General features: G+C 46.4%; 57 protein-coding genes and 1 pseudogene (1 of these 58 running past the window's edge). 28 read left to right on the top strand and 30 right to left on the bottom strand.

The window, feature by feature from the left end; translation table 11 throughout:
• Both SD450_RS09375 and SD450_RS09370 read left to right on the top strand, forming a co-directional pair.
• Positions 1-102, top strand: the 3' portion of a protein-coding gene (locus SD450_RS09375) for a hypothetical protein (RefSeq protein ID WP_119648659.1). 1,272 nt of this gene lie to the left of the window's left edge; only the last 102 of its 1,374 coding nucleotides appear in the window; its start codon lies beyond the left edge, outside the window; its stop codon occupies positions 100-102.
• Positions 103-122: 20 nt separating this feature from the next.
• Positions 123-1,436: a hypothetical protein gene (locus SD450_RS09370; protein WP_119648660.1), complete on the top strand. Its 1,314-nt coding sequence runs from the start codon at positions 123-125 to the stop codon at positions 1,434-1,436.
• Between the two features lie 7 nt (positions 1,437-1,443).
• Here SD450_RS09370 and SD450_RS09365 read toward each other — a convergent pair whose 3' ends face one another.
• Both SD450_RS09365 and SD450_RS09360 read right to left on the bottom strand, forming a co-directional pair.
• Entirely contained in the window at positions 1,444-1,557 is a 114-nt protein-coding gene (locus SD450_RS09365) for a phosphoenolpyruvate carboxykinase (ATP) (RefSeq protein ID WP_220123533.1), read from the bottom strand.
• A 204-nt stretch (positions 1,558-1,761) separates the two neighbouring features.
• Positions 1,762-2,547 carry a universal stress protein gene (locus SD450_RS09360; RefSeq protein ID WP_318344298.1) on the bottom strand — a complete coding sequence of 262 codons (786 nt, stop codon included), beginning with the start codon at positions 2,545-2,547 and terminating at the stop codon, positions 1,762-1,764.
• Positions 2,548-2,685: 138 nt separating this feature from the next.
• Between SD450_RS09360 and SD450_RS09355 the strand changes: the two genes are divergently transcribed.
• The 10 genes from SD450_RS09355 to SD450_RS09310 all read left to right on the top strand — a co-directional run bounded on the left by SD450_RS09355 (position 2,686) and on the right by SD450_RS09310 (position 13,170).
• A complete protein-coding gene (locus SD450_RS09355) occupies positions 2,686-3,642 on the top strand; it encodes an ROK family protein (protein ID WP_119648662.1) in 957 nt (318 codons plus the stop codon).
• A 439-nt stretch (positions 3,643-4,081) separates the two neighbouring features.
• Complete coding sequence (locus SD450_RS09350) at positions 4,082-5,968, top strand: sensor histidine kinase (protein ID WP_119648664.1); 1,887 nt, start codon at positions 4,082-4,084, stop codon at positions 5,966-5,968.
• Between the two features lie 79 nt (positions 5,969-6,047).
• Complete coding sequence (locus tag SD450_RS09345) at positions 6,048-7,106, top strand: response regulator (protein WP_119648665.1); 1,059 nt, start codon at positions 6,048-6,050, stop codon at positions 7,104-7,106.
• A gap of 87 nt (positions 7,107-7,193) precedes the next feature.
• Positions 7,194-8,036 carry a universal stress protein gene (locus SD450_RS09340; protein ID WP_119648666.1) on the top strand — a complete coding sequence of 281 codons (843 nt, stop codon included), beginning with the start codon at positions 7,194-7,196 and terminating at the stop codon, positions 8,034-8,036.
• Positions 8,037-8,218: 182 nt separating this feature from the next.
• Positions 8,219-9,064 carry a universal stress protein gene (locus tag SD450_RS09335; RefSeq protein ID WP_119648667.1) on the top strand — a complete coding sequence of 282 codons (846 nt, stop codon included), beginning with the start codon at positions 8,219-8,221 and terminating at the stop codon, positions 9,062-9,064.
• A 666-nt stretch (positions 9,065-9,730) separates the two neighbouring features.
• Positions 9,731-10,177 carry a YHS domain-containing (seleno)protein gene (locus SD450_RS09330; RefSeq protein WP_318344297.1) on the top strand — a complete coding sequence of 149 codons (447 nt, stop codon included), beginning with the start codon at positions 9,731-9,733 and terminating at the stop codon, positions 10,175-10,177.
• 97 nt (positions 10,178-10,274) lie between these two features.
• A complete protein-coding gene (locus SD450_RS09325; RefSeq protein WP_318344296.1) occupies positions 10,275-10,928 on the top strand; it encodes a LysE family transporter in 654 nt (217 codons plus the stop codon).
• A gap of 2 nt (positions 10,929-10,930) precedes the next feature.
• The gene (locus tag SD450_RS09320) at positions 10,931-11,416 is read left to right on the top strand and encodes a DinB family protein (protein ID WP_318344295.1); all 486 of its coding nucleotides are present in this window, start codon (positions 10,931-10,933) and stop codon (positions 11,414-11,416) included.
• The gene (locus SD450_RS09315) at positions 11,404-12,123 is read left to right on the top strand and encodes an NRDE family protein (protein WP_318344294.1); all 720 of its coding nucleotides are present in this window, start codon (positions 11,404-11,406) and stop codon (positions 12,121-12,123) included. Before SD450_RS09320 ends, SD450_RS09315 begins: the two co-directional genes overlap by 13 nt.
• A 3-nt stretch (positions 12,124-12,126) precedes the next feature.
• A complete protein-coding gene (locus tag SD450_RS09310; RefSeq protein WP_318344293.1) occupies positions 12,127-13,170 on the top strand; it encodes an ATP-grasp domain-containing protein in 1,044 nt (347 codons plus the stop codon).
• A 13-nt stretch (positions 13,171-13,183) separates the two neighbouring features.
• Here SD450_RS09310 and SD450_RS09305 read toward each other — a convergent pair whose 3' ends face one another.
• The 9 genes from SD450_RS09305 to tamL form a co-directional block, all read right to left on the bottom strand.
• Positions 13,184-13,552 carry a DMT family protein gene (locus tag SD450_RS09305; protein WP_318344292.1) on the bottom strand — a complete coding sequence of 123 codons (369 nt, stop codon included), beginning with the start codon at positions 13,550-13,552 and terminating at the stop codon, positions 13,184-13,186.
• 106 nt (positions 13,553-13,658) lie between these two features.
• A complete protein-coding gene (locus SD450_RS09300) occupies positions 13,659-14,639 on the bottom strand; it encodes a YpdA family putative bacillithiol disulfide reductase (RefSeq protein WP_318344291.1) in 981 nt (326 codons plus the stop codon).
• On the bottom strand, positions 14,639-15,298 hold the full coding sequence (gene rpe, locus SD450_RS09295) for a ribulose-phosphate 3-epimerase (protein ID WP_318344290.1): 660 nt from the start codon (positions 15,296-15,298) through the stop codon (positions 14,639-14,641). The genes SD450_RS09300 and rpe overlap by 1 nt, the downstream gene beginning before the upstream one ends.
• 187 nt (positions 15,299-15,485) lie before the next feature.
• Positions 15,486-16,349 (bottom strand): sigma-70 family RNA polymerase sigma factor, encoded by an 864-nt coding sequence (locus SD450_RS09290; protein ID WP_072878578.1) that lies wholly within the window; start codon positions 16,347-16,349, stop codon positions 15,486-15,488.
• A gap of 166 nt (positions 16,350-16,515) precedes the next feature.
• Positions 16,516-18,768 carry a polyribonucleotide nucleotidyltransferase gene (locus SD450_RS09285; RefSeq protein WP_318344289.1) on the bottom strand — a complete coding sequence of 751 codons (2,253 nt, stop codon included), beginning with the start codon at positions 18,766-18,768 and terminating at the stop codon, positions 16,516-16,518.
• 221 nt (positions 18,769-18,989) lie between these two features.
• Complete coding sequence (rpsO, locus tag SD450_RS09280; protein WP_108424261.1) at positions 18,990-19,259, bottom strand: 30S ribosomal protein S15; 270 nt, start codon at positions 19,257-19,259, stop codon at positions 18,990-18,992.
• A gap of 108 nt (positions 19,260-19,367) precedes the next feature.
• The gene (accD, locus tag SD450_RS09275; protein ID WP_318344288.1) at positions 19,368-20,228 is read right to left on the bottom strand and encodes an acetyl-CoA carboxylase, carboxyltransferase subunit beta; all 861 of its coding nucleotides are present in this window, start codon (positions 20,226-20,228) and stop codon (positions 19,368-19,370) included.
• 33 nt (positions 20,229-20,261) lie between these two features.
• Positions 20,262-21,329 (bottom strand): class II fructose-bisphosphate aldolase, encoded by a 1,068-nt coding sequence (fbaA, locus tag SD450_RS09270; RefSeq protein ID WP_318344287.1) that lies wholly within the window; start codon positions 21,327-21,329, stop codon positions 20,262-20,264.
• Between the two features lie 54 nt (positions 21,330-21,383).
• The gene (gene tamL / locus SD450_RS09265; RefSeq protein WP_318344286.1) at positions 21,384-23,975 is read right to left on the bottom strand and encodes a translocation and assembly module lipoprotein TamL; all 2,592 of its coding nucleotides are present in this window, start codon (positions 23,973-23,975) and stop codon (positions 21,384-21,386) included.
• A gap of 24 nt (positions 23,976-23,999) precedes the next feature.
• Here tamL and SD450_RS09260 point away from each other — a divergent pair, with 24 nt between their 5' ends.
• The gene (locus SD450_RS09260) at positions 24,000-24,716 is read left to right on the top strand and encodes a TrmH family RNA methyltransferase (RefSeq protein ID WP_318344285.1); all 717 of its coding nucleotides are present in this window, start codon (positions 24,000-24,002) and stop codon (positions 24,714-24,716) included.
• A gap of 61 nt (positions 24,717-24,777) precedes the next feature.
• Here the strand turns inward: SD450_RS09260 and porT are convergent, their stop codons facing one another.
• Together porT and ubiE are read right to left on the bottom strand one after the other, a co-directional pair.
• Positions 24,778-25,476: a type IX secretion/gliding motility protein PorT/SprT gene (gene porT, locus SD450_RS09255; protein ID WP_318344284.1), complete on the bottom strand. Its 699-nt coding sequence runs from the start codon at positions 25,474-25,476 to the stop codon at positions 24,778-24,780.
• Positions 25,477-25,480: 4 nt separating this feature from the next.
• Positions 25,481-26,209 (bottom strand): bifunctional demethylmenaquinone methyltransferase/2-methoxy-6-polyprenyl-1,4-benzoquinol methylase UbiE, encoded by a 729-nt coding sequence (gene ubiE / locus SD450_RS09250; protein WP_318344283.1) that lies wholly within the window; start codon positions 26,207-26,209, stop codon positions 25,481-25,483.
• Positions 26,210-26,394: 185 nt separating this feature from the next.
• Between ubiE and trkA the strand changes: the two genes are divergently transcribed.
• Both trkA and SD450_RS09240 read left to right on the top strand, forming a co-directional pair.
• A complete protein-coding gene (gene trkA, locus SD450_RS09245) occupies positions 26,395-27,744 on the top strand; it encodes a Trk system potassium transporter TrkA (RefSeq protein ID WP_318344282.1) in 1,350 nt (449 codons plus the stop codon).
• Entirely contained in the window at positions 27,744-29,234 is a 1,491-nt protein-coding gene (locus tag SD450_RS09240; RefSeq protein WP_318344281.1) for a TrkH family potassium uptake protein, read from the top strand. The genes trkA and SD450_RS09240 overlap by 1 nt, the downstream gene beginning before the upstream one ends.
• 140 nt (positions 29,235-29,374) lie before the next feature.
• Here SD450_RS09240 and SD450_RS09235 read toward each other — a convergent pair whose 3' ends face one another.
• Positions 29,375-30,562 (bottom strand): pyridoxal phosphate-dependent aminotransferase, encoded by a 1,188-nt coding sequence (locus tag SD450_RS09235; RefSeq protein WP_318344280.1) that lies wholly within the window; start codon positions 30,560-30,562, stop codon positions 29,375-29,377.
• Between the two features lie 14 nt (positions 30,563-30,576).
• Positions 30,577-31,680, bottom strand: a complete 1,104-nt coding sequence (locus SD450_RS09230; RefSeq protein WP_318344279.1) for a fatty acid desaturase family protein — start codon at positions 31,678-31,680, stop codon at positions 30,577-30,579.
• A gap of 117 nt (positions 31,681-31,797) precedes the next feature.
• On the opposite strand from SD450_RS09230, the gene rsmG reads away from it, so the two are divergent.
• On the top strand, positions 31,798-32,433 hold the full coding sequence (rsmG, locus tag SD450_RS09225; protein ID WP_318344278.1) for a 16S rRNA (guanine(527)-N(7))-methyltransferase RsmG: 636 nt from the start codon (positions 31,798-31,800) through the stop codon (positions 32,431-32,433).
• A gap of 2 nt (positions 32,434-32,435) precedes the next feature.
• On the opposite strand, the gene SD450_RS09220 is transcribed toward rsmG, so the two are convergent.
• From SD450_RS09220 to SD450_RS09200, 5 genes are all read right to left on the bottom strand, one after another.
• Positions 32,436-32,558: a hypothetical protein gene (locus tag SD450_RS09220; RefSeq protein ID WP_318344277.1), complete on the bottom strand. Its 123-nt coding sequence runs from the start codon at positions 32,556-32,558 to the stop codon at positions 32,436-32,438.
• Positions 32,559-32,674: 116 nt separating this feature from the next.
• On the bottom strand, positions 32,675-33,439 hold the full coding sequence (locus tag SD450_RS09215) for a creatininase family protein (RefSeq protein WP_318344276.1): 765 nt from the start codon (positions 33,437-33,439) through the stop codon (positions 32,675-32,677).
• A 257-nt stretch (positions 33,440-33,696) separates the two neighbouring features.
• Complete coding sequence (gene pruA / locus SD450_RS09210) at positions 33,697-35,325, bottom strand: L-glutamate gamma-semialdehyde dehydrogenase (RefSeq protein ID WP_318344275.1); 1,629 nt, start codon at positions 35,323-35,325, stop codon at positions 33,697-33,699.
• Positions 35,326-35,412: 87 nt separating this feature from the next.
• Positions 35,413-35,799 (bottom strand): Co2+/Mg2+ efflux protein ApaG, encoded by a 387-nt coding sequence (gene apaG / locus SD450_RS09205; protein ID WP_318344274.1) that lies wholly within the window; start codon positions 35,797-35,799, stop codon positions 35,413-35,415.
• Between the two features lie 3 nt (positions 35,800-35,802).
• Positions 35,803-36,993 (bottom strand): DUF3667 domain-containing protein, encoded by a 1,191-nt coding sequence (locus SD450_RS09200; RefSeq protein ID WP_318344273.1) that lies wholly within the window; start codon positions 36,991-36,993, stop codon positions 35,803-35,805.
• 166 nt (positions 36,994-37,159) lie between these two features.
• On the opposite strand from SD450_RS09200, the gene SD450_RS09195 reads away from it, so the two are divergent.
• Both SD450_RS09195 and SD450_RS09190 read left to right on the top strand, forming a co-directional pair.
• Positions 37,160-37,300, top strand: a complete 141-nt coding sequence (locus SD450_RS09195) for a hypothetical protein (RefSeq protein WP_318344272.1) — start codon at positions 37,160-37,162, stop codon at positions 37,298-37,300.
• A 10-nt stretch (positions 37,301-37,310) separates the two neighbouring features.
• On the top strand, positions 37,311-37,463 hold the full coding sequence (locus SD450_RS09190; protein ID WP_318344271.1) for a hypothetical protein: 153 nt from the start codon (positions 37,311-37,313) through the stop codon (positions 37,461-37,463).
• 54 nt (positions 37,464-37,517) lie between these two features.
• Here SD450_RS09190 and SD450_RS09185 read toward each other — a convergent pair whose 3' ends face one another.
• Entirely contained in the window at positions 37,518-38,762 is a 1,245-nt protein-coding gene (locus SD450_RS09185) for a type IX secretion system plug protein (RefSeq protein WP_318344270.1), read from the bottom strand.
• A 151-nt stretch (positions 38,763-38,913) separates the two neighbouring features.
• Between SD450_RS09185 and SD450_RS09180 the strand changes: the two genes are divergently transcribed.
• The 8 genes from SD450_RS09180 to SD450_RS09145 all read left to right on the top strand — a co-directional run bounded on the left by SD450_RS09180 (position 38,914) and on the right by SD450_RS09145 (position 46,763).
• Positions 38,914-40,266: a Na(+)-translocating NADH-quinone reductase subunit A gene (locus SD450_RS09180; RefSeq protein WP_318344269.1), complete on the top strand. Its 1,353-nt coding sequence runs from the start codon at positions 38,914-38,916 to the stop codon at positions 40,264-40,266.
• 1 nt (position 40,267) lies between these two features.
• A complete protein-coding gene (locus SD450_RS09175; protein WP_318344268.1) occupies positions 40,268-41,524 on the top strand; it encodes an NADH:ubiquinone reductase (Na(+)-transporting) subunit B in 1,257 nt (418 codons plus the stop codon).
• A 5-nt stretch (positions 41,525-41,529) separates the two neighbouring features.
• Positions 41,530-42,279, top strand: coding sequence for a Na(+)-translocating NADH-quinone reductase subunit C (locus SD450_RS09170; protein ID WP_318344267.1), 750 nt, complete (start codon positions 41,530-41,532; stop codon positions 42,277-42,279).
• 1 nt (position 42,280) lies between these two features.
• Positions 42,281-42,928 (top strand): NADH:ubiquinone reductase (Na(+)-transporting) subunit D, encoded by a 648-nt coding sequence (locus tag SD450_RS09165; RefSeq protein WP_318344266.1) that lies wholly within the window; start codon positions 42,281-42,283, stop codon positions 42,926-42,928.
• Positions 42,929-42,939: 11 nt separating this feature from the next.
• Positions 42,940-43,680 (top strand): NADH:ubiquinone reductase (Na(+)-transporting) subunit E, encoded by a 741-nt coding sequence (nqrE, locus tag SD450_RS09160; RefSeq protein WP_318344265.1) that lies wholly within the window; start codon positions 42,940-42,942, stop codon positions 43,678-43,680.
• 2 nt (positions 43,681-43,682) lie between these two features.
• Positions 43,683-44,993, top strand: coding sequence for an NADH:ubiquinone reductase (Na(+)-transporting) subunit F (gene nqrF / locus SD450_RS09155; RefSeq protein ID WP_318344264.1), 1,311 nt, complete (start codon positions 43,683-43,685; stop codon positions 44,991-44,993).
• 111 nt (positions 44,994-45,104) lie between these two features.
• Positions 45,105-45,464 (top strand): Na(+)-translocating NADH-quinone reductase subunit F, encoded by a 360-nt coding sequence (locus tag SD450_RS09150; protein WP_318344263.1) that lies wholly within the window; start codon positions 45,105-45,107, stop codon positions 45,462-45,464.
• 297 nt (positions 45,465-45,761) lie between these two features.
• Entirely contained in the window at positions 45,762-46,763 is a 1,002-nt protein-coding gene (locus SD450_RS09145) for an FAD:protein FMN transferase (RefSeq protein WP_318344262.1), read from the top strand.
• Between the two features lie 6 nt (positions 46,764-46,769).
• On the opposite strand, the gene SD450_RS09140 is transcribed toward SD450_RS09145, so the two are convergent.
• Complete coding sequence (locus SD450_RS09140) at positions 46,770-48,095, bottom strand: hypothetical protein (protein WP_318344261.1); 1,326 nt, start codon at positions 48,093-48,095, stop codon at positions 46,770-46,772.
• Positions 48,096-48,147: 52 nt separating this feature from the next.
• Between SD450_RS09140 and SD450_RS09135 the strand changes: the two genes are divergently transcribed.
• Entirely contained in the window at positions 48,148-49,488 is a 1,341-nt protein-coding gene (locus SD450_RS09135; protein ID WP_318344260.1) for a hypothetical protein, read from the top strand.
• On the opposite strand, the gene SD450_RS09130 is transcribed toward SD450_RS09135, so the two are convergent.
• From SD450_RS09130 to gpmI, 3 genes are read right to left on the bottom strand one after another with little or no spacing between them, the layout of a single operon-like run.
• Positions 49,485-50,252: a class I SAM-dependent methyltransferase gene (locus tag SD450_RS09130; protein ID WP_318344259.1), complete on the bottom strand. Its 768-nt coding sequence runs from the start codon at positions 50,250-50,252 to the stop codon at positions 49,485-49,487. The two genes, SD450_RS09135 and SD450_RS09130, sit on opposite strands and share 4 nt — an antisense overlap.
• A 21-nt stretch (positions 50,253-50,273) precedes the next feature.
• Positions 50,274-51,092: a type I methionyl aminopeptidase gene (gene map, locus SD450_RS09125; protein WP_318344258.1), complete on the bottom strand. Its 819-nt coding sequence runs from the start codon at positions 51,090-51,092 to the stop codon at positions 50,274-50,276.
• 45 nt (positions 51,093-51,137) lie between these two features.
• Positions 51,138-52,655 carry a 2,3-bisphosphoglycerate-independent phosphoglycerate mutase gene (gpmI, locus tag SD450_RS09120; RefSeq protein WP_318344257.1) on the bottom strand — a complete coding sequence of 506 codons (1,518 nt, stop codon included), beginning with the start codon at positions 52,653-52,655 and terminating at the stop codon, positions 51,138-51,140.
• Positions 52,656-52,866: 211 nt separating this feature from the next.
• Between gpmI and SD450_RS09115 the strand changes: the two genes are divergently transcribed.
• Positions 52,867-53,247 carry an ankyrin repeat domain-containing protein gene (locus SD450_RS09115; RefSeq protein ID WP_318344256.1) on the top strand — a complete coding sequence of 127 codons (381 nt, stop codon included), beginning with the start codon at positions 52,867-52,869 and terminating at the stop codon, positions 53,245-53,247.
• 116 nt (positions 53,248-53,363) lie between these two features.
• Here SD450_RS09115 and SD450_RS09110 read toward each other — a convergent pair whose 3' ends face one another.
• The 5 genes and pseudogenes from SD450_RS09110 to SD450_RS09090 form a co-directional block, all read right to left on the bottom strand.
• Positions 53,364-53,531, bottom strand: a complete 168-nt coding sequence (locus SD450_RS09110) for a DUF6747 family protein (protein ID WP_313777786.1) — start codon at positions 53,529-53,531, stop codon at positions 53,364-53,366.
• A gap of 123 nt (positions 53,532-53,654) precedes the next feature.
• Positions 53,655-54,419, bottom strand: coding sequence for a M48 family metalloprotease (locus SD450_RS09105; protein WP_318344255.1), 765 nt, complete (start codon positions 54,417-54,419; stop codon positions 53,655-53,657).
• 42 nt (positions 54,420-54,461) lie between these two features.
• Positions 54,462-55,196, bottom strand: coding sequence for a M15 family metallopeptidase (locus SD450_RS09100; RefSeq protein WP_318344254.1), 735 nt, complete (start codon positions 55,194-55,196; stop codon positions 54,462-54,464).
• A 438-nt stretch (positions 55,197-55,634) separates the two neighbouring features.
• Positions 55,635-56,810, bottom strand: a complete 1,176-nt coding sequence (locus SD450_RS09095; RefSeq protein ID WP_318344253.1) for a gliding motility-associated C-terminal domain-containing protein — start codon at positions 56,808-56,810, stop codon at positions 55,635-55,637.
• A gap of 3 nt (positions 56,811-56,813) precedes the next feature.
• Positions 56,814-57,500: pseudogene (locus tag SD450_RS09090) on the bottom strand (hypothetical protein); the annotation flags it as partial.

Below are 57,500 nucleotides of genomic sequence, written 5' to 3'. Positions count from 1 at the left end.
AATCTTCAGAACCGTCCCATTTTTCAATCGACCGCACAAGGTCTCGAATCGAATGATCGAAACTGGTCGGCGGTACTGCAATATATCATACGATTGGAATGAGACCGAACCGAATCTTTTATATGATACTTTTTCTTTTCCTGAACAGTGCCGGAACAGTTTCCGTTATGTCCCAAAAGAAATCGGGCAATGAACCGCTACGTTTATACTTGAATGCCAATGGAACCCAGTGGCTACAGTTCAGTTCGTACTTGCAACTTTGGGGGCGGGTCAACGAGAACAATCCTGGTAGCACCGTAAACGATGAATTGGAAAACGTAACCACCGATATCTCGATACGCCGATTTCGATTGGGGGTTTCCTCCTCGCCTTGGGCGAAAACCTATGTTTCGTTTCAATTAGGGGTCAATAACCTGAACTATCTTTCCCCCCGCGGCACGTCGGTCGATCTATTGGATGCCTACGTACAATACGATTTTTCCGAATATTTGGGAATAGGCGCCGGCAAATCGGCTTGGAACGGGCTATCGCGCTATACCTCACCCAGTTCTTCCAAACTTATGGGGTACGACCTCACTTTCGTTGCCCTTCCGACCCTTGACAGTACCGATGACTTGATCCGAAAATTAAGCCTCTTTGCCAAGGGAAAGATAGGTGCCTTTGACTATCGCCTTGTGCTGGCAAAGCCATTATCGGTGCGGAACAGCAGTTCATTCAACCCAGAACCTGCGGAGAAATTGGCACGTTTTACCGATAACCGGCCGAAGCTACAGTATTCAGGCTACTTAAAATATGAGTTTTTGGAACGGGAGAGCAATACGAGTCCTTTTCACACCGGCACTTATCTCGGTGGTAAAAAAGTGTTGAACCTCGGAGCGGGCTTTACGTTTCAGGCCGATGCGCTTTGGTCATTGGAAGATGGCGACGAACGCTATCACGATCTAAAGCTTTTCGCCTCGGATATTTTCTTAGATCTTCCCCTAGGTTCCAACAAACAAAAGGCTATTACCTGTTATTTGGGATATTTCAACTTTAATTTCGGGCCGAATTACATACGGCTTTTAGGAGCCAACAACCCCACAAATGGCGTTCGGCCCGAAATGGCCTCCTTTAACGGGAGGGGTAATGCATTCCCTGTATCAGGAACGGGCGAGGCGGTCTTTGGGCAATTCGGTTATCTTTTTCCCAAAATGGGTGCCGGCGGTAGCATGGGGCGGTTACAACCTTATCTTTCAGGGCAATATTCGGAGTTTGAGGGTTTCGCAAATTCCATCGTTCAATATGACCTTGGCGTAAACTGGTATTTTAACGGACACCTGTCCAAACTTTCGTTCAACGCCCAGAACCGGCCTATTTTGTTCGATTCGGGAAATGGTTTAGCGGCGCAAGATCGCAAATGGATGCTCGTACTGCAATATCAGTACAGGATGGAGTAAGGGTTGTTTAAGGGACGACCATCAAAACCAAAAATCGGTCCTTGGGCGACCTCCCGGTAAACTTTACGGGGTCGATACAGAGCGTTCCGTTTTCGGTTTCGGTGCCCATACCTTTATCCACCGTCAATTTTTAAAAGGTATCCCCGTCCAAATTTCAATGTGCAGTGATGTCTTACAACCCGGATTTTTAAGGTCTTTGTTTTGAGCTGTTTTTATATGGTGTTTCTTCCATAATAATTAGGTTTCAGTGTCGTTATCCTGTCGTCATTACAGCTGAGCCCATTGAGCGAATGGGGACATAGTTTATTGATTAAATCGTTTTAATTTAATCAATGGCCAGTACGGGCACTTGGGAGTGTACTGCCAAAAATCGTGTCAACTGTCCTTCGGAAGGTTCGCCGTGCATTGCATGGTTTCTGGGCAGGATGGCGATGAGATCGATATCGTTTTTCGACACATAGGTCAATATCCCCTTGGCCACGTCCTTGTTATTGATAAAAACACGTTCCGCATAAAAATTTTCAAGATAGTACTCCACCGTATTCTCATTTTTTTCCTCTTCCTCGGAATAGCCGTAGCTGCCGGGGCGGTTCTTTACCGTTACCACATGGACCTTGGCGTTGAACCTTCGGGCAAACTTTAACAATATTCCCAAGGCTTCGGTATCGTCTATTTCTTCTTTTCCCAGCACTAGGGCAATGCACCGCATCCGGAAGTCAATGTTGCCTTTGGGCACTACCAAAACGGGGCAGTCAGCTGCCAAGACAAGCTTTGAGGTGTTTGTCTCATCCGAATTACCATCCATTCGGGAGCCTAAAGTACCCATGATGACTAGGTCGATTTGCCTGGTTTTTTGAATATCCAACAGCGACTGCGTCAACGATCCACCTTGTATTTTCCATTCCAATTTGTTTTTGAGCATCGGCCTGTATTTCTCCTCAAGCTTTGCGAAATTTTCGGGAAGCAATTCGAAATTGCTATGTCCGGAGATATAGGCCAAAATAATCTTTGTGTCGCCATTTCGTCCTATGAAGGCTACAGCGTATTCCAGTGCCCTTTTTGCACTTTCCGAAAAATCGAAGGGAATGAGAATAGTCGAAATTTTATCCATGATGCAAGGGTTTTTATTAATTGTTATAGACAAAATTACATGTCGATTGAGGCTCTAAAAATGACCATGGTCATACACTGTTGAAAAAATTTACGCTATAATTGATTCTTGAAAACAGGGAAGGTAAATTAGCGAAATATGGATTTAGTAGCAGGAGTAGATATCGGCGGTACCAAGACCAAGATCGGTCTGGTGGGCCAAAACGGCGAGTGCCACGAACAGCTATTTTTCAGAACACAGGAGTTTGAGAGTTTCGATGATTTTTTGGTTAGGATAAAGGATGGCATCGATGAACTTAAGGCAAAGATAAAGTCGCCAGTCAACCTGATCGGCTGCGGTATCGGAGCGCCCAATGCATCGAGCCGGAACGGCACCATCGAAAATGCCGCCAACCTCAAATGGAAAGGTTCGGTGCCGCTACTCGAAAAATTGAAGCAACGCATCGACCTGCCCATGAGGATCATGAACGATGCGAGTGCAGCGGCCTTGGGAGAAATGCTTTTCGGAAACGCCAAGGGCATGAATGACTTTATCGTCATCACTTTGGGCACCGGTTTCGGCGCGGGCATCGTCGCCAACGGAAAACTCATCGAGGGCTACGACGGTTTTGCCGGAGAGCTAGGCCATATCGATATGACCTTGGGAGATGGTCGATTGACTGGTCTCGGTATAAGGGGCGGACTGGAAGCCTATGTTTCCGCCACAGGCCTAAAACGCACCATAACACATATGCAAAGTAAGTATATGGACGAGAGCAGGTTCCGCAACATCGCCTATAACGACCTGCACGGCGAGGACATTACCAAGGCCGCCGAGGAAGGCGATCCCATCGCCTTAAAAGCCTTTGATTTTACCGCCAAAACCATGGCCTTGGCATTGGCCAACTTCACGGCCTTTACCCAGCCCGAGGCCTTCTTTTTGATGGGCGGCCTGGTCAATACCGGCAAATGGTTGATGGAACCCCTTCAGACCTATTTTGAGGAATATCTGTTGGAAGTGTACAAGGGGAAGGTAAAAATCCTGACTTCCGGTATGGAGGGAAAGACCGCTGCCATTTGTGGGGCAGCCGCATTGATTTGGGAGGAACGCCGGTAACGGAGCAGAAATCGAAATACCTCCCATTGGAATACCTTTAAAAAAAGGATAACCATCTACTGCAACACAATCCGCTCCTCCATTTCTATAATCCTATTGGTTTTTCATGATAATCGCGGTCTTGGGTCGCGATAAAAAGTGGGCAACATTGCAATGCCCAAACCGGGTTCTTAATCTGTTTACGTGATCGGCCAAGGTTGTACTCACCGATAAAATGGAACATCTCCAAGGCAAAAAGGCCAATGCCGTGGCCAAAACGATGTCGATCCGCCCCGTACCGGACATACGATAAATAAGATTGTAAAGATCAAGGTACTTATTCCCAAGGCCGGCATCCGGCTCGTCCTTTATTCCAATCAGTTCGATACCTAGTTGTTAAACGAGCCTCAATTTTTGGCCCTGCTTCGTTAAATAAAATATAAAGAAGTAATTTTAAGCTATGCGCGTTTTCGAAAAAAATAGCAACATTTTTAAGTTATTGTCCGAAGCGGTTTCAGAGGGCATTATCGTCATCAACGAGGAACAACTGATCGTGGCCGCCAATACGCGGGCCAGTGCTATGTTCGGCTATGAAAACGAAGCGCTCGTTGGCGAACCCTTGGAGGTCTTGATTCCGCAAACCTATAGCAAAGCCCACCAAACCCATGTCTCCGGATTTTATCGGAAACACGAACAGAGGCGAATGGCAGAAGGTCGTACCCTCTTCGGGTTACGAAAGAACAAAGACCAGTTTCCGTTGGAGGTCGGTCTCAATCCGTTTGTGCTCTATGGAAACACCTATGTGCTGGCCCTGGTCATCGATGTCACCGAACGGAAAAAAATCGAGGAAAGCCAAAAAATGAAGACCGCTGCCCTAGAAGCGGCCCTTAACGGTATTACCATTACAGATGCGTTACAAGAGGACAATCCCATCATCTATGCAAACACCGCCTTTGAAAAAATTACGGGATACGCAAAAGAGGAAATACTCGGTAGAAATTGTCGGTTCCTACAAGCTGGGGACCACGATCAAGAAGCCGTAAAAAAAATGTATGGTGCCATAAAAGAGGGCAAGGGCTGCCATGTACAGCTACGCAACTACAAAAAAGACGGTACGTTGTTCTGGAACGAGGTCTCTATCAACCCCATCGCCGACGAATCGGAACGGATAACCCATTATGTGGGCATTCAGAACGATATTACCGAGCGCAAGATGGCCGAACAGGAAATCGGGCATTTGGCCCGCATCTTTGATGAATCGCTAAACGAAATCTATGTCTTCGATGCACATACGCTGCAATTTATAAACGCCAATTACGGCGCACAGAAAAATACGGGTTATGTAATGGCGGAGTGTAAAAAAATGACCCCACTTGACCTAAAACCGGAATTCTCTGAGGATAAGTTCAGAAAACTGATATCCCCTCTACTCGACGGTTCCATGGAAAAAATGGATTTTGAGACCGTCCATCGGCGAAAGGACGGTACCACCTATCCAGTAGAGGTTCACCTGCAAATATCGTCGTTGGGCGACAAGCAGGTAATCGTGGCCATTATTCTGGATATTTCAGATCGTAAAGACTACACCCAAAAACTCGAAAAGACCGTTGAGCGACGAACGGAACAGCTAAAAAAAGCTCTGGAAACCGAAAAGGAACTGAACGATCTCAAGACCAAATTCCTCTCCTTGGTATCGCATGAATTCAAAACGCCCCTGAGCGGTATTTTGACTTCCACCATTTTAGTGGGAAAATATACCGAGAAAGACCAGCAAGAAAAAAGGGAAAAGCACTTGAAGACCATCACTGGAATGGTACACCACCTGACCCAAATATTGGACGATTTCCTGTCCATGGAGCAATTGGAAAAAGGTAAGGAGGTCTACCACCATTCCGAATTTTCGTTGAGCAAGCTGGTCAACGAAGTCATCTACAATGCGAATATGCTGCTCAAAAACGGGCAACGGATCAACTATCCGCAGAATATCGATGATGTAAGTATCTGCCAGGACGAAAAAATAATGGCCCTTGTGCTGACCAACCTTTTGACCAACGCCGTAAAATATTCCCAAGAAGATACAGAAATAGATTTAAAGGTAGATTTAATGGCGGATAAGATTATTATTCATGTTAAGGATCAAGGCATCGGCATCCCTGAAAAAGACCAAAAACATATTTTCGACCGCTATTTTAGGGCTGAAAACGTATTGACGACCCAAGGTACGGGCATCGGGCTCAATATGATAAAGGCGCATGTGGAGAATTTAGGAGGAAGTATTTTCTTTATTAGCAAACAAAACAAAGGGAGTACTTTTACAGTGGAACTACCTTTGGGAAAAGCCCCCTAGCCCACAAAGGGGAAATAATGACGGTTTTTAAAAAGTGGGCAGTTGCAGTTGGCTGTGAAAAAGTTAGGAGTTCAGAATTATGCGTTTAAAGAAGATATTACTTATCGAAGACGATACCGTGCTACGGGAAAATACGGCCGAACTGTTGGAACTTTCCAATTATGAAGTACGAACGGCGGCCAATGGAAAAAAGGGCGTACAACTGGCCATGGAATACCTTCCCGATGTAATCGTCTGTGATATCATGATGCCCGAACTGGACGGTTATGGGGTTTTGGAGGCGCTATCACAAGATGCCAAGACAAAGTACATCCCTTTTATTTTCCTTTCGGCAAAGACGGAGCGAAAAGATGTTCGAAAGGGCATGCAACTGGGCGCCGACGACTACTTGACCAAGCCCTTTGAGGAGGCCGAACTGATAGGTGCCATCGAGAGTAGGCTGGCGAAAATGGCGATATTAAAAGACGGAAGTACAGGAAAACCCCGTTCAGAAAAGTCTTTGGGCACATGGCCCAAGACCATTCACCACCTCAAAAACTACATAGACGACCATGGGCAGGAATACAGTTTCGGTGTGGGAGAAAACATCTACCGAGAGGGCATGTATTCCACTACGTTCTATTTGGTACTAAAGGGAATCGTAAAGACCCATAAACTGGACAGCAATGGCAAGGAACTGATTACGGGCATCTACAGGCCCGATGATTTTTTCGGTTTTATTTGCTTTACGGGGCCCACCACCCATACCGAATATGCCACCGCTATGGAAACGACCAAGTTGGTCGGTATAACAACGAAAGAAGTTAAACATCTTCTGGAAAGAAACCACGGCCTGACGATGGAACTGATGCAATTTCTTTCCGGGAATCTTTCCAAAACCAAAGAACAATTGCTAGAAATGGCCTACGGGTCCGTCCGCAGGAAAACGGCCAGTACCCTCCTCAAATTTGCCGAAAAATTGCAAAAAGACCCGAAGGGCAACCTACACGTACTACGTAGCGATCTTGCCGGCGTGGCAGGTGTGGCCACCGAGACCTTGATCCGTACCCTTTCCAGTTTTAAAAAGGAAGGCCTCATCCAGATCGAGGGCCGCAATCTCAGGATCGTTGATGTGGATAGGTTGAGGCGAGTGGATTAAATTTTTCTCCTTCCGAACATGACCATAATCATATTATGTGGGTTTTGAAGGCTTTAATTTTACGGCAATACCAAAATTTAGGCTGGAATGAAGCAGATCTTGATCCCCACCGATTTCTCCGACAACGCATGGAACGCCATAAAATACGGCCTTGAAATGTTCAAAAAAACGCGATGTACTTTTTACCTCATGCACGTCAACACTATTCCACACTATTCTGGTGCGGGGATGGCGGTAGGTGCAGCGGGTGAAAACATTAATACTATCATTCTAAAGGATAGCAAAGAAAAACTTCGGCGATTGTTGGATCGCATAAAAAAGGAGATCCCCCTGAATACCGGACATACTTTTGTTCCCCTCGCCCTCTTCGATATTTTTGTGGATGCCATAAAACGGCAATCTGAAAACAAAAGGATCGACCTGATCATTATGGGTACCAAAGGCGCAACGGGGTTAAAAAAAGCTACCATCGGAAGCAATACCGGCGATGTGATCACTAGGGTAAAATGTCCGTTATTGGCAATTCCCGAAAATGCGGAATATGCCGCTCTCAAGGAAATCGCATTTCCTACCGATTACCAGATCGGTTACGATATGAATGTATTGGATACTCTGATCGAAATGCTTGCGATGAACAAGACCAAACTCAGCATTTTGCATATCTCTAAAACTGTAAAGGAGTTGAGCGAGGAGCAACATAACAACAAGAATTTTCTTCACGACTATCTCGTAGATGTCGATCATAGTTTTCATTCGGTAACAGGCCAAAGTCTTGAAACTGCTATCCAACACTTTGTCGAAAGCAGGGATATTGATATGATTGCTATGGTTGCCAAGAACCTAAATTTCTTCCAACGGATTTTATTTCGACCGGAAGTGGAGAAGATCAGCTATCATACCGAGGTGCCTTTTTTGGTGCTACATGAATGAAAAATATTTCAGGTTTCCCTGGTTTCAAGCTTAAGATCAAGAAAAATAGTTGGTCAATAGTAAGGGGGGCTTTATTAAAGGGGGGTACCCTGAATACGACCGCCCCATTTTTTAAACTGACGAATATCACGGTTTTTGACTGGTGCCCCAATTATTTTGGCCCAATCTAGAATTTTAAAACGATGAAAAAAATAATCCTACCAACCGATTTTTCCGAAAATGCGTATAATGCCATCCGTTATGCAGTACAGTTGTTTAATGATGTGCAGACTACTTTTTATTTGCTCCACACCTATACCCCGGCCATCTACCAGACGGAATATGTATTGCAAAGTCCCGGTCAGATCGGGCTGGGCGATTCATACCAAGAAAGTTCCCAAAGCCGACTGGAAGAACTGAAAACCAAGCTCGAAGAAGAATTCGATGATCCAGCACATATTTTTATACCCCATAGCGCCTTGAATTTTTTGGTAGACGAAGTAATTCAGACCGTAAAAAACGAAAAGGCCGACCTTGTTATCATGGGTACCCAAGGGGCAACGGGGGCGAAAGAATTATTGTTGGGCACGCAAACAGTACATGTCATCAAAAAAGCGACCTGCCCGGTTATCGCGGTACCTTCAGGCCATGAGTATGAAAATCCAACGAAAATCCTCTTTCCGACCGATTATGAGATCGATTATCAAAAAGAACAGTTGCAACAACTTTTGAACATTGCTATAAGCCATAGTGGCGATATAGAGATAATACACGTTTCCTCGGGCTTTGACTTGACACAAAATCAACTGAAGAACAAACAAAAACTAAAGGATGTTCTTAACGGGATTGCCCACCTGTTCCACGATTTGCCGAGCCAGGAAATAATTACTGCCATTAACGGTTTTCAGGTAAAGAAACGAACGAACCTCTTGGTCATGGTACAGAACAGGCATACTTTTTTGGAGCGGTTGTTCATTGAGCCTACCATTAAAAAGATAGGGTTTCATATTACCTTTCCCTTTATGGTCATTCCACATTTAGATAAATAGTATTTATTTGCAATCGTAGATCGCTAAGAGATATTAAAAATTTAATCAAAAATGCCACCACATTCATTATTTATAGCATAGAACTCATTGAAAAATTAAAATCAAGCACTTCTAATATGAAATGATTCTTTGATAATGATTTCAATATCTTCCTTCAAAAAGTTTGAACTGTGTCCTCTTGAGGTCACATTAAAAGCCTGCAAGTTTTTGCAGGCTTTTTAAATATCAGATTTACCTACAGGCAAATAGGTTTCGGCTCTGAGGGTTGGGCATTCAAACCCCTGTCTGCCGACAGACAGGCTCCTGTAGTCACAGATAAAGAAAAAGCAGACATTTTGCCTGCTTTTTTTACTTATTGCTGTAATTCAAACAAACTGAGGGCATCATCGTATTACTGGCCAAATCATCGACTTGTATTGTTAGTGGGAGCTGTCACATATTTTATTTTATCGAATAGTTATTGTTGTTCTTCCATTTGAGGAGTATGGATGGATATCCACTTGCGAATAGGCCGTTTGAAGAAATGGAAGTGGTTTTGAAGGCAAGAAAAATGATTAATTTGAATTTTATGGTACATCCATGAAAGGAATAAAAAAACCTTCGGACTAATCCCAACAAGACCGTCGGATTTTCCAAGTTGGTTTTATGGAACATCACTATACAGATATGAAAAAAACAATTTTCGCTCTCTTTTTGATGCTTGGGGCTTTGGTCCAGGCACAGACCATTGATTACAACATCCAAAAGGGCTACGCCGCCAATGGATATGACGTGGTGTCCTATTTTTCAGGCAAGGCCCAAGAAGGACTCAAGGAATACACCACTACTTATGATGGCGTAAAATATAAGTTCATAAGCCAGTCCAATATGGAAAAGTTTACTGCGGACCCCCAAAAATACCTACCTGAATATGGCGGTTACTGCGCCTATGCCGTGGCTGTTTCTGGGAAAAAAGTAAAGGTGGACCCGGAAACTTTTGAGATCAGGCAGGGGAAATTGTACCTGTTCTACAATGTCGGTAAAACCAATACGCTGGACTTGTGGCTCAATGAATCTCCAAATGAACTGAAGGCCAAGGCAGATGGGAACTGGAAAAAGATAAAGAATCCGTAACATTCCGAGCAAATCCAAGTCTAACGGTTAGGGTTCCTCTGTTGTTGAGATACAAAGTATCCTTGTTTCGGGGCCCTGTTAACCATTAATTCCCAATATGTCCGACTACGCAAAAGTCTGTTTGTATGGTTTATTGATCAGCTTCGTTGGGGCACTGCCCTTTGGAACACTGAATCTCACGGCTTTCGATATTGCGGCATCCCAAGGGTTGGTATCGGCAAGCTGGTTCGCTTTGGCTGTGATCCTAGTGGAACTTTCGGTGGTCAGGCTTGCCCTATATGGCAGTGAAAGATTGCATCTGGGGAAAAGAGCCATGGGCTACATACTTCCTCTTGGCGTTGTGTTGTTGCTCTACCTGTCGCTGACCAGTTTTTTGGACATGTCCAGAATGCAGACTACAGATTCCACTGCTGATTTCTTTCCACAGATAAAATCGACCTTTGTGCTCGGACTGTTGCTGAGCGCCCTGAATCCCTTGCAGTTCCCTTTTTGGCTGACGTGGAACAAAGTGCTGGACCATAAGGGAATTTTACAGAACACAAGCCTTCATTATATATTTTATATTATGGGAATCGGTTTGGGTACCCTTACCGGATTGGGAATTTTTATTGCTATGGGGAAATTCATCTTTTCCAACTACGACCAGTACCATGACATCACAAATCTTTTTATGGGACTATTGTACCTTGGATTTTCTTTCTATCTTATGTTCATTATCATCAAAAAACGAATTAATTACAAAATCGAGTAAGTATGTTCAAATCTTCCTTGGATACCCTTGAGCAGTTTAAGCACATCCTTTTGGGATTGCCCACCGATTGCTACGCACAGTCATGTAGTGTTCTCTCCGACTCCAGTATTGGCCAGCATACCCGCCATATCATCGAGCTGTACCTTTGCTTGATCAATGGCTATGAGGCCGCCGATGTTTCCTACGACCGTCGGGAACGTAATTTGAAAATCGCCGAAGAGCTCCCCTTGGCCATTGAGCAATTGACTTGGATACAGGGCCAACTGGAACGCCCCAACAAGCCCATAAAGGTCAATTATGAACTGGGAGGTGAAGATGTCTGTCTGGATTCCAATTATCACAGGGAGGTCATGTACAATCTGGAGCATACCATTCACCACCATGCACTCATTAAAGTGGGCATACAATATCTAACTGAAAAGCAGCTTCCGGAGTCCTTTGGAGTGGCCCCTTCCACCATCCAATACAGAAAGGCATGTGCACAGTAAGTTTTGTTCCCGCCGGAAAAAAATACATCATCACTTCCAATAGGGATGAGCACATATCCCGACCGTTGGCCCATGAGCCCAAGGAAGAGACCATAGGCTCCTTTAAAGTGCTTTTTCCCAAAGACCCCAAGGCCGGTGGCACTTGGTTTGCCCTCAACGAAATGGGGGCCGCTGCGGTGCTGTTGAACGGTGCCTTTGTGAGGCACAGCCCCAATGGAAACTATGCGAGGAGCCGTGGGTTGGTACTTTTGGACGTAATCGGTGCCAAAGACCCACAGAGTTTGCTCTGGAAAATGGACTTGCACAACATCGAACCTTTCACACTGATATTGTTCCATGCCGAACTATTGGAATTCAGATGGGATGGCGGACAAAAATATTTCAGACCGTTGGATAAGTCCAAAAACCATATCTGGTCGTCGGCGACCCTTTATGACGATGCTGTTATAGCCCATCGGGCCTCGTTGTTCGATGGATTTATGGAAAGAACCCATCCAGTTGAAGCATCGGATATGGTGGATTTCCATACCAACAACCATGATGATTTTCAGAACGGATTTGTCATAGACAGAAAAACGGGGTTGAAGACCTTCAGTGTCACCCAGGCCATACTGGAGCATGAAGAGCAGAGCCTTTTGAAGCACATCGACCTGCTGAACGACAAGGTCTTTGAAGTCTCTTTTTCACCGAACCAACTCACCGTTTAAAGAATGGATGCCCTGAAATTGAAGTGGCACAAGCTCACGCATTGGGAATATTGGCCGTTGTGGGCCGTTTATTATCCATTGTTCCCGGTTTGGCTCTACTATTCCCTAAAAGCACGTTCCCTTTTCTTTTTCAATGCCGCCAATCCCAGCATGAAAAATGGGGGGATGGCCATGGAGTCCAAAATGTCGATTTATGGACTGATACCCCGACAATACATTCCCAATACCGTGTTCCTGGCCAAGGATGAAGCTCCCGAAGCGGCCTTGGAACGGATTTTGGCCACTGGTATATCCTTTCCATTTATTGCCAAGCCCGATATTGGCATGAAATCCTTCGGGGTGGAAAAAATATATGATGAGCAGCAGTTCAGGGAATATGCCCTGAAAACCCCTTCCCACTACTTGGCGCAGGAACTGATCCCCTATCATCAGGAAGTGGGTATTTTTTATGTCAGAAAACCAGGAGAGGCCCTCGGAAAGGTTACGGGAATCGTGTCCAAGGAATTTCTTTCCGTTGTTGGGGACGGAAGGAGCACCATCTTGGAACTCATCAAGAGAAACCCGAGAAGCCATCTGCAATTGCATAGATTGAAGGAAAAGTTGGGAGAGCGGCTCCACACTATTTTGAAAGAGGGTGAAGAATATATCTTGGTTCCCTACGGAAGCCATACACGGGGTGCCAAGTTTGTGGACATCAGCCATCAATTGAACGATGCACTTGCCAAGACCATAAATGAGATCTGCGTGCCCATGGAAGATTTTCATTACGGAAGGTTGGATGTGCTCTACCATACTTTTGAAGACCTCTGCCAAGGCAAAAATTTCAGCGTGATCGAAATCAATGGGGCAGGGGGCGAGGCCACCCATATCTACGACCCCAAGCATTCATTGTGGTTCGCATGGAGCGAGATAGCGCGGCATTGGGGCATGATGTGCGAAGTGAGCAGGCTCAACCACCAAAAGGGGCATTCATACTTAAGTTTCAGGGATGGCAGGGCCATGCTTCGGGAAAATGGAGCATTACAGGCACAGCTCAAGGCCATCTAAATGGGGGCAATTTTTACTTCTTGAACATAAAATACACCGCCAAGACCAGAAAAAAGAAGGAGATGATGTGGTTTGCCCTAAAGGTTTCGGTCTTGAACACCACCAAGGTGAAGATGGCAAAGACCACCAGAGTGATCACTTCTTGGATCACCTTTAATTGGATGAGGCTGAACGGTCCGCCGTTTTCCCGAAACCCGATCTTGTTTGCGGGCACTTGGAACATGTATTCAAAAAGGGCGATTCCCCAACTGATCAGTACAATGGAAATCAGGCCCAGTTTGTTGAACCATTTCCACTCATGAAATTTGAGATGGCCATACCAGGCAATCACCATAAAGGTATTGCTCAAGACCAACAGCCCAATGGTAGCAAGTGCTTTCATAAAAGTATCCTAAGTTTGATGTGGATTGTATAGGCTAAGGTAGATCTTTGCCCGAATTATGGCATGCTTGAATGTCTAATTCGGAAGCGTCTTAGAACGAATGCGTTTATTTTGCGATGGATTCTTCTTTTTTTTCAATGGCATCCATGATGATGGGTGCGTGGATGCGGGAATTTTCAATGAACCACTTATGGGTCTCCATTCCGCCGCAGATCACCCCGGCCAGGAACAGTCCGGGCACATTGGTCTCCATGGTCTCGGGATCATAGGAAGGAATGCGCTTCGCATCATCGGAAAGGGCAATGCCCAACTTTTCCAAAAAGGCAAAATTGGGCATGTAGCCCGTCAATGCGAGGACAAAATCGTTTTCCAAAACGGTTTCTCCCTCGGGGCTGTGGATGATGATTTCTCTAGGTTTGATTTCTTTCACGGTGCTGTTGTAATAGGCCTTGATGCTGCCTTCCTCAATTCGGTTGATGATGTCTGGGCGCACCCAATATTTTACCCTTGGGCCCACTTCGGGACCACGGATGATCAGGGAGACCTCTGCGCCCTTACGCCAGCATTCGAGAGCGGCATCGATGGCCGAGTTGCTCGCCCCGATTACGGCCAATTTCTGACTGGCATAAAAATGGGGGTCCTTATAATAATGGGATACTTTGGGCAATTCTTCGCCCGGCACGTTTATACGGTTGGGCAAATCGTAAAAACCAGTGGCCACGATCACGTTTTTTGCCCTGTACCCGCTTTTATCGGTATGGACATGGAAAATATTCCCTTCTTTTTCCACGGCAAGCACCTTTTCGAACAGATGGATGTCCAGATTATTGGAGGTCACTATCCTTCGGTAGTACTCCAAGGCTTCGTTGCGCTTGGGTTTGGCCTCTTTACTGATAAAGGGAATCCCATCTATCTCCAATTTTTCCGAAGAGGAAAAAAATTGCATGTTGATGGGATAGTTGAACAAAGAATTGACAATGGGTCCTTTTTCAATGATGATGTAGTTGAGCCCTCTTTTTTTGGCCTCCAACCCACAGGCAATGCCAATGGGACCTCCTCCAATAATGGCAACATCAAACTCCTGCATTACAAAGTCCTTTCTTTTAGATCTTTGATGGTCTCTACGGGATTTTCGCTTTTGAACACAAAACTGCCCGCCACCAAAACATCGGCACCGTGTTCCACCAGTTTCTTGGCGTTGGCCGCATTGACGCCCCCGTCGATTTCGATCAAGGTCTTTGCGTTCTTCTTTTGGATCAGATTTTTCAGGTCTTTTACCTTTTGATAGGTGTTCTCAATGAACGATTGTCCCCCAAAACCCGGGTTTACGCTCATGACCAGCACAATATCGATATCTTGGATGGTATCTTCCAACAGGTTGATGGACGTGTGCGGGTTGATGGCCACACCGGCCTTCATGCCCTCTGCCTTTATGGCTTGCAAGGTCCTGTGCAAATGGGGGCAAACCTCATAATGCACGGTCAGATGTGCCACACCCAGTTCCGCAAAGGTTTTGATATAGCGGTCGGGATCCACGATCATCAAATGGGTGTCCAATGGTTTTTTGGCATGCTTGGCAATGGCTTCCACTACGGGCATTCCGAAAGAAATATTGGGAACGAACATCCCGTCCATGATGTCCAAATGAAACCAATCGGCCTCACTTAGGTTCACCATTTCGATATCGCGTTGCAGATTGGCAAAATCAGAGGCCAGTAACGAAGGGGCAATTATTGTCTTGTCCATGGTACAAAGTTAGCCAATTACAAGGTTCCTATAAATGAAAAAACTCCGGTAATCAGCCGGAGTTTATTCATCAATCAAAAAACGAACAGTCATGATTAACTGTTGTAGGTACACAAATTACAACTTTCCTGCCAAAAAAACAATTTAAGGTATGTTTAACTGTAATTTATTGTGTTTTTTTATCACTTTATCCCAGATATGTCTTTAAAATCTTACTTCTGGAGGTGTGTTTTAGCCTTCGGATGGCCTTTTCCTTGATCTGTCGGACCCTTTCCCTGGTCAGGTCAAAAGTCTCACCGATCTCTTCCAAGGTCATGGAATGTTGTCCGGCCAAACCAAAGTAAAGCCTGATGACATCTGCTTCCCTGGGGGTCAAGGTCTCCAATGCACGCTCGATTTCCGTACGCAGGGATTCATGCAAAAGTTCCTTGTCCGGGTTAGGGGACTCCCCACTTCGCAATACATCATAGAGGTTGGAATCCTCACCATCGATCAAAGGGGCGTCCATGGATACGTGGCGGCCCGAATTTTTCAAGGATTGCTTCACATCTTCCACGGTCATGTCCAATTCTTTGGCAATTTCCTCGGCAGATGGGGTACGTTCGTGCGCTTGCTCCAAGAAAGCAAAGGTCTTGTTGATCTTGTTGATGGAGCCGATCTTGTTCAACGGCAGACGTACAATCCTGGATTGCTCCGCCAAGGCCTGAAGAATGGACTGACGGATCCACCAAACGGCATATGAAATAAATTTAAATCCACGGGTCTCGTCAAAACGCTGTGCGGCCTTGATCAATCCCAAGTTCCCTTCATTGATCAAATCGGGAAGGGTGAGTCCTTGGTTTTGGTACTGCTTGGCCACGGAAACGACGAACCTGAGGTTGGCTTTGGTCAATTTTTCAAGCGCTACCTGATCTCCCGCTTTTATCCGTTGTGCCAACTCCACTTCCTCATCGGCGGTGATCAAATCCACCTTGCCGATTTCCTGCAAATATTTGTCCAACGAAGCGGTTTCCCTATTGGTAACCTGTTTTGTAATCTTTAACTGTCTCATCTAAAAAAATCCCTTCAAATTAAGTTTGTGAGCAGAGGCTCATTAGGTTATACGTTGAAAAATTCAAAAAGTTACATTTTGGTAAAATTTCTTTGTGAAAGTTTTCTAAAAACGAAAAAACCCCGGGAATGTTCCCAGGGTTTGTTTTCTGATATGGAGGTTGGACTTAGTCCCTTCTGGGCTTTCTGTCACGATCACCGCCTCTGCGGTCACCACCACCTCTACGGTCGCCGCCACCTCTTCGGTCACCACGGTCACCACCACGATCATCTCTTGGAGGTCTTTCTTTATAGCCTTCCGGTTTGGGCAACAGTGCCTTTCTGGAAACTTTTTCCTTTTTGGTCCTTGGGTCGATACCTAGGTATTTCACATCAAAGACATCTCCCATGTTGACCACGTCGGAAACATTTTCGGTACGTTCCCAAGCCAATTCGGACACGTGGAGCAATACTTCGTTGCCAGGGGACTCAGTGTATTCCACCACAGCGCCAAATTCCAACATTTTGATGACCTTCACTTCGTAAACGCTGCCCACTTCTGGTTTGAACAGCAACGAATCGATCTTGGCCAACACCATGTTGATGCCATCTTGGTCGGTACCCAGAATTTCCACGATACCTTCTTCAGTATCTGGATCTTCGTTGATGACAATCGTGGTCTTGGATTTTTTCTGTAGATCTTGGATCACCTCTCCACCTTTACCGATCAGTGCACCGATGAACTCACCAGGAATGATTCGGGTAACGATTTTTGGAGCGTAAGGTTTCACCTCTGGTCTTGGCTCGGCAATGGTATCGGTCAATTCTTTCAGGATGTGCATCCTTCCATCCTTGGCCTGCATCAACGCCTTTACCAAGATTTCATAGGAAAGTCCCTTTACTTTAATGTCCATTTGGCAGGCAGTAATACCATCTGCAGTACCGGTGACCTTAAAGTCCATATCGCCCAAGTGGTCCTCATCGCCCAAGATATCCGAAAGAACGGCATACTTGCCACTTTCGGTATCGGTGATCAATCCCATGGCGATACCTGAAACGGGTTTTTTCAACTGAATACCAGCATCCATCAATGCCATGGTGCCCGAACAAACAGTGGCCATGGAAGAGGAACCGTTGGACTCCAATACTTCTGAAACCACACGAACGGTGTAAGGACAATCCGCAGGGATCATGCCCTTTAGGGCACGTTGTGCCAAGTTACCGTGTCCGACCTCTCTACGGGATGTACCTCGGATGGGTCTTGCCTCTCCTGTTGAGAAAGGGGGGAAGTTGTAGTGCAGGTAGAATGTTTCCTCACCTTCGTAGGACGGCATGTCTATTTGGTTGGCTTCCCTGGAAGTTCCCAAGGTCACCGTGGCCAAAGCCTGTGTTTCCCCTCTGGTAAAGATGGATGAGCCGTGTACGGAGGGCAAGTAATCCACCTCGCACCAAATGGGGCGAATGTCGGTGGTTTTCCTTCCGTCCAAACGAAGACCTTCTTCCAAAGTAAGGTTCCTAACGGCTTCTTTTTCGGTCTTATGGTAGTATTTGGAAATCAATCCACCAAATTCTTCCAGTTCTTCTTCGGAAAAAGAGGCTTTGATCTCTTCCTTGATATTGGCAAAGGCCTCACTGCGCTCTTTTTTGGAAGAACCGGCCTTGGCCACTTCATAGACCTTGTCATAGGCCATGGTATGGATTTTCTTTTGAAGCTCTTCATCCTCAGCCTCAGGCTCGTACTCCCTGATCTCTTTTTTGCCAACAGCCTCGGCCAATCTGACCTGGGCGGCACATTGTACCTTGATGGCCTCATGGGCAAACTTGATGGCTTCGACCATCTCCTCTTCGGAGATCTCACCCATTTCGCCTTCTACCATCATTACAGAATCTTCGGAAGCACCGATGACCATGTCAATGTCGGACTCCTTCAATTGTGCCATGGTAGGGTTGATGATGAACTCACCGTTCACCCGACCTACGCGAACTTCGGAAATGGGACATTCAAAAGGAATGTCGGACAATTGGATGGCTGCAGAAGCGGCCAATCCTGCCATGGCGTCCGGCATGACCTCTTCGTCATGGGACATCAATTGGATCATCACCTGGGTCTCTGAGTGGTAATCTTTGGGGAACAATGGGCGCAATACCCTGTCCACCAAACGCATGGTAAGCACTTCGCCATCGCTGGGCCTTGCCTCACGCTTGAAGAAACCGCCTGGGTAACGTCCCGCAGCGGCAAATTTTTCACGATAATCTACGGTAAGGGGCAAAAAGTCCACATCCGAAGCTTGATAATTGGAGACAACTGTACATAGCAACATACATTTGCCTGATTGGACAACTACAGAACCATGGGCCTGTTTTGCCAATTTTCCGGTTTCGATAGAAATCGTCCTACCGTTACCAAGGTCAATGACCTCTTTAAAAGTTTTTGGAATCATACAAATAATCTTACCCGATCATTCTTGATCTGGGTCGTTAAACATTTGGTCTACCGCCGTCCGGGCGGTCGGGTTGTGTTGTTGTTGTGTGCCAAGGGCACTGACCAATGAAAAACTATAAGCAGCTTTTTGTGTTTGCCCGATTTTTGGGTCGGGACTTTTAAAAACTGGAGCAAATCCAGTAAAATAAAAAGGGGAAGCCAAGGCCTCCCCTTCCATTTTTATTTTCTGATACCCAACTCTTTGATAAGGGTACGGTACTTTTCAATATCTTTTTTCTTCAGGTAATCCAAAAGACTACGTCTTTTACCTACCAGTCTTACCAAGGAACGCTCGGTGTTGTAATCCTTGTGGTTCCTTTTAAGGTGTTCTGTCAAGTGGTTGATACGGTGTGTGAACAGTGCAATCTGCCCTTCCGTAGAACCGGTGTTGCTCTCAGAGCCGCCGTGTTTCTTGAAAATGTCGGCTTTTACTTCTTTGGTTAAATACATTCCAATATTTATTTAAATGATTTTTATGTATCGATCGACCTTCGATCAGCGCGCAAAGATAATTCTTTTTTTGGACTATGAAACTTTAATGGGAGCGAATGGTCCCTTTTACGACCTGATGGGTTGATTGGTGATGAGATCAATGTACAGGTTGACGTTTTTCTTCAAATCCCTACGGTGGGTGATGAAATCCAAAAATCCATGCTCCTTCAGAAATTCAGCGGTCTGGAAACCATCCGGAAGGTCTTTTCCCGTGGTATCCTTGACCACCCTTGGTCCTGCAAATCCGATCAAGGCACCTGGCTCGGAGATGTTGATGTCCCCTAGCATCGCATAAGATGCGGTGGTCCCCCCCGTAGTGGGGTCCGTGCACAAAGAGATGTAAGGTATCTTCGCCTCGGCCAACTGGGCCAATTTGGCGGATGTCTTTGCCAACTGCATAAGGGAAAGCGCAGCTTCCATCATACGGGCACCCCCGGATTTGGAAATCATCAGGAACGGGATCTTTTTCTTCATGGCCACATCAATGGCGCGGGAGATTTTTTCCCCAACCACGCTGCCCATGGAGCCCCCGATGAAGGCGAAGTCCATACACGAAACCACAAGTTCCTTTCCCATCGACTTGCCCACGGCACTCCTCACGGCATCTTTCAGACCGGTCTTTTGCTCTGCGGCCTTCAGGCGTTCGGAATATTTTTTGGTGTCCACAAATTTCAAGGGGTCTTTGGACTTTAAGTTGGCATCCAGTTCCTTGAACTTGTTGTCATCAAAAAGGATCTCAAAATATTCCTTGCTCCCGATCCTAACGTGGTAATCGTCCTCGGGACTGACATAGAAGTTTTTGGCGAGGTCCTCGGACTCTACGATCTTTCCTGTGGGGGATTTGTACCATAGCCCTTTCGGGGTGTCCTTTTTCTCCTCGGTTGCGGTCTGTATTCCTTTTTCCTTTCTTTTAAACCAAGACGACATGTAATCAATATTTAGTTAGATGAGGACTTAGATTTACAGCGTATTTACGTTGTTTAGGTCTTCAAAAGCTTTCTTCAGGCGGTTGATGAAGGTTTTTTCACCTTCCCTCAACCAAACCCTTGGGTCGTAGTATTTTTTATTGGGTTGGTCGTCTCCTTCGGGATTTCCGATCTGGGCCTGTAGGTAGGCGGATTTGTTCTGCACATAATCCCTTACCCCTTCCAAAAAGGCATATTGAAGGTCGGTGTCGATGTTCATTTTGATGACCCCATATCCGATGGCTTCCCTGATCTCTTCCAAAGTGGAACCTGAGCCACCGTGGAAAACGAAATCGATATGGTTGTGTCCCACGCCATATTTTTCCGAAATGTATTCTTGGGAATTTCTCAGGATTTTTGGAGTCAGTTTCACGTTTCCTGGTTTATAGACCCCGTGAACGTTACCGAAAGCTGCTGCTATGGTGAACCTATGGCTGATTTTTGAAAGCTCTTCATAGGCATAGGCCACTTCTTCGGGCTGGGTGTAGAGTTTGGAATCGTCAACATCGGAGTTGTCCACGCCATCCTCTTCGCCGCCGGTGATACCCAATTCGATTTCCAAGGTCATGCCCATTTTGCTCATTCGCTTCAAATATTCCTTGCAGAGCTCAATGTTCTCTTCCAAAGGTTCTTCGGAAAGATCGATCATGTGTGAGCTGTACAAAGGTTTTCCTGTGGCCTTGAAATGTGCTTCACTGGCATCCAAAAGCCCATCGATCCAAGGCAACAATTTTTTGGCGCAGTGGTCGGTGTGAAGGATTACCGTTGCCCCATAGGCCTCGGCCAACTGGTGTATGTGCTTGGCACCTGCAATTCCTCCGAGGATGGCCGCTCTTTGGCCTTCATTGGAAAGTCCCTTGCCGGCATTGAATTGTGCCCCTCCATTGGAAAACTGGATAATGACCGGAGAATTTAGTGTGGCAGCGGTTTCCATTACTGCATTGATAGTGTCAGATCCGATTACGTTCACCGCGGGCAGTGCGTAGCCGTTTTCCTTTGCGTGTTTGAAAATTGCCTGTACTTCATCACCGGTAGCAACGCCCGGTTTAATATTATGGGACATAGTTTAAGATGGTTTCGAGTTAAAATAGGGAACAAAAGTAATAAAATATTTCCTCTAGAAAGGATAATTGATCCCGATATTGAGGACGGCATTCCTGAAGTTATATTCATTGAACCACCGATCGGCCCCCACTCTTGCGGGATTGTAGGTCTTGAACCCGACATCTAAACGGAACACAAAGTAGGTGAAGTCATACCGGAGTCCCAAACCTGTGCCAAGGGCGATGTCCCCCAAAGAGGAGATTCCTGTGAATTTGGCATCGGGGTTGCTTTCGTTGTCAAAAACGTTCCAGATGTTGCCCGCATCGGCAAAAAAGGCCCCTTTTACGTCCCCTGCAATCGGGAACCGATATTCCACGTTAAAGGCCAGTTTCAGGTTGGCCTCGTTGAAGTCGTTGATGTTGCTGGTCTTCCCAGGACCCAGTTCATAGGCGTTCCAAGCCCTGTTGTCGTTGGAGCCCCCGGCAAAATAACTCCTCACGAAGGGAATGTTGTCCGAATTGCCATAAGGGACCGCCATACCGAAAAAACTCCTGAAAGCGATCACCTGCGAATCTCCGATTTGCCAATGCCGTATATAGTCGAACTCTGACTTGATGTATTGGGAAAAAGGAACCCCGAACACCAATAATTGCCCATTGTCATTTTTGTTGTAGGGGACAATGTTGGACATGAGTGACAGGACGTTCCCGGCACTCTCCAGCTTGATGCGGTATTGGTAAAAATCGATGTCGTTGATGCCCGACTTGCTGTTCTTGGTGTGGGTGAAGTTACTGGCAAAGATCAGGTTGTTGTCCGTCAATCGCCTTCTCCGCTCGGCAATGCTGTTCACTTCGTCCAACTGATCCGCAGACAGTCCGGTGAGGTTCCCATCCAGAGCGGCCTCCACAAAGGCGTTGGCACCTTCAGGAATGGTGAGGCGAAGGGAATCGATGTCATTGTCGATGCTTTCAAAAAGATCGGCATATTGCGGGTCATCTTGAAAATCATCCGCAATGTTGTCCAGATTGGAAAAAGTGTTGCGGTACACATTGTAAAAGTTGTCGGGGTTCACGTTGCGCACAAACTCCACGTTCAGCAGTTCAATGTTGTTCTTGTGCCTATCCGTTGGTGACCAGTTGTAGGAAAGGATGGTGTTCAGCGATTGTTTGTCCAACCCGATATTCCGCTGGAAGTTGGTACCGGCCAGCAACCTGCTCTGGGGCAGCATGTAGCCCGGGATGATCTTTTCGGTATTGAAGGGAAGCCAGATCCTGGGGAAGGTGATGTTGATGTCCCCGCCCAGTTCCGAGGTAAAGGTTTCGTCGGAGAGCGATGCATCGCTCAAAAGCCCGATGGATCCCCTTGCGGAAATGTTCAAAGTTTCTGCCCCACCAAATACGTTGCGTGTGATCACCGATGTGCTGAAGGCCGTTCCCACTTGTTGGATGTTGGAATGCGTGACATCAAAATTCAGGTTCAGGGAGAACTTTGGCTTCGCTGACAAATAGATATTGGTTATCAGTTCCGTTTGGGTGGAATCCGCAATGAATTCTATGTTGGGATATTTGAAGGTGTTCAGGTTGGTAATCTGCCGATATGTCCTGATTCGGTCCAAATCCCTATAAATACTGTCCTTTTGAAAGAAAACGGCATCGGTGAGGGCCTTGGGCCTGTATCTCAGCTTGTCTTGGTAGTGGATGATATAATTGTCGTACTCCAAGCTCTTCAAGGAATCAGGGTCGGTCTGTACGGTATGGTCGGCATAAATGTTGATTTTTTTGTGACGGGCTATCCTGTAGGGGGCATTGGTATTGGAACTGTCCGTGGCGCTCCTGAACTTTTTGATGTTCAACTTCACCTCCATCAGCTGATCGTCCGCGAGTTGGACAGTGTCCCTTAAAATATCATAGTTGATGGAGCTTTCCTGAAAGTTATAGACCCCGGAATTCCTGAAAAGGGTGGTCAGCCGTTCCCGTTCCAGGGTAAAATTATTCAAATCGAACTGATCTCCTTTTTTCACATAGCTCCGTCTAGTGGAACGGGAGTATATGGAGTCCAGTTCAGGAGAGGTGATGTTTTTCTGGACAGTATCGATGATGTAAGGCTTGTTCAAGGTGATGTTGTATTCCACCTCGGCCCTTTTCTTTCGCTTGCCTTCCACAATTTCATAGGAACCACTGTTGTTGAAATACCCCTTGCTGTTATAGTAGGCCTCCAACCTTTCCACCGATTTTCGGGTGAGCGAAGTGTCAATCACCACGGGTGGCTCGCCGACCCGTTCCAGAAATTCACTGGCCCCTTTTACGATAAAGGATTCCTGCAATCGGTTCACCTGCTTTTTGGAGAGTAGGTTGTTGAGGCGTTTTTCCCTTTTTTCCTTCCTGTGCAGCCAGTCTTGGAAAGAAGAATCGGGATTTTCCTTGGCAAGGTTGTATAGGTTCAATCGTAGGGGGTAACCAAGGACACTGCTATTGGGTTTTTGGGAAATGAGGCCCTTGATCTCACTGGTGGAAACTTTCTCCTCATCGATATAAATGGAGTTTTTGGTAAGCAACAGCTCATCATCCTCCACCTTTTTGAGCGTATTGCAGCCCATTGTGCCCAACATAAGCAACAATAGTCCTATTTTTGCACGGTTGCCCATTTGAACTAAAAAACCCCTCATAGACGCCAAAAATACACGATTTAGATGGTTACAAAAAACCAAATCAAACTAGTTGTTAGCCTAAAGCAAAAAAAGTACCGATCTCAACACGGACTCTTTGTGGTCGAAGGTGAAAAATTGGTGAAAGAGTTGCTGCAGGCGGGTGTGCGTCCATTCAAAATTTTTGTGGATGGGACTTGGAATGGGAGTGGGCTTGGGGAAACGGAACTTGTTTCCGGGAACATTTTGAAACTGATGAGCAGCTTGAAACAGCCCAATGGGGTACTGGGGGTCTTTCATATGCCCAATACGATGAAAACCGAAGTGTCGGACTGGGTGGTGGCCTTGGACGCCGTGCGCGACCCGGGCAACTTGGGGACCATCATCCGCTTGTGCGACTGGTTCGGGATACGGCAATTGGTCTGTTCGGAGGATACGGTCGATTGTTACAACCCAAAAGTGCTACAGGCCACCATGGGTTCCATAGCGCGGGTAAATATGGTTTACGCCCCTCTTTCCGAATTTTTGAAAAGTGCCCATCAACCTGTTTTTGGCGCTTTTATGGATGGTGGACCGGTGCATGGGAAAGTACTTCCTTCCAAAGGTATTTTGGTGATGGGCAATGAGGCCAATGGTATTTCCGATGAAGTGGGTGCATGGGTCACGGAGCGGATTTCCATCCCACAGTTTGGGGGCGACACCGCCGAAAGCTTGAATGTGGCCACGGCTACTGCAATACTTCTCAATGAAATAAGGAGGTAGTTGGCTTTTTAAATGGTTGTATTTTGGACTTGCTGAAGTCTAAATATTCAATGATCCAGTTTTATTCAAACGTAAAATTGATGAAGATGCCCCGCGTCCGCATGGCATTGATGTTCCCTGTCCATGGACTGTTGGGGTCGTTGTCCGGCACAAGTTCGTCCGTTAGGGCAAAAACGCCCCTAATGGATGGGGAAAACTTGAAATATTCCGTGTAAAAATCGATGCCAAAGCCCAATTCATAGCCATAGACGTTTTTCTTCATCCGGAACTCCCCGCTGCTGTTGTCGTCCAGACTGTCTTCTTTGCTCCCAAGGTTCATCGAAGTGTAGACACCGCCCACGATAAAGGGTTTCCAGTTGCCGATTCGTTTGGTGCTGGCCTTCAGCAAAAGAGGAAAGCGGATGTAGGTGGAACGTACTTCGCGGATGGCATCGGCCTCGGTCGAGAAGCCAGGGAACCCAAGGGTACGTGCGGTATACAGAAGGCCTGGTTCAAAGCGGGCATCCAAAAATTCGTTGATGCGCAGCTCGCCGATCAACCCAACATTGAACCCAAAACTCTTATCGACCAAGACATCACGGCCCACATCGTCCTTGTACTCAAACTGAAAATCATATTGGTTAAAACCCAGATAATACCCCCAGTTCAAAAACTTCTTGTCCTCGTTCTGAAGGTTGAGAATGGGGTCTTCCCCAAATTGTGCGTTGGATTTTGGGCTTGCCAGGATCAGCAGCCCAAACAGGATAAGGACGTTTTTCATCAAACTATTTTGTGGCGACATAGATGGAGGCTACTCCCAATGTCTGGGGTTTGTTCTCTATTCCTATAAACCCAATTTTGGCCAAAATATTGTTGAAGGCCTGCCCATGTGGAAAAACTGAGGCGGATTCACATAAATAGGAGTACGCCGAGCGATCTTTGGAAAAGATTTTTCCAATCAGAGGCAGAATGTGTTTGGTATAGATACGATATCCTTGCTTGAACGGGGTCTTTGTGGGCACCGAAGTCTCCAAAATGACCAGATTCCCCCCTTTTTTCAGGACCCTTCGTATTTCTTCCAGTCCTTTTTCGAGGTTTTCAAAGTTCCTGACCCCGAAGGCCACCGTCACGGCGTCAAAGGAATTGTCCTCAAAAGGAAGGTTCTCGCTGTCGCCCACCACCATCTCGATGGTGTCCTCCAATTTTTTTCGCGAAACCTTTTCCTTGCCCACTTCCAGCATGCCGGGGGAGAGGTCCAGACCAATAATTTTCTCCGCACCCGTTGGGGCCAGGGCTATGGCAAGGTCGCCCGTGCCAGTTGCAATGTCCAGAATGGTCTTTGGGGATTTTTCCTTTAAAAAGGAAACAATGCGCTTGCGCCATTTGATATCGGTGCCAAAGGAAATTACCCTGTTGAGTCCATCATAATCTTCGGAAATGTTGTCGAACATTTGCCTTACCTGCTCCTTTTTTCCCAGTCCCGATTCTTTATAGGGGGTCACTTTTTCTGACATGGCTTCCATTTGCAGGCAAATATACAACTTAGCCATCTGGGAGGAAGACAAAAATATTTATGTAATTTTGCCGAGGAATAGCGGAAACTTTTCCGTATTATGTTAACAGTATGTCATTTAGACTTCGATTACCATTTTGTGGCGTACAAGTCGGAATTATTTGGAAACACATCTTATTCTAATCAATGAGGATCATTATTGCAGGAGCTGGTGAGGTAGGCTTTCATTTGGCAAAACTTTTGTCCTATGAGGCCCAGGATATTACATTGATCGACACGGACAAGGAGAAACTGTCCTATGCGGACAACCATTTGGACATTCGTGTCCTTAAGGGGGATGCCACTTCCATCCAAGTGTTGCAGGACGCCGATGTGGACGGTTCGGATTTGGTGATTGGGGTCACTGCCTCGGAAACCACGAACCTTACCCTTTGCCTATTGGCCAAACAATTGGGTTGCAAAAGGACCATGGCCCGGATATCCAACACGGAATTCATGGACAATCGGGACATCCTCAAGTTTGAGCAATTGGGGATCGATGAGCTTATCTCGCCCGAACGTTTGGCCGCCATGGAAATACAGTTGATGCTGAACCAGTCTGCCTTTAATGACACCTACGAGTTTGAAGGGGGTCTGTTGACCATGTTCGGTGTTATCCTGCCCAAGACCGCACCCTTTGTGGGCAAAATGGTCAAGGAGGCGGCACGCATTTTCCCGGAACTGCACTTCATGCCCATTGCGCTGCAGCGGATGGGTACCCAATTCACCCTCATTCCACGTGGGGATACCGTCTTCAAGGAAGGGGACCAGGTCTATTTTATCACTTCGGACAAAGGGGTGGAGGAATTGTACAAGCTCACGGGCATGCAGAAGCAGGAGATCAAGAATGTGATGATCTTGGGTGGGAGCAAGGTCGGTTTCAAGACCGCACGGGATTTGTGCAGTAAAAAATTCAATGTAAAGCTGATAGAGAAGAGCAAGGAAAAGGCATTCGACATTGCCGACGAGCTTCCGCATGCGTTGGTCATCAACGGGGATGGCAGGAACGTGGAGCTTTTGGAAGAGGAAAGCCTCGAGTCCATGGATGCCTTCATCGCCGTCACCGGAAATTCGGAGACCAACATCATGTCTTGTCTAGTGGCCAAGAACAAAAAGATAAAAAAGACCATCGCCCTTGTGGAGAACATGGATTATTTCCAGTTGTCGCACTCCATTGGTGTGGATACGCTCATCAATAAAAAACTATTGGCCGCCAACAGTATTTTCCGGTACATTCGAAAAGGTGAAGTGCTGGCATTGACCCGCCTCAACAACCTCAATGCGGAAATATTGGAGTTTGAGGTAAAAGCAACCTCATTGGTGAACGGGGAGATCATCAAAGAACTGAACTTTCCACGCGAAGCGAGCATAGGAGGGGTGATCCGAAATGGGGAGGGTATCATCGCCCTGGGTGATTTTAGGATAGCCCAAGGGGACAAAGTGGTGGTCTGCTGCCTGCCCAAGGCCATACCCAAGATAGAAAAGCTGTTCCTGTAATGAGGCTGAACACACGAATCATTGTCCATATCATGGGGCTTTTGCTCCTTTGTAACGGCTCTTTCATGCTTTTGGCCGCTTTTGCCAGTGCCATATATAAGGATGGTGCCACCTTGGACATTGCCCTGGCCGCCATTGTCACCATGCTTTTTGGGATCATGGCCATGTTCTATACCCGGGGACATAAAAAGGAGGTGAAACGAAAAGAAGGCTATATTGTGGTGACCTTCGGATGGATCGTGATGTCCATTTCAGGGATGTTGCCCTATCTTTTTTCGGGCTCCATTCCTTCCATTACCGATGCTTTTTTCGAGACCATTTCGGGCTATACCACTACAGGGGCCTCCATTCTGGATGATATTGAGGTGCTCCCTGAAGGAATCTTGCTTTGGCGTAGCCTTACCCACTGGATAGGCGGAATGGGGATCATTGTGCTGGCCATTGCCATATTGCCGTTGTTGGGAATAGGGGGCATGCAGCTGTTCGCGGCAGAGGCCCCTGGTCCCGGCGGTGACAAACTGCACCCCAGGATCACGGACACGGCCAAACGACTTTGGCTTATCTATTTCGGTTATACGGTATTGGAGACCCTGTTGTTGAAGCTGGCGGGAATGACCTTTTTTGATGCGATCAACCATTCTTTGGCGACCATGTCCACGGGTGGGTTTTCCACCAAAAATGCAAGTTTGGCCTACTGGAACCACCAACCCATCATACAGTACATCACCATTCTTTTCATGTTCTTGGCGGGGAGCAATTTCGTCCTTAGCTATTTCGCCTTGACCGGAAAAGTGCAACGAGTACTCCGGGACGAGGAATTCAAGTATTACCTATGGTTTATATTGATTTTTAGTGTTTTGGCGGCATTGGGCGTCTATTTCAAAGCAGATATTGCCATGTCCGAATACCATCCCATGGTGTGGGGCGAGGCGGAAAGTGCCTTTAGGCATGCCCTTTTTCAAGTGGTCTCGGTCATTACCACAACAGGTTTTGTGTCTGCTGATTTTACGGCATGGACACCTTTTTTGACCGTTTTCTTTTTTGGGTTGATGTTCCTGGGAGGCTCGGCAGGATCTACGGCAGGGGGCATCAAGGTGATGCGCCACCTGATCATCATCAAAAATGGTATTTTGGAGTTCAAACGGACCCTGCACCCCAATGCGATCATTCCTGTGCGTTACAATGAAAAAACAGTGACCGAGCACATCGTGTACAATGTGATTGCCTTCTTTGTGCTGTACATGTTGCTTTTCATCATAGGCTCCTTGGTGCTCGGATTCTTGGGCCTTGACTTTATCTCTGCTGTTGGGGGTGCTGCCTCTTCGTTGGGCAACGTGGGTCCTGCGTTTGGCGAACTGAACCCTGTGAGCAATTACAACAGCCTTCCCCCGGCAGGAAAATGGTGGTGCGGCTTTTTGATGTTGTTGGGGCGTTTGGAACTGTTCACCGTACTCATTGTCCTTACCCCTTATTTCTGGAAAAAGACCTGATTTGTTGAGTTGCTGTCAGTTCGGGTTTTTTTCAAAGAAAAAAATATCGAGAACAAGTTTTTCCATTAGGAATTTACCTATTCTCGATACCATTTTTTGTTTACACCGATCACTCGAATAGACCAGTGATCATTGAAGTGTTACACCACAGCCTTGATGCGGGCAATGGCTTCCCTTAGTTCTTTTTCCGAAGCCGCATAGGAAATACGGATGCAGTTGGGGTTTCCGAAGGCTTCACCTGTTACCGTGGCCACATTGGCGTGTTCCAACAAATACAATGCAAAATCCTCGGCACTGTTGATGGTGGTCCCTTTCAATGTTTTTCCGAAGAATGTGGAAATATCGGGGAACACATAGAAAGCGCCCTCGGGGACATTGAGTTTGAACCCATCGATTTCGCCCAACAATTCGAGTACAAGATCTCTTCGCTTGTGGAACTCATCGATCATGAATTGGATTTTGCTCACTGGCGCTTCCAAAGCAGTGATTACGGCGCGTTGTGCAATGGAATTTGCACCACTGGTCACCTGTCCCTGAAGTTTGTTGCAACCCTTGGCAATCCACTCCGGGGCTCCAATGTATCCAATTCGCCATCCGGTCATCGCGAAGGCCTTGGAGACACCGTTCACGGTCACCGTTCTGTCATACATTCCGTCGATTCCGGCTATGCTGACGTGTCCGCCTTTGGTGAAATTGATGTGTTCGTAGATTTCATCGGAGACCACATAGATGTCCGGGTATTTTTTCAAGACCTCGGCCAAACCTTCCAATTCCGCTTTGCTGTAGACCGAACCACTGGGGTTGCAAGGTGAACTGAACCAAAACATACGGGTTTTTGGGGTGATGGCTGCCTCCAATTGCTCTGGGGTCATTTTGAAATCGGTTTCTATGCCTGTTGGTACTTCAACGGGAACTCCTTCTGCCAATTTCACGATATCGCTATAGCTTACCCAATACGGTGCGGGAAGAATTACTTCGTCCCCTGGGTTTAACACGACCATGGCCACATTGTAAAGGGATTGTTTTGCCCCCGTGGAAACCACGATTTGGTTAGGTCCATAGTCCAGGCCGTTGTCCCTTTTGAATTTGAGGGTGATGGCCTTCTTCAGCTCGGGATACCCATCCACTGGGGTATAGCTGCTATAATTTTCATCAATGGCCTGCTTTGCGGCCTCTTTTATGAAATCGGGGATGTTGAAGTCGGGCTCTCCCAAGCTCAACCCAATGATATCCTTGCCTTCATTTCGTAACTCCCTGGCCTTGGCCGCCATGGCCAAAGTTGCTGACGTGGACATGTTCTGGATCCTGTCAGATAGATGGTTGCTCATTTGATATGCTTGTTTTACTGGTATTGAAGTGCCGGGTTTTTGCCCAGTTCCTTCAAATGTTTGAAGTGCGAAATTATAGCTTTTCTGGTAGTTTTATATTCGTTGTAGGGCAAATTAAATTCCCGTGCCGTCTGTTTCACAATTTTGGAAATTTTTGTGTAGTGGATATGGCTGATGTTAGGGAATATGTGATGCTCCACTTGGTGGTTCAATCCACCCGTGAACCAGTTCACTATCCTGTTCTTGGTGCCGAAGTTTACGGTGGTGAACAGTTGGTGTATGGCCCAAGTGTTCTTCATGTTGCCCTCCTCGTCAGGGAGAGGGGTGTCCGCATGGTCCACAATGTGTGCCAATTGGAATACGACACTAAGGATGACACCGGCCACGTAGTGCATGATGAAAAACCCAAGAAGCACTTGCCACCAGGCAATATCGGCAAAAATCAATGGAAGGACAATCCAAATAGTGATGTAGATCACTTTGGTAATGACCAGGGTACTCCAGTTGATCACGGGGTTAGGAAGTTTACCGTAGCTGAGCTTGCGCTTCATATAGCGGTACATCTGTTGGAAATCCGTGGTGATGGCCCAGTTGAAGGTCAATAATCCATACAGCAGGATGGAATAGTAATGTTGGAACTTATGGTGTTTTCTCCATTCCGCGTGCTTGGAGAACCTTAGGATCCTACCTGCTTCCATATCCTCATCGTGTTCGTGGATGTTGGTATAGGTATGATGGAGCACATTATGCTGCACTTGCCAGTTGTACACGTTGCCTGCCAAGATGTAGATACTGCTTCCCATGATTTTGTTCACCCATTTCTTGTTGGAGTAGGAGCCGTGGTTGCCATCGTGCATCACGTTCATGCCCACACCGGCCATACCTACCCCCATGGTGATGGAAAGTAAAAGATAGCCCCAAAAAGGGAGATTCAACGTCAACATTAAAAAGTAGGGGGTCAAAAAAACGGCAAACATCACTATGGTCTTGAGGTGAAGTTTCCAGTTTCCGGTTTTTTTGAGATCATTTTCATTGAAATATTCGTTCACTCTTTTGTTCAGTGTCTTAAAAAACTGTGCAGAATCCTTTCTTGAAAACCGGACGGTATTCGTATTCATATAATTTAAATTTTTACAAAGGTAACCAATATTGACCTTTTGCGGCCAACAACTACCTGTTAGAACGGTGTTAAGGTCTTTAAAAGTATTAATTTTGCTGAAATTAACAGTTGGGAAATGAACGCGGACCTAGTTTTCAAATATTTTACGACGCTCACCGATCAGCAAAAGGAGCATTTCAAGGAGTTGGAGGTTTTGTACAAGGACTGGAACACCAAGATCAATGTGGTTTCCCGTAAGGACATCGACGAACTGTATCTTCGGCATGTGCTCCATTCCTTGGGCATTGCCCGTATCCAGACCTTCAATGAGGGCAGCCAGATATTGGACGTGGGGACCGGTGGGGGATTTCCTGGGATACCTTTGGCCATTTTGTTCCCCAATGTGGAGTTCACCTTGGTGGATGCCATCGGTAAGAAGGTGAAAGTGGTGCAGGAAGTAGTGGAAGGGCTGAAACTTGAAAATGTTACTGCCATTCACACCAGGGTCGAGGATTTGCCGGGCCAATACGATTTTATCGTGAGCAGGGCCGTGGCCGCCATGCCCACTTTTGTGCATTGGACCAAGGGCAAGATCAAAAAGGATTCTTCGCATGCGCGAAAAAACGGCATACTTTACCTTAAAGGTGGAGATCTTACCGAAGAGCTAAAGGACTATTCCACCATCCAAACCTTTGATTTGAAGGAGTATTTTGAAGAGGATTTTTTTGAGACCAAGAAAGTGGTCTATTTACCGCAAAAATTCAAGGGATAATATTAGATGCTGTACATCCGTTCATAGACCAGCCTACATTTTCTTGAATATTCCTTGGCATATCGCCACATACGGTCGTATTTCTTGATCATCAAATTCCCCCATGCATTGATTCGTTCTCTCATGACTAAATGATTTGAAAGCGTTAAGTTACTAAAGTTACATTAAAGTAACAATTACTTAACGTTAATTTTACATTTAAATTGTCGGAACGCTTTGATGATTTATAGGAAAACAAACCTCATTCGTAGAGATTTTCCATGTCCGCTTCGGCAATATCGATGAACAGCTTGGCCATTTTTGTGCAAATGGCATCGAAAAACATTTTTCCTTTTTCGGCGGTCGCTTTGGAAGGGTCGCCGACGCCCGTATCGGCACTTATCTTGGACCAAGGGCGTTCGGCCCAGGCCCAGCCTTCGGAGAAAGCCTTGATCTTGTTCTTGTGTTCTTTTCCATCCCCCCAATGCTCTTTGGGAAGCACCAGTTCTGGAGCTAAATGAAGGATAAGGCTGGTTTCCATTTCATCGGCATGGTCACCGGGGTTTTCAAAAATGTCTTTTTTTTCCACCATTTTGAACCAATTGGTCACGCAGATGAACATTTTGGGGAAGAGTAGCCCCAATTCCCGTACCAAAGCTTCCCAATTGTTGCCCCCATGACTGTTGAGAATCATGAACTTGTGGACGCCCTGTCTGTCCAAAACACTGACGATGTCCTTCAGGATGGCCAATTGGGTACTGGGGTTCAGGTTCATGTCCAAATAGATGTCGGACTGCCCCGTGTTCACCCCAAAGGGAATGGTGGGGAGCACCACGACCTTGCTGCCATGTTCCCAGGCCAGTCTTGCCGATTCCTCAGCGATTGCCGTGCCCTCAATGGTGTCCGTGGCATAGGGGAGGTGGTAGTTGTGCGCTTCCGTGGCGGCCCAAGGAAGGACGGCCAAATCAAAGGATTCGTCTTTCAAATGTTTCCAATTGGTCTCTGCCAAAATATAGGGTCTGGGCATGATAGGTTGTGTTTAGAGGATGAAAAAAGGCCACTATTCTTTTGGAATAATGGCCATGAATTTAATCAATTAAATGCAAAGTATATTTTGATGGAAATTTGTCAATTCGAGTGATTTTTCTGGGCAGAGCAAAGAAAAATTGTATCGAGAATCAAAATTTCACTGAGTCGGACCTGGTTCTCGATACTTTTCACAAGTGAAAAACTCGAACTGACGGTCTTCTGTCTTCAATAATCAAAATCTACTGCAAAAATTAATTATCCCAAAAATGGATAACGATAATCTTCTGGGGTCACAAAGGTCTCCTTGATCAACCTTGGGGAAACCCAACGAAGCAAGTTCTGCATGGAACCGGCCTTATCGTTGGTGCCTGATGCCCTTGCACCGCCAAATGGCTGTTGACCCACAACGGCCCCAGTGGGCTTATCGTTGATGTAAAAGTTGCCCGCAGCATTCTGCAAAGCCTTTGTCGCCTCGTCAATTGCGTAGCGGTCTTTGGCCAACACGGCACCGGTCAATCCATATTCGGATGTGCCGTCCACGAGTTCCAATGTTTTGCTCCAATCCTTGTCCTCATACACATAAACGGTCACAACAGGTCCGAAAAGTTCGGTGCACATGGTCTCATACTTTGGATTGGTGGTCAAAATCACGGTAGGTTCCACAAAGTATCCCACGGATTTGTCATATCCGCCACCCACTATGATCTCCGCATCCTTATCGGCCTTGGCCTGCTCGATGTACTTGGCCAGTTTGTCAAAAGAACCTTCATGGATTACCGCGGTGATGAAATTGCTCATATCGGCAGGAGAGCCGGGTTTGTTGAAAGAATTCACATCCGCTTTCACCAAATCCAAGATTTCGTTTGCGGTGGATTTTGGGAGATAGACCCTGGAAGCCGCACTACACTTTTGTCCTTGGAACTCAAAGGCACCACGCGTGATGGCCGTGGCCACTTGTTGGGGTTTGGCGGTAGGGTGGGCTATGATAAAGTCCTTTCCTCCGGTCTCACCAACGATCCTAGGATACGTTTTATAGGTGTGGATGTTGTTCCCGATCTGTTTCCAAAGCTCTTTGAAAACATGCGTGGATCCCGTAAAGTGGATTCCTGCAAAATCTGGACTGGCCAACAAGGTGTCGGAAATCATCACTGGGTCGCCGTAGATCACATTGATGACCCCATCGGGCAATCCTGCTTCTTTGAAGACGTCAACGATGACCTTGGCGGAAAAGATTTGACTGTCGCTGGGTTTCCAGACCACTACGTTGCCCATCATCGCAGCACTGGCTGGAAGGTTTCCTGCAATGGCGGTGAAGTTGAACGGGGTAATGGCGTACACAAAACCTTCCAGTGGCCTATATTCCACACGGTTCCAAATCCCTTCCGAGGATTCGGGCTGCTCGGAATAGATTTGCGACATGTATTCCACGTTGAACCTCAAGAAGTCCACGATTTCGCAAGCAGAATCAATTTCGGCCTGATAGATGTTCTTTGATTGGGCCAGCATGGTCGCGGCGTTCATCTTGGCGCGGTAAGGGCCTGCAATGAGTTCGGCTGCCTTCAGGAAGATGGCGGCACGCTGTTCCCAAGTGAGGTCTGCCCAGGCCTTTCTGGCCACCAAACAGTTGGAGATGGCCTGTTCCACATGTTTTTTTTCGGCCAGGTGATAGTGGCCCACAACATGTTTGTGTTCGTGAGGTGGGGACATGGGTCTGGTGTTTCCGGTCTTGATCTCTTCACTGCCAATATAAAGAGGGACCTCAACCTTTCCATTGTAATAGGCCTCGTACTGTTTTAACACTTCTTCGCGCTCCGGACTGCCCGGGGCGTAACTTTTTACCGGCTCGTTGATCGCGGTTGGAACTTGAAAAAATCCTTTTCCCATGTTTGCTTTTAATTTTTGTTAGAATATTTATTACACAGTGGCAACAAAGTTACTAAAAGCAAAATCGATTTGGAAAGGAAGTGGTGCCTAGTTTATGGCGAAAGGGGCGGCGAACTTGAAGGTGGGAATCTCCACTTCGAACTCTTTGGCGTTGGTGAAATTCACCATATGGTAGTGCCCCTTCATGGCCCCGATGGGCGATGCCAGCAGACAACCTGAGCTATAGGTGTGGGACTTTCCGGGTTTGATGACCGGCTTTCTGCCGATCACACCTTCGCCATCCACTGTCTCGAGGTCCTTCAGGGCATCAAAAATGTCCCAGTGCCTTGCAGTGAGCTGCACCGTGTCCTTGCTCAGATTCTCTATGGTGATGGTGTACCCGAAGGCATAGTGCATCCTATAGTTCTTGAAGAACGTGCCCTCAAAACTCGTCTGTACCGATACCTTTATCCCTTTGGTGACTTGAGTGAACATATGTTAGTTATAGATAAAGACACTTCCCGTGAACAACAACAGCACCATGAAGAATGCCAATATCATGAATGTGGTGTTCAGAAAGAGATATTTCATAATCGTTTTAAACCTTCCCTGCCCATAAAACCGACGCATCGCCTTGTAGAGGTAAATACTGAAAACCAATACAAAAAACCATGCACTCGATATGTTGAAAGCCATGTCGATCAGCAGGCTAAGGATGAGCAAGATAAACAACAATGACTGATTGTGGAAACTAAAAATAAGATGATCGGTGTAGGTATATTTTTTCCTGATGTACACCAGCCAAATGAAGATGGTGAACAGTGGCATGAAGAAGAAAATGACGAACGGCAGCTTGGATATGGTGGAGTTTACAAAGCGTCTCGGTTCCTTCCATATCTTAAGTGCATTGTTTCCGGCGTTGAAGGCCATCCTGTTGGACCATTTGTTTTCGATACCATATTTAGATATTGCATCATCATAATTAAAAAGTGTGTCCCTTCTAATGGCCTTGGTAAAAAAATCAACTTTTTGCAAAAAGGAATTGGTACCCGATCTTCCTTTCAGTTCAGTGAAATATCTTTTTGGGTTTGCAAACATCAAAGAATCTCTTTTTGAGGATTCATTGTTTATAAGGGTTCCCAAACCTTTTAAGGTATCCAATTGTTTCCATTGGTCCCTCACCTCGGGGTCATTCCCGGTCAACGAGTCCAAATGGGCCAGTGCCTTGGTCTTTTGTTTTTCCAGTTTGGTACTGTCCACTTTTAGGTAACCCGAATCCATGTCGATTTCAAAAGGGGTGTCTCCTATGTTGCCATCAAACTGATTTACGGGCCTGTCCCAGTTGAAAAACCCAAAAAGCAAAAAGTAGATGAAGGCCAAACTTAACAAAAAACGAAAGGGGTTGGTATAGGTGACCCTTTTTCCATTGATGTAGTCCCTTGTGATGTTCCCGGGCCGCAACAGTAGGGTGGAAAGTGTCTTGAACAGCTTGGAATCGTAATTGAACAGGCTGGACATGAACTCATTGAAGAAGTCCTTCAAGGTCAGTTTTTTGGTGCTGTTGGCCTGTGAGCAATTGGGACAGTACTTGTCGCTCATGTCCAATGGGTGTCCGCAGTTCAGGCATTTTGTGCCCCTGAATCTAAGCTCGTATCGGCCTTTGGATATGAGGCCTTTTTCTTTTGACATTAATCTAAAAATCATTAATAAAAGTTAAAGATAAGTTAAATTGTAAAAAAAAATACAATTTCAGTGCCACTCTCAAATTTTGCGAGTAATGTTTCATTTGTTTGTGCCGATAGTTTTATGATAGTGCGCAAAATCATAATTATTCTCTAACTAAAAATTTGAAATAATGGAAAATTTATCAGAATTAAATTGCAAGGAACTAATGGGGACTAATGGTGGCGGAGCCAAACCTGGCCCTGCTTTTGCATGGGGAGCTCTTCATGTTATGGTCGATTTTTACAATGGTTTTATGGATGGTTTCAAATAAATTATGCAAAATGGAAAATTATAAAAGTGAAATTTTAAGTAAAGAAGAAGAGCTTCAAATAAACGGAGGCCATGAAGGAACAGCATATCATATTGGTAGATTCTATGGTATGGCCGCGAAATATTTTTTAGCCTTATATGAGGAGACTAAAAAATACAAATAAGTGAGGTGCCAAAAACCACCGTATGAAAAGTATTAATACTTTTCATACGGTGGTTTAATTGCTGATAGTTGCGGAATTGACGGAGCCTATACCTATTATACTGTCATACATATCGCCAAAATCTCTGTAATAGACCAAGATTAGGTAATTGTTCTCCGTAAAATGGAAATTCCCGCTCACAAAGTTGGGTTCCACAGTGCCGTCATGGCGCTCGACCTCATACCTGTAATTGTAAAAGCCTTGTTTCATCATGAGCGTCAGTTCAAACTTCCCACTTTCTTCGTTGTAGGTCATTTTGTTTCCCTCCTCCAGGGCATAGTTGTTGAATTTTCCCGTCACATAAACGTTGTCCAGCCCAATTTGGTTGGAGTAGGGCAGGCTGAAGTACACCTTGGAATATTCGGCCTCCCTCGAAACATCATCGCCCTGCAGGGTGCGCACCACAAAATCGCCGTTGATGTCGGGGAAATAGGTGTAGGGCCTGTCATTGCGATATTCGTTGGTGAACAGGTAGTGGTTGTACACTTGGCCCATTTCTATCCTCGATATGGCAAAAGTGGGCGAGCGAAGGTCTTTCGTGTCAAAATTGAGGAACTCGTTGCCGCCAAAAAAAGCGGTTTCCTTATCATATTTATAGACCAGTTCCGTGCCGATGGTGAATTGGGGCTTTATGTTATAGAGGGCCGTGGGCCAAAAATGGTTTTGCAGAATGGCCACTTTCACCTCGTTCTTGGGGTTCACCACAGGGAAACCGCCCGTGTTGATGGTGAACTGGACCACTTGTTTTTCGTTCAGAAAATTGAAGTCCCGGGAGCGTTTGACCATGCCGGCGACCGTCACGGCATCCCGGTACACCACAAACCTCCGTGAAAACTGGAGTTCCCCATAGCTGTTGTGGATCTCGAGCACATAATTGCCGGTGACCTTGAGGTCCACATTTTCATTGGGGATGGTCAATCGGTAGTTGGAGTAGGGCTGCAGGGTCGTGTAGCTGTTCTCGTAGTCGATGATGCGCTGGTTGTCGGCCCCTGATAGGTATTGTGACTTCAGCAACTGGGATGGTGTCCAATCGTAGTCGCAGTGTATGATCGTGTAGTAATAGTCCTGTTCGCTGGCGGTAAGGTCATCAAACTCCAAGGTCATCGGTTCCCCCAATTGCACCACGGGGAACTGGTCCTCGGTGGGACCTTTGAAAATGATGGTCTTGATGTTCTCGGGAGGATTTACCTCTTCCTGCACTTGGGCAAAAATGCCATGCGCCAAAAAAAGCAGGAAAAATAGTTTGATCAAAATGCGCATTTAGGGCCTTAATTTTGGGTAAAGTTAAACAAAAAGTGGGTCTGGGGAATTTAGCTCGACATAATCCCATTTTTATGGACAATTATTATGAAAACAATCCTTTAAGTGCTAAATTTGCCACCGATTTTGATAACAAAAGGTCTACAACAATATGTCTAAAGACATCCGGATTCGAAAGGGGTTGGATATCAACCTCGTCGGGGCAGCAGAGCAGACTACTTCCAAAGCCGTTACCAGTAACGTATATGCCCTAAACCTAGATGATTTCCACGGAATCACTCCAAAAATGTTGTTGAAACAAGGGGAGGAAGTGAAAGCGGGCGAGCCCCTCTTTTACAACAAGAACAAAGAAGAAATGCACTTTGTTTCCCCTGTGAGCGGAGAGTTGGTTGAGATTGTGCGTGGAGCAAGGAGAAAGATTTTAACCCTAAAGATCCTTGCGGACAAAACGCAGGAATACGTGATCAACAAGGTTCCCGATCTGGACACAGCCGAAGCTCCCGCCATCAAAAACTTCTTATTGCAGTGTGGCGGATGGCCATTCATCAAACAACGTCCCTACGACGTCATTGCCGATCCGGACGTGACGCCGAAGGCCATTTTTATCTCTGCCTGTGCCACTGCACCCTTGGCGGCAGATGTTGATTATGTGCTGAAGGACAAGGAGCAGGAACTCCAAGTGGCGATCACAGCATTGGGCAAGTTGACACCGGGCAAGATACATGTCTCCTCAAAGAGGCCTAACAGGTCTCCTTTTGCAGATTTGAAAGGAATTGAACTTCATAAAGTATCGGGTCCACATCCATCAGGATTGGTCGGTACGCAGATCAATCAGATCGATCCGGTCAACAAAGGAGAAGTGGTATGGACCATATCGCCACAAGACCTGTTGATCCTTGGGGAATTGCTTCTGACCGGAAAATTCAATGCGGAACGAACCATTGCCCTTGCAGGATCTGTGATCAAATCCCCAAAATATTACACCACCAAGATTGGCGCTGAAATTTCCACTTTCTTGTATGCCAGCGGAGTGAAGGAAGACAGGTTCAGGTTGATCAATGGGGATGTGCTCACTGGAAAAAAGACCCATACGGAAGGCCACTTGGGCTTCTATAACAATACGGTCACTGCCATTCCCGAGGGAGATGATTATGATTTCTTCGGATGGAACAAACCGGTTTTCAATAAAATTTCGAATACTAGGGCCTTGACTTTTTCTTGGTTGATGCCCAAAAAGAAATACGACCTGAACACCAATACCAATGGTGAACACAGGGCTTTTGTGGTAACAGGTCAGTATGAGGAGGTGTTTCCGCTGGATATCTATCCGCTTCAACTGTTGAAGGCCTGTATGGTGAAGGACCTGGACGAGATGGAGCAATTGGGGCTCTACGAAGTGGCCCCCGAGGACTTCTCCTTGACGGAATTTATCTGTATTTCAAAACAACCGCACCAACAAATTATCAGGGAAGGCTTGGATTTGTTGCAAAAAGAACTTGGATAATATGGGCATGAAAGAAAAATTACATCAGCTTAAGTTAAAGTATCAGGGCAAAAAGATGGCTCCTGCCTTCAATGCCTTGCATACCTTTCTCTATACACCGAACGAGACCACGCATAGCGGTGCACACGTTCGGGCGGCCGACGACTTGAAGCGTACCATGAATACCGTGATCTTGGCCTTGGTGCCCTGTTTGTTGTTCGGTATGTTCAATGCTGGATACCAGCATTACTCGGCCATCAACGGATTTCCGGAAAATTTTGACCTTTTTGAGCATTTCCTCACTTGGGACAACTTCTGGTTGGGATTGGTCACCGTGCTACCATTGGTGATCGTTTCCTACGGTGTGGGCCTTGCCATTGAGTTCCTGTTTGCGGTCATCAAAGGCCACGAAGTGGAAGAAGGGTATTTGGTGACCGGAATGTTGGTGCCATTGATCGTTCCTGTGGATACCCCACTTTGGATGTTGGCCATTGCAGTCGCATTCGGTGTGGTCATCGGAAAAGAAGTGTTCGGGGGCACGGGGATGAACATCCTCAACCCGGCATTGACCATTCGTGCCTTTTTGTTCTTTGCCTATCCCACCTGGATGAGCGGGGACAAGGTTTGGGTACACGGAGCCGTGGAAAGGGCAGGTACGGCAGATGCCATTTCAGGGGAGACCATCTTGGGTTATTTGGCACAAGGTAATGCCTCGGAAATCAGCTACACGCTTTCAGATATGTTCTATGGATTCATTCCGGGTTCTGTTGGGGAAACCTCCAAACTGTTGATCCTTTTGGGAGCCCTGTTCCTGATATTTACCAAAATAGCCTCTTGGCGCATCATGGTGAGTGCCGTGATCGGTGCATTGGCCATGGGATTGATATTCAATGGTGTGGTGGATGCAGGTTGGTTGCCCGAATATAGTAAGTTCTACACACTGATGAGCTTTGAATTTTGGAAGCATCTATTGGTGGGCGGACTGGCCTTTGGTATCGTCTTCATGGCCACGGATCCCGTGACCGGGGCGCAGACCAACAGAGGGAAATGGTTCTATGGATTCTTTATCGGGTTCCTGTCCGTGATGATCAGGGTGTTCAACCCGGGCTATCCGGAAGGCGTTTTCTTGGCAATATTGCTGATGAACGTTTTCGCGCCGACCATTGACCATTATGTGGTAAAAGGCAATATCAAAAAGAGATTGAAACGGTTGAAGACAGCCACCATATATCCAAAAACTTCGGATGAGGTTGATTCATTAAAAACGGAAACAGCTTAAGCATTATGGCCATCAATACAGAAAAAAATAACTATACCGTGATTTTTGCGGTCATTATGGTAATCATTGTGGGTTCTGTCCTGGCTTTTTTCGCAACGGGTCTCAAGCCAAAGATCAGTGAAAACGAGCGTTTTGAAAAGCAACAGAACATCCTGTACGCCATGGGTGTCAATAACAATGAAGGAGGGGGCAGTGTTGATTTTGTCCCCACCAATGAAGTAGAGGCAGAATTTGCCAAGTACATTAAAAAGCAATTGGTCATTGTGGGTTCCGAAGCAAAGGAAAAGGAAAATGCCTACTTGATCGATGTCCAAAAAGAACTTGCCAAGGTGAAAAACGGACTGAGCGCCGAATTGCCTTTACTGGTGGGGGAAAAGGACGGTAAGCAATACTACATCATCCCCATGTATGGAAAAGGACTTTGGGACGCCATTTGGGGATTCATGTCCTTGGATGAGAACATGGAAGTACAAGGCGTGTACTTTGACCATAAAGGAGAGACCCCGGGATTGGGGGCCAACATCAAGCAGCGCTTTTTTATGGACGATTTTGAAGGGGAAACCGTTCTGGACGGAAACAGCTACGTGGGTGTGGCCGTGGCCAAAGGGAACAACGACCCTTTGAACACAGACAAGGAGGACAACCAAGTGGATGCATTGGCAGGGGCCACCATTACAGGAAATGGGGTGACCGCCATGATCAAAGAAAGCCTGAAGCTTTACAAACCTTATTTAGAAACCATTAGAACAAAATAATATGGCGCTACTATCAAAAAAAGATGCGAACCTGATATTGGATCCATTGGCGGATAACAACCCCATTACCATTCAGGTATTGGGAATCTGTTCCGCACTGGCAATTACCGCCGAGTTAAAGGCGTCCGTGGTAATGGCATTGTCCGTATTGTTCGTGCTGGGAGCCGGAAATGTCGTCATATCCTTGATGCGTAACATCATCCCATCAAAGATCAGGATCATTGTGCAATTGGTCGTTGTGGCCACCTTGGTGATCATTGTGGACCAAGTGCTCAAGGCCTTCGCCTATGAACTCAGCAAGACCCTATCGGTCTTTGTGGGGCTTATCATCACCAACTGTATCATCATGGGGCGTTTTGAGGCCTTTGCCTTGGGTAACGGGCCATGGAAATCCTTCTTGGACGGTATAGGAAATGCTGCCGGATACGGGATCATCTTGGTCATCGTCGGATTTTTTAGGGAACTCTTGGGCTCTGGTACCCTGTTTGGGTTCAAAGTATTGGGAGACCCTGTGACCAAGACCGGCCTATATTCCATCGGATATGAGAACAATGGTTTCATGATCATTCCTCCAGCGGCCTTGATCGTGGTGGGAATCATCATCTGGGTACAACGTTCCAGAAACAGGACATTAATAGAAGAAGCATAAACTGAGGAAGCATGATAGAGCATTTAGAACTTTTTTTTAAGTCGATCTTCATAGACAATATGGTGTTCGCGGTCTTTTTGGGAATGTGTTCCTATCTGGCCGTATCCAAGAAAGTGTCCACTGCCGTAGGTTTGGGGGCCGCTGTAATATTCGTTTTAGGGGTTACGGTGCCGCTCAACTGGTTGTTGGACCAATATCTATTGAAGGATGGAGCCTTGGTTTGGTTGGGTCCTGAGTATGCCGATTACGACCTCAGCTTCCTTTCTTTTATCCTATTCATCGCAACCATCGCCACCATGGTACAATTGGTGGAGATCGTGGTTGAAAAATTTTCACCTTCCCTATACAATTCATTGGGGATTTTCTTGCCGTTGATTGCGGTTAACTGCGCTATTTTGGGAGGTTCCCTCTTCATGCAGGCGCGTGATATCCCCAATTTGGGATTGGCCCTCAACTATGGTATAAGCTCAGGAATAGGATGGTTCCTGGCCATTTTGGCCATTGCCGCCATTCGGGAAAAGATCAGGTATTCCAATGTACCAGCACCGTTGCGTGGCCTTGGGATCACCTTCATCATCACCGGGTTGATGGGTATCGGTTTTCAAAGTTTCGGTGGAATGCTGACCGGTGACAATGAACCACCCGAGGAGCAGACCTCCACGACCGTTGAGGCCAAGGATGAAAAAGAAATTAAGAAGGAATTGGAGGACAAGGAAAAAACAGTCTCCTATAACAAAGTTATAAACAAGTAAAGATGATTTTAGCTGCAAGTACAGGAGGTACTATTCTGATCACCGTAGTGGCTTTTTTGGTTTTGTTGTTGTTGCTGGTGGCGTTGTTGCTTTTCACGAAGGAAAAATTATCTCCCTCGGGCCCAGTGACCATAACCATTAATGGGGAAAAAAAGATAGAGGTGGGTTCTGGAAATTCACTCTTGTCCACCTTGGGAAATCAAAAAATATTTTTGCCATCGGCCTGTGGGGGCGGTGGAACCTGTATCCAATGTGAGTGCCATGTACTATCGGGTGGAGGTGAGGCCCTGCCTACGGAAACCCCCCATTTCTCCAAAAAAGAGTTGGAGCATGGGGCAAGATTGGCCTGTCAGGTAAAGGTCAAGCAGGACATGGAGATTACCATTCCAGAAGAGGTGTTCGGGATCAAAAAGTGGAACGCCAAAGTGGTCAGGAACTACAACGTGGCCTCTTTTATCAAGGAGTTTGTGGTGGAAATTCCTGAAGAAATGAACTATAAGGCAGGAGGATATATCCAAATCGAGATACCTCCATGTGAAGTGAAATATTCCGATATCGACATCACGGCCCACCCAGAGGAACATGAAACGCCGGACAAGTTCAAAAATGAATGGGACAAGTTCAATCTATGGCCGTTGGTCATGAAAAATCCGGAAACTGTGGAGCGTGCCTATTCCATGGCTTCGTACCCAGCCGAGGGAAGGGAGATTATGTTGAACGTGCGTATTGCCACACCGCCATGGGACCGTTCCAAAAACGGATGGATGGATGTCAACCCCGGGATTGCTTCCTCGTACATCTTTGGATTGAAACCAGGAGATCCTGTGGTCATTTCCGGTCCGTTCGGTGAGTTTTTCATCAATGAGTCCGAAGCCGAAATGCTTTACGTAGGAGGAGGGGCAGGAATGGCACCGATGCGTTCGCACTTGTACCATCTGTTCAAGACCCTAAGGACCAACAGAAAGGTGACCTATTGGTATGGTGGACGTTCCAAGAGGGAATTGTTCTACATTGACCACTTCAAGCAATTGGAAAAGGAGTTTCCGAACTTCAAGTTCTATATGGCACTTTCCGAGCCCTTGGAAGAGGACAATTGGAAGGTGAAAAAGGACATCAATGATGAGGAAGGCGATGGTTTTGTAGGGTTCATCCACAATTGTGTCATTGACAACTACCTGAACCATCATGAGGCCCCTGAGGACATCGAACTCTATTTCTGTGGCCCACCTTTGATGAACAAGGCCGTCCAAAAAATGGGCGAGGACTTCGGTATTCCGGACGAGAATATCAGGTTCGATGACTTTGGTGGATAAGGCCAAGCTGAACATACGACCTCGACCATGTCCCGAACTCGGTTTCGGGACAGTCAAAGAGGAGAACATATAAAAACCGACCGATGCCCAGGCATCGGTTTTTTGTTGCTTATGGGAAGAGAATTGACAGAACAGGAACTGCACAACCTGGCCATGAACATTGTGGGCCGGGAACTGGAGGCCGATGGCTTCGAGTTCATGGCCATCAACAGTAAACTGAAAAAGAACCCCCAATACGTATGCCTCAAGGAAAAATTGCTGCATTTTATCGTGGTGCGCAATGTGGAATTTCCACTGGACCCACGGGAATATGATTTCGAACTGATGCAGACCGTGAAGGAACATGCCCAAAAATTTGAGGCAAAGACCTTTTATGCGGGGGTGGGTCTTTCCAATGCATCTGACAGAGGGTTGCCGTTGTATCTGGACGAAGAATATATTGTGGACTATCAAGGTTTGATTGAGATCTAGATCATGAAACCTCCATGTTCGTACAAAATAATTTTAGGGATCGACACAAAGGGGATAAATAAATCAGGTCGGAAGTGTCACGTTGAGCGCAGTCGAAACGTCGGAAATTGGAAACAGTATGTAGCAACCGAACAATCCACCAACTTAATGACCGACACGAATTGCACAAATTTTCATGAGCATATTTGAATTTGGTTCTTGAACTTGTGTTTGAGATTGGAGGTCAGTAAAAAAGAGATTCAAGTCACAATTTGTATAACTTCTTTATTATAAGAAACATGACATTGATTTATTAGCATGAAAAAGATATTTTTTATAGGGTTGTCCCTCTTGTTTTTGTGCTGTACCAAGGGGCAATGGACCAAAAACCAGAATTGGGGCAATGCACTGGGCACTACGTATTCCATTATTTACATCTCGGATACGGAACTGGACTATCAACAGGAGATCGATTCTGTTTTCCAAGCAGTGAACCGATCCATGTCCACCTACATCCCCACATCGGACATTTCCAAGATCAATGCAGGGGACTCCACCATTGTTGTAGATGATATGTTCAGGGAGGTCTTCGATATCTCGAACAAGGTGCACAAGGTCTCAAACGGCTATTTCGACCCCACTGTGGGCGTTTTGGCAAATGCATGGGGATTTGGTCCCGGAGAACAGATAGCACTAGACAGCCTCAAGGTGGATAGCCTGTTGGCTTATGTGGGATGGGACAAAGTGGCGCTCAACAAGGACAATACCATATTTAAGGCGCACCCTGCCATCCGTTTTGATTTCAATGCTGTGGCCAAAGGCTATGCCATAGACCGATTGGGGGCCATGTTGGATGCCAAGGGCATCAAGAATTATTTGGTGGAAGTGGGCGGAGAAGTGCTCGCAAAGGGCACCAATCTGGTTTCTGAAAAACAATGGACCGTGGGCATCGATGATCCGCAAGTGGAGGAAGGTCGACAGCTCAAGCAGATTGTTTCCCTCAAGGATAGGGCCATGGCCTCATCGGGCAACTACCGAAAGTTCAGGGTGGATCCTGAAACGGGGAAGAAATATGTGCACACCATCAACCCAAAAACGGGCTATACCAAAAACTCCAATGTGTTGGCGACCAGTGTTGTTGCGAATACCTGCGCATTGGCCGATGCCTTTGCCACGACCTTTATGGCGATGGATTTGGAAGAATCCCAAAAAGTCCTCGAAGACCATGATGAATTGGAGGCATACATCATTTATCTGGATGAAGAGGGAAATACCAAGGAATTCATGACATCTGGGTTTAAGGCTTTGGTGAAACCATAGTGTTCGTCAGATGTTGTAGGCATAAACGATGCTGTCATGTTTTGAAAGGTTCAGGTCTTTGACAGAGCCTGTCCCTTCAAAGAAGAAACAGACCCCGATTATTTTGCTCTTCGGTTCGGGGACTTCAAAAGTATGTGCAGGATTTCCATTGATCGAAATGGTCAGTTTCTGATCTTTCGAAATGCATTTTATTTGAACATAATCGGTATGGTCCACACCAAACTTGGAGAGGTCATTTTTTTTGCCGTCTATTTGTTTATCGAAGGCAAATAGTGAAATTTCGGAAACGCACCCCTTGTTGCACACTGGGATGGCAATGGGTCCATCTTCGCTCAAGATGGTCAACTGGGCCAGTTGGCAAGGAACATTCCCCGATTTAAAATCATTGCGAAAAGATGTTGTCAGTTCAAAATCATCCGTGAAAATGGCACCAAAGTCTTGCACTAGATACAATCCCACTATGGTCTTGATCGCATAAGGGTCTATCCCATGGAGTTTTAATTTTTCCGTAGGTATGGAAAGTAGGTTCCCAGAACCTGTTTGGTCCATATCGAGGTATATGGGCAACGAATCTGTTTCAATGGTGGCCAACCAGCCATTTGAGGGTATAAAAACATTTTTTTCCTGAACAATGGAATCATTGACCACCAACTTTGATTTGAAAAAGCCGGGTCTGTAATAGATGCTTGTTGAGATACTGTCTGCTTTATTGACAATCACTCTTTTTCGCTTGTCCCAATCTTGCTGAATTTCAATCTTGTCCTTTTTATGCGCTTTGGACGCATCGTATCTAAAAATCACGGAGTTGGGCAATCCCGTAGCGATGGACTTGACGGAGAATGAAAAGTCATTGGGGTTGTAATACGTGGTGTCCCTTTGAAAGAGAAGGAAAATGGATAGAATCAACAGAAAGGCCAAAAGACCTATACCATATCCTATCCAGGTGATTTTTCTTGTATGATGTTTGCCCTCGACCTTTCCCGCAGGTTCTACATTTTTCAAAAAATCCCTCCAATCCTCAAAATCAATATACTTTGCCAATGCGTCCAAGGTGCTGCTGTTGGGTTTTGAACCATAGTGTATTCTGCCACTGAGACGTTTTAAGGTGGAAACGCTCAGTAAGGTGCCTGTTTTCTCATATATGGACTTGCTGAGCACACGGAAGTCATAGGTGTCCCATGATGTTACTGAACCCCTGGATAACTTTTTGGAAATCAGGGTAAAGCAATGGTCTATATGTTTCTTGTAACCTTCCAATTCAGAGGCATCCACACTCATGAACAAACTTGAACAAGGATGAACAAGTGTGGATGGGGTTAGGGAATCGTTCAACAATACATTTGAAAATCATCGATCAATTATAAACAAAAAAATGGATTTCATCATGAAAACAAAGATTTACAAATTCTCCTTGTGTTGTATCGTTCTTGTACAATTATCCTGTGCACAAAAAAAAGATTGTGCCATGGATCTGCCCTTCAATGACCTTACCTGGACCGTTCAGGACAGCGAAGGAATATCGCAGCCCATGGATACAATGGTGTACGACGGTAGAAAGGCACTCCATCTTCCGAAAGGCCATAGGGCCCATTTAAAGGACAAACGGTTTAAAAACTTTGAAATCGAGTTTGATTTCATAGGATTTTCGATGCCGGGATTGGGTTTTCGTGGACTGGACAAGGATAACCATGAGTTGATTTATTTCAGAAAAATTTCCAACGGAAAAAAAGATGCACTTCAATACATTCCCATTTTTAATGGAAGCTTGCCATGGCAGTTGTACAATTATCCCAAATATGAGGCCAGTGCCGTGTTTGCTGAAAAAAAGTTGGCTTCGTTTCCCTTGACCATCGAAGATCATTTTGGGCAAGGACCTATTGTGGACAGTTTGCGACATGAATTGGAGAAAAAGGGAGTGGAATATTCGCCCAAGGCCCAATTCTATTTCATAAATGAGGATTTAAGGGCAATAGACGATATGGGGCAGCTTGTGGCCGGTCTTTTTAGGAAGACCAAAACAAATTGGGAATTGTGGGACCCTCTGGTTTGGTCGCATGTGAAGATAGTTGTGGTTGAAAATCAGGCCGTTGTTTACGTAGAGGATATGCAGGTGCCCAAAATGACTGTTGACTTGAAACGTGACGTTGCCTCCGGGGAAATTAGCTTGCGGAGTCAATTTTATGATGCCTTTTATGCCAATGTCTCCGTCAAAGAGCTAAACGATTCTATTTTGGCAACGGAAAATGCTACTGTAGCAATACCGTCGGATACTTATTTGCGGACTTGGCAGCTGTCCCCAAAGTTTGTAAAGAATGAGAAGAAGATCCATCACCAATTGGACTCCATTGAAGCAAGTGGGGCCACTTGGAAAAGGATACATGCCGATGAAGATGGGCTGATCAACATCAGTAAGTTTGTCGATCAAATGAGTGGGAGTGTTGTGCTGAAAACCAATATTGGATCAAAGTACGGACAAAAGGTAAAAATGCATTTCGGTTTTGCCAAACAGGTAACGGTCATCCTGAACGACACGATTATTTTTAATGGTGAAATGGATACAAAGGATGCAGAGGGAAGGGTGTTTGTTGAAGATGAAAGTGTAGATCTTGAATTGGTGGAAGGAAAAAATGAAATCCTTTTGATACTGACAGGGGATGAACTCTATCAACAAAATTGGGGGTTGGTGGCCAAGCTGGCAAGCTCAAATGGAATCGATGTGGATTAGTTTTTGGAAACAAAAGGAATGATCTCCCCTTTGGCCAAGCGGTATTTATGCACATGTTCCTTTGGAAGCACAGAGGTGTAATCCACTTCCTCGACGGTGAACCCCACGCTGCGCAGTTTGTCAAAATAGTCCCTTCCGTAAATGCGCACATGGTCGTATTGCCCAAAGATTTTGGCCCGTTCCTTTTTATCGGTGATGGTGTCGTCCTCAAAGGTGTTTTCCCGTTTCAAGTCTTGAGGGATCTGGAAAATGCCCCATCCGCCCGGTTTCATCACTCGGTAAAGCTCCTGCATGGCTTTGGTGTCATTGGGGATATGTTCCAGCACATGGTTGCACAAGATCACATCAAAAGCATTGTCTTCAAAAGGCAAATTGCAGATATCCGCCTTTACATCCGCTAACGGGGAATTGAGGTCGGTGGTGGTATATGCAATGTTTTGCATCCTTCTGAACCTTTTGTAAAAGGCCTGTTCGGGTGCAAAATGCAATACTTGGTGCCTTTTGGTGAAGAAATCCGTTTCGTTTTTGAGATAGAGCCATAGCAGTCGGTGCCTTTCCAAGGAAAGGGTAGAGGGGGAGAGCACATTTTCCCGTGGATTTTCATAGCCATAGGGAAGAAAACTCCTGAAACTTTTGCCATCGATGGGGTCGGTAAATTTTTTTCCCTTAAGGGAAAAGGCAATCAAGGGACGAACCCAATAGCTCATTTTGATGAGTAAGGGCCGTGGAATAAGATTTAGAAAGAACTTAAAGAGTCGTTTCATTTATCAGCTACTTTGAAATTATCAAAGCACCAATTTTTTGCTCCGGAATTCATCCTCCTCATCACTGGTGATGCCCAAGGCTTCATAAATATATTGATACGTGGAGAGCAGTTCCGGTTTACCATCAACCAAGGCCACATCATGTTCAAAGTGCGCACTGGGCTTGCCGTCCGCGGTCAGGATGGTCCATCCGTCCTTCAACTGCTTGATGCGCCTCGTTCCCATATTGATCATGGGCTCTATGGCGACCACTGTGCCATTGACGAACTTTTTCCCACGTCCCCTTTTTCCATAGTTGGGCATTTGGGGGTCTTCATGGAGTTCTTTTCCCAAGCCGTGGCCCACCAGTTCGCGCACCACGCCGTAGCCATGGTCTTCACAGTACTTTTGGATGGCATAACCCACATCGCCCACTCGGTTCCCTTCCTTGAATTCCCGAATGCCGATGTAGAGGGCTTCCTTGGTCACACGAAGCAGTTTTCTGGTCTCTTCGGCCACTTCGCCCACTTCAAAGGTGTAGGCGTGGTCCCCGTAATAGCCGTTCTTGAGCGCACCACAGTCCACAGATACAATATCACCTTCCTTTAAGGGTTCGTTGTTCGGGATGCCGTGCACCACTTGGGCATTGGGACTCCAATTCAGGGTATTGGGAAAATCGTACATGCCCAAAAATCCAGGCACAGCTCCCTGTTCCCGGATGTATTCCTCGGCCATTTTATCCAGATGCAAGGGGTTGGCACCAGGTTTGATCTCCTTGGCCAACATACCCAAGGTCCTGGAGACCACGAGGGCACTTTCACGCATCAATTCAATTTGCTCTGCTGTCTTGACTTGAATCATAGCTGCAAAGATAGATTGATTCCATGGATTTTGGGAATCTTTGTCCTAAACGAGTGGTTTTTGGGTCATCGCTTCGGGCTGTGCCACTCCCATCAGTTTTAAAATGGTGGGGGCAATGTCCCCCAGAACACCATTCTTTATCTGCTTCAGTTCCGTGTCCACCAGGATCAACGGAACAGGGTTGGTGGTGTGGGCCGTATTGGGACTACCATCCGGATTCACCATGGTGTCACAGTTGCCGTGATCGGCAATGACAATGGTGGTATATCCATTTTCCAGCCCAGCGGTTATGACATCCTTGGCACATTGGTCTACGGTTTCACAGGCCTTGATGGCCGCTGACATCACCCCGGTGTGGCCCACCATGTCGGGGTTGGCAAAATTGAGGCATACAAAATCCACTTTTCCTTTTTGGAGTTCGGGGATGATGGCATCCCGTATTTCGTAGGCACTCATTTCGGGTTGAAGGTCGTAGGTGGCCACCTTTGGTGAGGGACACAGGATCCGTTGTTCCCCTTCAAAAGGTTCCTCGCGCCCGCCATTGAAGAAAAAGGTCACGTGGGGATATTTCTCCGTTTCCGCGATGCGGATCTGTTTCTTGCCATTTTTTGAGAGCACTTCTCCCAAAGTCTCCCTGATGTTTTCTTTGTCATAGATCACCTTGACCCCTTTGAAGGATTCGTCATAGTTGGTCATGGTGACATAATACAGGTCCATTTTGTGCATGTTCTGCTCATGGAAGTCCTGCTGGCTCAAGGCCTGTGTAAGTTCCCTGCCACGATCGGTCCTGAAGTTGAAGAAAATGACCACGTCCCCGGGTTGGATCTTGGCCAATGGCTGCGCAAGGGCATCCGTCAGGACCAAAGGTTTGATGAACTCATCGGTGACCCCTTCGTCATAGCTTTTTTGCATGGCCTTGCCGATGTCCTGCACTTTTTCACCTTCGGCGTTCACTACCACGTCATAGGCCAATTTTACCCGTTCCCATCTTTTGTCGCGGTCCATGGCGTAGTACCTCCCAATGACCGAGGCCAGTTTGGTGCTTTTATCGGAACAGAAGTTGACCAGGTCCACCAAAAAGCCTTTCCCGCTTTTGGGATCTACATCCCTACCATCGGTGAAGGCGTGTACGAATGCATTTTGGACCCCGCTTTCATCGGCGGCCTTGATCAGGGCTTTTAGGTGGTCTATGTGGCTGTGTACGCCTCCATCACTCATCAGACCAAGAAAATGTACCGCCTTGTTGTTGCCCTTGGCAAAGGCAAAGGCTTCCTGGATCACTTTTTCGTTTTTCAGGGTATCCTCTTTTACGGCCTTGTTGATCTTGGCGAGGTCCTGGTAGACGATCCTACCGGCGCCCAGGTTCATGTGGCCCACTTCGCTGTTACCCATTTGCCCTTCGGGCAGGCCCACGTTCATCCCGTCGGTGAGCAGGTCCGCGTTGGGGTATTGGGTATAGAGTGAATCCACGAAAGGGGTATTTGCCTGTGCTATGGCGGAAACTTTGGGGTCTGGGGATTTTCCCCAACCGTCCAATATCATTAAAATGACCTTCTTGTTCATGTGATGAGAGTTGTGACCCCAAAAATAAAATGTTCTCTTTGGATGCGCTAGGGATTCCCTAATTTTCTGATTGCGAAATTGTTAATTATTTTATGTTAAAATTGAAAGGTTGTTAAAATTTAGTTATTTAAGTGTTAATCCTGTAACATCGGGCTTTTTGGGGAGTCTATTTTTATAGAAGTTTTAATTCATTAATCAAAAAACAATCATCATGAAAAAAGCAATTTTTGCAGTAGCTGCATTGTGCATGCTAGCAGTGAACGGCGTTTCCGCCAACGAACTTCCTTCCAACGAGAATCCGAACCTTACCACAACGGTCCCTGAGATCAGCACCTTTTGCAAGGCTGTGATGCAGGGCGACGTTGAGACCGTGAAAAAACTTATTGAACTTGGAGAGGATGTGAACCAAAAATCCTTGGGTATGGCCCCCATACACTTTGCGGCACGTTACAACAAAGCAGAGGTGTTACAAGTGTTGATCGACAATGGAGCCGACCTAAAGCAGCGTTGTGACAAAGGCTATTCGGTGAAGAAACATGCCGAGTTGTCCAATGCAACCGATGTGCTTGCTGTTTTGGAAACCGCTATGTAAAAGAAATTAAGGAGTTTATTCATCCAAAACAAAAAGGCCCATCCTTAAGGATGGGCCTTTTTTTGCCTCATTTTACCTATTTATAGTGTCCTAGCAAAAGAGTATGTCATCGTGGCCTAGAATTCAAAGCCAGTAAAAGCCCTGTACAAAAATGCATATACCGCCATGAACAGCATAACCGCACAAAAGATGGAGTACCCTTTCAAAAAAAGTACTACAAAGCTTGGTTTACAATCGTCAAATGCCTCAAAATAGAGGTGCTTAAAGTGTAATAGTGTTCCCATAATGTGTTCTCTCGTTTTGGATAGCACAAATGGGCAAGCAAATGGATGGTTTTCGATTTGGGGTCACTTCAAAGATAGTGAAATCAAATGACTTATGCCCTTTTCTCGACGAACGTGCCGATTCTATCGACCTGCATATTTCTCAATGGCCTCCTTGATTTTTTCTATCCTGTTTTCAGGGTCGGGATGCGTGCTCTGGAACTCAGGGACACGATTGGGACCTGCTGCCGCTTTCAGTATTTCCATGACCTTGATCATTTCATTGGGGTCGTACCCCGATTCGATCATGAACAGTACGCCCAAGTCATCGCTCTCCAGTTCGTCGCCCCGTCCATTTTTCAACAAGGTGTTCTGTCCAATGCCGCTCACCACGCTTCCCATGTCGCCACCTACGGATGCCCCGGTGGCCAAGGTCTGCCAAAAACTGCTCTCGGCAATGCGTTCCGCGGAGTGCCTGCCGATGACATGGCCGATTTCGTGCCCGAGCACACCCGCCAATTGGGCCTCGGTCAGTTGGGAAAAAAGTGCGTAGGTGATGAAGATCTGCCCGCCGGGTAGGGCAAAGGCGTTGATGGTGCGGTCGTCCGCCAACAAATGGAATTCATATCGATAGGGAGTCTCGCTGGCAATGCTGTTCTGCACAAGTCGGTTGCCCACTTGGTCCACCAAGTTCTGCAAACGTTCATCAGGATACAGTCCTCCGTGTTGTTGCGCCATTTCCGGGGCGCTCTGCAGCCCAATGGCAATTTCCTGTTCGGTGGTCATGTCAATGTTCTGCACCCTGCCGGTGTAGGGGTTCTCCTCTTGGTTGCTGCAACGACGGATAAAGGCAAAGGCCACAATGGCAAGGCCTACAAGGATTCGGATCCTCCAACTTCCTCTTCTCATGGTTTTCGTTTTTAGCGGTAATGGAAGATACGAAAAAAGAGGCTACAAAAGCTTGGGATTGATGTCCAAAATATGGTCCTGCACATAGGTCCGTACAAACCCGGCAGTGAAATGTTCAATGCCCAAAAATTCTTCCTGCAGCAAGAGTTTCATGACATTCAGCTTTCGGTATGCCGTGAGCATGGGAACGGAAATGGGCGCGTAGCTGTAGTGCCAGGGCTCGTACTTGAAGCCCCTTCGTCTGGGATCATTGGTATAGACCAGATAAAAACCGAATTTTTCCGAGTTTTCGTCCAGCCAAAGCTTCAACCCTTCGTAGGGTCCGCCACTTTCAAATTTTTCAGGGACCAACACATCTCCGGAAGCCTTGGGATAACCGTCTATGATGTCGATGTCGGTGCCCCAGTGGTGCCTACTGGTGCCGGGTATGGTGGAATATTCAATGATCTTGTCGATGGCCTTTAGGGGAGACAGGCGCTCGTCCTCGGTATAGCTGAGGTATTTGCGCTCCCAAATGCCCTCCTGGCGGTAAAAATCCCGGTAGCTGGAAACGATCTTGATGTCGTACCCAGCTGTATAGGCCGCCTTTTTCATTTCCAAAAAGGCATCGTGTGCCGCTTTCCTCAGATTGATGCCCTCCCCGAAAAGTTCCACCTTGGCCTTTCCCATCAATTCTTCGGTAGTGTATTCGTCATCGAGGGGAAAAGGGAAAAATGGGGGCAGGGCACAGGCCAGTCCCGATACAGAGGTGGTTTTCAAAAAAGTCCTTCTTTTCATCGTGGATATGTTATGCTGTTATTCGGTTATTTTGTTATTGAGTTACCGGGTTATTCGGTTCTTGGCTCTTGCTTCTTGTTTCTTGTTTCTTTCGTCCATTTTCCCTGTTCTATTTTCTAAGCTCTTGGACTTGAACTTGTAACTTGAATTTTCTGCCCATTGCCTCTTCGACCCTGCCTGCCGTGGTCATTGAGCCTGTCGAAATGCAGGCATGGGGTGTTCCATTTTGGAAGCTGTTCCCATCAAACAACGTAAAAATCGCAATAATCTGTCAATGGAGCCCAAAAGAGATTAAAATTTGTCAATTGTGCATTTGCGGATGAAGGTGGATTTTTCGAATCTTCGACCTCCCCTTTGTTAGCCCCTTCGACTGCGCCTGTCTGCCGACAAAGGCAGGCTCAGGGTGACAGCTCGATACACTGTAAGATGTTTTGCCGATCAACGGTCCAAGAAGAGATAGCCGGTATATTGCAGGTTGAGGTCGTCCAGGCTGACGAGGTAGTAATAGACGCCTTCGGGCAGGCCGATGTCCTGGCTCATGATCAGGCTCCCGGTGTTGGAATCGCCTCTGAACTCGTTGGTGTAGTTGATCTTTTCAAAGACCTTTTGGCCAAATCGGTTAAAGATGCGCAGACTGTTGTTGGGCGACTCGTCCATGTGGTCAATCACCAGAAAATCGTTCACACCGTCGCCGTTGGGACTGAGAAAATAGTTGCCCAAGGTAGGGTGGTTCACCGCAAACGTATCGGTAGGCAAAGGAATGGTACCAAAGGTAATGGCCGCATATTCGCTGGGGACAAAGGTCTCCGAAGTGACAAAACCTTGGTTGATGTCACCACTAAATGCGGTTTTGCCGATAACGACCCATTGGTTTGCAGACTTTCGCCACCCCACCACGATCACCGATTCGGCGGTGGCGTTGGGAATGGCTCCCAAGGCACTGCGGGCATTCCAACTGATGGTCACCCGGGAGGGCACATCGCTCTGAAAGATCCAGAATTCCCGATTGGTGACGGTGCCGATGTTCCTGACCTTTTCCTCCACATCAAAAGTGCCCGATACGGACAGGGGAGCGGAGGGGTTTTCAAAGAAATAGGCGCAGACGGCCAAGGGTGTGTTTCCTTCGGATTCCAAGGTCAAGGGCCGCAATTGGTCGGAATCGCCCACGGGAAAGGTAAAAAAATCCTTGTTGTTGATGCCGGCAAAGCCGGTGACCTTGGACGCATCGTTTTCCCCAGTAAAAAAACCCTGTTCCCTAAAGTTGAGGTAAACGGCCTGATTGTCGGTAGGGGTATCCACATCGCCCTCGATAAAGTTGGCATTGTTTTGCACATGTACTGGAATATGTAAAAATATTGCGCTAGTGGTCATAAACTCCACATCCGTAAAAACGGGGGCAGTGTTGCCCGTTACCTGAATGGCCGTGTTGCCGTAAAAGCCCACCAGCCCCTCGTTCTGGTCAAAAGGAGCATTGTTGATAAGGTTGGTGTGCAGGCCCAAGCCGCTGTTGGGGCCGCCGTCATGTACCTGCATGTTGCCCGCGTGGTGCAGCGCGGTCTGTGCCAAGCCAACTTGGGCGAACAAAAGGAATGCTATGAGGTGGAGGGGTTTCAAGGGTTAATTTTGATTTTTTTCCGAAAGCATAGCTTTTATTTTCTCCATATCTGCTTTTAGGGTATGGAGTTCCTCGGCCATTTTTTCGTTCTCGGACTGTAATTTTTCAATCTTCTTTTCCTGTTCGATGGTATGGAGGAACAACTCTTCGATTTTTTCAAGATGGGCAAATGAAGACTCGGTTAATCGATACTCTTTAGAAGCTATGATTTCATAAGCTGATCTTATACCTGGTAAGTGATTATTTTTCTTTAAAAAATCTTCAACTTCTGTCAAGGTTTGGAACCTATATGAATTTTTAAGCTTAGAATACCCATTGAAATATTTTTCAAATACAAAATCAGGTGGTGTCAGGTCTATAAAATCTCCCGTAGTAGTAACATCGGTATTGAAAACAGGGTTTATTTTGCTTCCATCTATCGCGGCTCCTGCTGCTATGTGACTGTCTGTTATAACTCCAGCAGAAATAACTGTAGCATCAATGGGTCCAGTTACGTCGCCATCCAAATTACTCGTCGATATAACATTTGCTGCATCTATATTGATTCCTAGCCCAGCAGAATATGTTGTGTCATCGTCCCCGTCAAGTATATCGGCTGGAACTCCAGTGAGGCTCCCCCATGCACCATCAAAGTCATCGTTGAAATCGGTGTCGAGGTTGGGAAACTGGTTGATGACTGCAGTGGCTAC

It is taken from the genome of Flagellimonas baculiformis (assembly GCF_033441575.1).
Taxonomy (GTDB): domain Bacteria; phylum Bacteroidota; class Bacteroidia; order Flavobacteriales; family Flavobacteriaceae; genus Flagellimonas; species Flagellimonas baculiformis.
Note: the sequence above shows the minus strand (reverse complement) of the source record. Positions and strands in the feature narration are given on the sequence as shown.

Bases quoted from the DNA above. Each gene is read 5' to 3' on its own strand.
- SD450_RS09165 (WP_318344266.1), top strand. From the start codon at position 42,281: ATGGCGCTACTATCAAAAAAAGATGCGAACCTGATATTGGATCCATTG.
- nqrF (WP_318344264.1), top strand. From the start codon at position 43,683: ATGATTTTAGCTGCAAGTACAGGAGGTACTATTCTGATCACCGTAGTG.
- SD450_RS09100 (WP_318344254.1), bottom strand. From the start codon at position 55,196: ATGAAAAGAAGGACTTTTTTGAAAACCACCTCTGTATCGGGACTGGCC.
- SD450_RS09145 (WP_318344262.1), top strand. From the start codon at position 45,762: ATGAAAAAGATATTTTTTATAGGGTTGTCCCTCTTGTTTTTGTGCTGT.
- SD450_RS09220 (WP_318344277.1), bottom strand. From the start codon at position 32,558: ATGAGAGAACGAATCAATGCATGGGGGAATTTGATGATCAAGAAATAC.
- SD450_RS09110 (WP_313777786.1), bottom strand. From the start codon at position 53,531: ATGGGAACACTATTACACTTTAAGCACCTCTATTTTGAGGCATTTGAC.
- SD450_RS09350 (WP_119648664.1), top strand. From the start codon at position 4,082: ATGCGCGTTTTCGAAAAAAATAGCAACATTTTTAAGTTATTGTCCGAA.
- pruA (WP_318344275.1), bottom strand. From the start codon at position 35,325: ATGGGAAAAGGATTTTTTCAAGTTCCAACCGCGATCAACGAGCCGGTA.
- SD450_RS09330 (WP_318344297.1), top strand. From the start codon at position 9,731: ATGAAAAAAACAATTTTCGCTCTCTTTTTGATGCTTGGGGCTTTGGTC.
- SD450_RS09355 (WP_119648662.1), top strand. From the start codon at position 2,686: ATGGATTTAGTAGCAGGAGTAGATATCGGCGGTACCAAGACCAAGATC.
- fbaA (WP_318344287.1), bottom strand. From the start codon at position 21,329: ATGTCCCATAATATTAAACCGGGCGTTGCTACCGGTGATGAAGTACAG.
- SD450_RS09180 (WP_318344269.1), top strand. From the start codon at position 38,914: ATGTCTAAAGACATCCGGATTCGAAAGGGGTTGGATATCAACCTCGTC.
- SD450_RS09345 (WP_119648665.1), top strand. From the start codon at position 6,048: ATGCGTTTAAAGAAGATATTACTTATCGAAGACGATACCGTGCTACGG.
- SD450_RS09235 (WP_318344280.1), bottom strand. From the start codon at position 30,562: ATGAGCAACCATCTATCTGACAGGATCCAGAACATGTCCACGTCAGCA.
- apaG (WP_318344274.1), bottom strand. From the start codon at position 35,799: ATGTTCACTCAAGTCACCAAAGGGATAAAGGTATCGGTACAGACGAGT.
- SD450_RS09320 (WP_318344295.1), top strand. From the start codon at position 10,931: ATGTTCAAATCTTCCTTGGATACCCTTGAGCAGTTTAAGCACATCCTT.
- SD450_RS09335 (WP_119648667.1), top strand. From the start codon at position 8,219: ATGAAAAAAATAATCCTACCAACCGATTTTTCCGAAAATGCGTATAAT.
- SD450_RS09315 (WP_318344294.1), top strand. From the start codon at position 11,404: ATGTGCACAGTAAGTTTTGTTCCCGCCGGAAAAAAATACATCATCACT.
- trkA (WP_318344282.1), top strand. From the start codon at position 26,395: ATGAGGATCATTATTGCAGGAGCTGGTGAGGTAGGCTTTCATTTGGCA.
- SD450_RS09305 (WP_318344292.1), bottom strand. From the start codon at position 13,552: ATGAAAGCACTTGCTACCATTGGGCTGTTGGTCTTGAGCAATACCTTT.
- ubiE (WP_318344283.1), bottom strand. From the start codon at position 26,209: ATGTCAGAAAAAGTGACCCCCTATAAAGAATCGGGACTGGGAAAAAAG.
- nqrE (WP_318344265.1), top strand. From the start codon at position 42,940: ATGATAGAGCATTTAGAACTTTTTTTTAAGTCGATCTTCATAGACAAT.
- porT (WP_318344284.1), bottom strand. From the start codon at position 25,476: ATGAAAAACGTCCTTATCCTGTTTGGGCTGCTGATCCTGGCAAGCCCA.
- SD450_RS09130 (WP_318344259.1), bottom strand. From the start codon at position 50,252: ATGAAACGACTCTTTAAGTTCTTTCTAAATCTTATTCCACGGCCCTTA.
- SD450_RS09285 (WP_318344289.1), bottom strand. From the start codon at position 18,768: ATGATTCCAAAAACTTTTAAAGAGGTCATTGACCTTGGTAACGGTAGG.
- SD450_RS09340 (WP_119648666.1), top strand. From the start codon at position 7,194: ATGAAGCAGATCTTGATCCCCACCGATTTCTCCGACAACGCATGGAAC.
- SD450_RS09240 (WP_318344281.1), top strand. From the start codon at position 27,744: ATGAGGCTGAACACACGAATCATTGTCCATATCATGGGGCTTTTGCTC.
- accD (WP_318344288.1), bottom strand. From the start codon at position 20,228: ATGTCGTCTTGGTTTAAAAGAAAGGAAAAAGGAATACAGACCGCAACC.
- SD450_RS09135 (WP_318344260.1), top strand. From the start codon at position 48,148: ATGAAAACAAAGATTTACAAATTCTCCTTGTGTTGTATCGTTCTTGTA.
- SD450_RS09300 (WP_318344291.1), bottom strand. From the start codon at position 14,639: ATGCAGGAGTTTGATGTTGCCATTATTGGAGGAGGTCCCATTGGCATT.
- SD450_RS09215 (WP_318344276.1), bottom strand. From the start codon at position 33,439: ATGCCCAGACCCTATATTTTGGCAGAGACCAATTGGAAACATTTGAAA.
- SD450_RS09185 (WP_318344270.1), bottom strand. From the start codon at position 38,762: ATGCGCATTTTGATCAAACTATTTTTCCTGCTTTTTTTGGCGCATGGC.
- SD450_RS09310 (WP_318344293.1), top strand. From the start codon at position 12,127: ATGGATGCCCTGAAATTGAAGTGGCACAAGCTCACGCATTGGGAATAT.
- SD450_RS09150 (WP_318344263.1), top strand. From the start codon at position 45,105: ATGGGAAGAGAATTGACAGAACAGGAACTGCACAACCTGGCCATGAAC.
- SD450_RS09370 (WP_119648660.1), top strand. From the start codon at position 123: ATGATACTTTTTCTTTTCCTGAACAGTGCCGGAACAGTTTCCGTTATG.
- SD450_RS09115 (WP_318344256.1), top strand. From the start codon at position 52,867: ATGAAAAAAGCAATTTTTGCAGTAGCTGCATTGTGCATGCTAGCAGTG.
- SD450_RS09290 (WP_072878578.1), bottom strand. From the start codon at position 16,349: ATGAGACAGTTAAAGATTACAAAACAGGTTACCAATAGGGAAACCGCT.
- rpe (WP_318344290.1), bottom strand. From the start codon at position 15,298: ATGGACAAGACAATAATTGCCCCTTCGTTACTGGCCTCTGATTTTGCC.
- rpsO (WP_108424261.1), bottom strand. From the start codon at position 19,259: ATGTATTTAACCAAAGAAGTAAAAGCCGACATTTTCAAGAAACACGGC.
- rsmG (WP_318344278.1), top strand. From the start codon at position 31,798: ATGAACGCGGACCTAGTTTTCAAATATTTTACGACGCTCACCGATCAG.
- SD450_RS09105 (WP_318344255.1), bottom strand. From the start codon at position 54,419: ATGAGAAGAGGAAGTTGGAGGATCCGAATCCTTGTAGGCCTTGCCATT.
- map (WP_318344258.1), bottom strand. From the start codon at position 51,092: ATGATTCAAGTCAAGACAGCAGAGCAAATTGAATTGATGCGTGAAAGT.
- SD450_RS09360 (WP_318344298.1), bottom strand. From the start codon at position 2,547: ATGGATAAAATTTCGACTATTCTCATTCCCTTCGATTTTTCGGAAAGT.
- SD450_RS09325 (WP_318344296.1), top strand. From the start codon at position 10,275: ATGTCCGACTACGCAAAAGTCTGTTTGTATGGTTTATTGATCAGCTTC.
- SD450_RS09175 (WP_318344268.1), top strand. From the start codon at position 40,268: ATGGGCATGAAAGAAAAATTACATCAGCTTAAGTTAAAGTATCAGGGC.
- SD450_RS09260 (WP_318344285.1), top strand. From the start codon at position 24,000: ATGGTTACAAAAAACCAAATCAAACTAGTTGTTAGCCTAAAGCAAAAA.
- SD450_RS09190 (WP_318344271.1), top strand. From the start codon at position 37,311: ATGGAAAATTATAAAAGTGAAATTTTAAGTAAAGAAGAAGAGCTTCAA.
- SD450_RS09230 (WP_318344279.1), bottom strand. From the start codon at position 31,680: ATGAATACGAATACCGTCCGGTTTTCAAGAAAGGATTCTGCACAGTTT.
- gpmI (WP_318344257.1), bottom strand. From the start codon at position 52,655: ATGAACAAGAAGGTCATTTTAATGATATTGGACGGTTGGGGAAAATCC.
- SD450_RS09170 (WP_318344267.1), top strand. From the start codon at position 41,530: ATGGCCATCAATACAGAAAAAAATAACTATACCGTGATTTTTGCGGTC.
- SD450_RS09195 (WP_318344272.1), top strand. From the start codon at position 37,160: ATGGAAAATTTATCAGAATTAAATTGCAAGGAACTAATGGGGACTAAT.
- tamL (WP_318344286.1), bottom strand. From the start codon at position 23,975: ATGAGGGGTTTTTTAGTTCAAATGGGCAACCGTGCAAAAATAGGACTA.
- SD450_RS09200 (WP_318344273.1), bottom strand. From the start codon at position 36,993: ATGTCAAAAGAAAAAGGCCTCATATCCAAAGGCCGATACGAGCTTAGA.